The 57671-nt window shown below is 35.8% G+C and carries 45 protein-coding genes and 1 other annotated feature (2 of these 46 running past the window's edge); of the genes, 32 read left to right on the top strand and 13 right to left on the bottom strand.

Annotated features, from left to right (window positions below):
• The 5 genes from BKP37_RS15420 to BKP37_RS15405 all read left to right on the top strand — a co-directional run.
• Positions 1–1760 carry the 3' portion of a methyl-accepting chemotaxis protein gene (locus tag BKP37_RS15420; protein WP_071310512.1) on the top strand. Its footprint begins 259 nt before the window's first position, so the window shows 1760 of its 2019 coding nt (coding positions 260–2019); the start codon falls outside the window, past its left edge; the stop codon is at positions 1758–1760.
• 325 nt (positions 1761–2085) lie between these two features.
• Positions 2086–2244 carry a CheW domain-containing protein gene (locus BKP37_RS19750; RefSeq protein WP_342707801.1) on the top strand — a complete coding sequence of 53 codons (159 nt, stop codon included), beginning with the start codon at positions 2086–2088 and terminating at the stop codon, positions 2242–2244.
• 36 nt (positions 2245–2280) lie between these two features.
• Entirely contained in the window at positions 2281–3960 is a 1680-nt protein-coding gene (locus BKP37_RS15415; protein ID WP_071310511.1) for a methyl-accepting chemotaxis protein, read from the top strand.
• Between the two features lie 387 nt (positions 3961–4347).
• A complete protein-coding gene (locus BKP37_RS15410; protein WP_071310510.1) occupies positions 4348–5544 on the top strand; it encodes a ParM/StbA family protein in 1197 nt (398 codons plus the stop codon).
• Positions 5545–5570: 26 nt separating this feature from the next.
• A complete protein-coding gene (locus BKP37_RS15405; protein ID WP_071310509.1) occupies positions 5571–5978 on the top strand; it encodes a hypothetical protein in 408 nt (135 codons plus the stop codon).
• A 153-nt stretch (positions 5979–6131) separates the two neighbouring features.
• Here the strand turns inward: BKP37_RS15405 and BKP37_RS15400 are convergent, their stop codons facing one another.
• Positions 6132–7244: a sensor domain-containing diguanylate cyclase gene (locus BKP37_RS15400; RefSeq protein ID WP_071310508.1), complete on the bottom strand. Its 1113-nt coding sequence runs from the start codon at positions 7242–7244 to the stop codon at positions 6132–6134.
• Positions 7245–7589: 345 nt separating this feature from the next.
• Between BKP37_RS15400 and BKP37_RS15395 the strand changes: the two genes are divergently transcribed.
• Positions 7590–8504, top strand: a complete 915-nt coding sequence (locus BKP37_RS15395) for an AEC family transporter (protein ID WP_071310507.1) — start codon at positions 7590–7592, stop codon at positions 8502–8504.
• 59 nt (positions 8505–8563) lie between these two features.
• Here the strand turns inward: BKP37_RS15395 and BKP37_RS15390 are convergent, their stop codons facing one another.
• A complete protein-coding gene (locus BKP37_RS15390) occupies positions 8564–10444 on the bottom strand; it encodes a glycoside hydrolase family 15 protein (RefSeq protein ID WP_071310506.1) in 1881 nt (626 codons plus the stop codon).
• A gap of 306 nt (positions 10445–10750) precedes the next feature.
• Here BKP37_RS15390 and BKP37_RS15385 point away from each other — a divergent pair, with 306 nt between their 5' ends.
• From BKP37_RS15385 to aroQ, 4 genes are all read left to right on the top strand, one after another.
• Positions 10751–12364, top strand: a complete 1614-nt coding sequence (locus BKP37_RS15385; protein WP_071310505.1) for a diguanylate cyclase — start codon at positions 10751–10753, stop codon at positions 12362–12364.
• A gap of 19 nt (positions 12365–12383) precedes the next feature.
• The gene (locus BKP37_RS15380) at positions 12384–12749 is read left to right on the top strand and encodes a response regulator (protein ID WP_071310504.1); all 366 of its coding nucleotides are present in this window, start codon (positions 12384–12386) and stop codon (positions 12747–12749) included.
• The gene (locus BKP37_RS15375; RefSeq protein ID WP_084034760.1) at positions 12742–15609 is read left to right on the top strand and encodes an ATP-binding protein; all 2868 of its coding nucleotides are present in this window, start codon (positions 12742–12744) and stop codon (positions 15607–15609) included. Before BKP37_RS15380 ends, BKP37_RS15375 begins: the two co-directional genes overlap by 8 nt.
• A gap of 250 nt (positions 15610–15859) precedes the next feature.
• On the top strand, positions 15860–16306 hold the full coding sequence (gene aroQ, locus BKP37_RS15370; protein WP_071310503.1) for a type II 3-dehydroquinate dehydratase: 447 nt from the start codon (positions 15860–15862) through the stop codon (positions 16304–16306).
• A 242-nt stretch (positions 16307–16548) separates the two neighbouring features.
• Here the strand turns inward: aroQ and BKP37_RS15365 are convergent, their stop codons facing one another.
• Positions 16549–16863 carry a (2Fe-2S) ferredoxin domain-containing protein gene (locus BKP37_RS15365; RefSeq protein ID WP_169823158.1) on the bottom strand — a complete coding sequence of 105 codons (315 nt, stop codon included), beginning with the start codon at positions 16861–16863 and terminating at the stop codon, positions 16549–16551.
• Positions 16864–17093: 230 nt separating this feature from the next.
• On the opposite strand from BKP37_RS15365, the gene BKP37_RS15360 reads away from it, so the two are divergent.
• Positions 17094–17669: a DUF6944 family repetitive protein gene (locus BKP37_RS15360; RefSeq protein ID WP_071310502.1), complete on the top strand. Its 576-nt coding sequence runs from the start codon at positions 17094–17096 to the stop codon at positions 17667–17669.
• 64 nt (positions 17670–17733) lie between these two features.
• On the opposite strand, the gene BKP37_RS15355 is transcribed toward BKP37_RS15360, so the two are convergent.
• Complete coding sequence (locus BKP37_RS15355; RefSeq protein ID WP_071310501.1) at positions 17734–19647, bottom strand: triple tyrosine motif-containing protein; 1914 nt, start codon at positions 19645–19647, stop codon at positions 17734–17736.
• Positions 19648–20111: 464 nt separating this feature from the next.
• Entirely contained in the window at positions 20112–20405 is a 294-nt protein-coding gene (locus BKP37_RS15350) for an MTH1187 family thiamine-binding protein (RefSeq protein ID WP_071310500.1), read from the bottom strand.
• A gap of 583 nt (positions 20406–20988) precedes the next feature.
• On the opposite strand from BKP37_RS15350, the gene BKP37_RS15345 reads away from it, so the two are divergent.
• Complete coding sequence (locus BKP37_RS15345; RefSeq protein WP_071310499.1) at positions 20989–22647, top strand: glutamine--tRNA ligase/YqeY domain fusion protein; 1659 nt, start codon at positions 20989–20991, stop codon at positions 22645–22647.
• Between the two features lie 194 nt (positions 22648–22841).
• Here BKP37_RS15345 and BKP37_RS15340 read toward each other — a convergent pair whose 3' ends face one another.
• Entirely contained in the window at positions 22842–24047 is a 1206-nt protein-coding gene (locus BKP37_RS15340; protein ID WP_071310498.1) for an NAD(P)/FAD-dependent oxidoreductase, read from the bottom strand.
• A gap of 405 nt (positions 24048–24452) precedes the next feature.
• Between BKP37_RS15340 and cshA the strand changes: the two genes are divergently transcribed.
• The 5 genes from cshA to BKP37_RS15315 all read left to right on the top strand — a co-directional run bounded on the left by cshA (position 24453) and on the right by BKP37_RS15315 (position 31514).
• Complete coding sequence (cshA, locus tag BKP37_RS15335; RefSeq protein ID WP_071310497.1) at positions 24453–25937, top strand: degradosome RNA helicase CshA; 1485 nt, start codon at positions 24453–24455, stop codon at positions 25935–25937.
• 829 nt (positions 25938–26766) lie between these two features.
• Positions 26767–27462 carry a beta-phosphoglucomutase gene (gene pgmB / locus BKP37_RS15330; RefSeq protein ID WP_071310496.1) on the top strand — a complete coding sequence of 232 codons (696 nt, stop codon included), beginning with the start codon at positions 26767–26769 and terminating at the stop codon, positions 27460–27462.
• A 217-nt stretch (positions 27463–27679) separates the two neighbouring features.
• Positions 27680–29053: a sucrose-specific PTS transporter subunit IIBC gene (locus BKP37_RS15325; protein ID WP_071310495.1), complete on the top strand. Its 1374-nt coding sequence runs from the start codon at positions 27680–27682 to the stop codon at positions 29051–29053.
• 60 nt (positions 29054–29113) lie between these two features.
• Positions 29114–30058 (top strand): aminoimidazole riboside kinase, encoded by a 945-nt coding sequence (locus BKP37_RS15320; RefSeq protein ID WP_071310494.1) that lies wholly within the window; start codon positions 29114–29116, stop codon positions 30056–30058.
• 4 nt (positions 30059–30062) lie between these two features.
• Positions 30063–31514, top strand: coding sequence for a glycoside hydrolase family 32 protein (locus BKP37_RS15315; RefSeq protein WP_071310493.1), 1452 nt, complete (start codon positions 30063–30065; stop codon positions 31512–31514).
• 132 nt (positions 31515–31646) lie between these two features.
• On the opposite strand, the gene BKP37_RS19400 is transcribed toward BKP37_RS15315, so the two are convergent.
• Positions 31647–31823, bottom strand: coding sequence for a YfhD family protein (locus tag BKP37_RS19400; RefSeq protein WP_139193154.1), 177 nt, complete (start codon positions 31821–31823; stop codon positions 31647–31649).
• A gap of 156 nt (positions 31824–31979) precedes the next feature.
• Positions 31980–32158: a binding site (T-box leader), on the top strand.
• Positions 32159–32261: 103 nt separating this feature from the next.
• Between BKP37_RS19400 and BKP37_RS15310 the strand changes: the two genes are divergently transcribed.
• The 5 genes from BKP37_RS15310 (at position 32262) to mngB (ending at position 41924) form a co-directional block, all read left to right on the top strand.
• Entirely contained in the window at positions 32262–33644 is a 1383-nt protein-coding gene (locus BKP37_RS15310; RefSeq protein ID WP_071310492.1) for a glycine--tRNA ligase, read from the top strand.
• Between the two features lie 475 nt (positions 33645–34119).
• Positions 34120–36138 carry a methyl-accepting chemotaxis protein gene (locus tag BKP37_RS15305; RefSeq protein WP_071310491.1) on the top strand — a complete coding sequence of 673 codons (2019 nt, stop codon included), beginning with the start codon at positions 34120–34122 and terminating at the stop codon, positions 36136–36138.
• Positions 36139–36486: 348 nt separating this feature from the next.
• Entirely contained in the window at positions 36487–37221 is a 735-nt protein-coding gene (locus BKP37_RS15300) for a MurR/RpiR family transcriptional regulator (RefSeq protein WP_071310490.1), read from the top strand.
• 133 nt (positions 37222–37354) lie between these two features.
• Positions 37355–39292, top strand: a complete 1938-nt coding sequence (gene mngA, locus BKP37_RS15295; protein WP_071310489.1) for a PTS 2-O-a-mannosyl-D-glycerate transporter subunit IIABC — start codon at positions 37355–37357, stop codon at positions 39290–39292.
• A 31-nt stretch (positions 39293–39323) separates the two neighbouring features.
• Positions 39324–41924, top strand: a complete 2601-nt coding sequence (gene mngB, locus BKP37_RS15290; protein WP_071310488.1) for a mannosylglycerate hydrolase — start codon at positions 39324–39326, stop codon at positions 41922–41924.
• A gap of 42 nt (positions 41925–41966) precedes the next feature.
• Here the strand turns inward: mngB and BKP37_RS15285 are convergent, their stop codons facing one another.
• Positions 41967–42161: a hypothetical protein gene (locus BKP37_RS15285; RefSeq protein ID WP_071310487.1), complete on the bottom strand. Its 195-nt coding sequence runs from the start codon at positions 42159–42161 to the stop codon at positions 41967–41969.
• Between BKP37_RS15285 and manA the strand changes: the two genes are divergently transcribed.
• The 3 genes from manA to BKP37_RS15265 all read left to right on the top strand — a co-directional run bounded on the left by manA (position 42149) and on the right by BKP37_RS15265 (position 45848).
• Entirely contained in the window at positions 42149–43096 is a 948-nt protein-coding gene (gene manA, locus BKP37_RS15280) for a mannose-6-phosphate isomerase, class I (RefSeq protein ID WP_071310486.1), read from the top strand. The two genes, BKP37_RS15285 and manA, sit on opposite strands and share 13 nt — an antisense overlap.
• A 364-nt stretch (positions 43097–43460) precedes the next feature.
• Entirely contained in the window at positions 43461–44591 is a 1131-nt protein-coding gene (locus BKP37_RS15275; protein ID WP_071310485.1) for a glycerate kinase family protein, read from the top strand.
• A gap of 906 nt (positions 44592–45497) precedes the next feature.
• On the top strand, positions 45498–45848 hold the full coding sequence (locus BKP37_RS15265) for a hypothetical protein (protein ID WP_071310483.1): 351 nt from the start codon (positions 45498–45500) through the stop codon (positions 45846–45848).
• Between the two features lie 63 nt (positions 45849–45911).
• Here BKP37_RS15265 and BKP37_RS15260 read toward each other — a convergent pair whose 3' ends face one another.
• On the bottom strand, positions 45912–46304 hold the full coding sequence (locus BKP37_RS15260; RefSeq protein WP_071310529.1) for a (deoxy)nucleoside triphosphate pyrophosphohydrolase: 393 nt from the start codon (positions 46302–46304) through the stop codon (positions 45912–45914).
• Between the two features lie 544 nt (positions 46305–46848).
• Here BKP37_RS15260 and BKP37_RS15255 point away from each other — a divergent pair.
• The 6 genes from BKP37_RS15255 to BKP37_RS15230 all read left to right on the top strand — a co-directional run bounded on the left by BKP37_RS15255 (position 46849) and on the right by BKP37_RS15230 (position 52468).
• Positions 46849–47523 (top strand): uracil-DNA glycosylase, encoded by a 675-nt coding sequence (locus BKP37_RS15255; RefSeq protein WP_071310482.1) that lies wholly within the window; start codon positions 46849–46851, stop codon positions 47521–47523.
• 72 nt (positions 47524–47595) lie between these two features.
• On the top strand, positions 47596–48471 hold the full coding sequence (locus BKP37_RS15250; RefSeq protein WP_071310481.1) for an NAD(P)-dependent oxidoreductase: 876 nt from the start codon (positions 47596–47598) through the stop codon (positions 48469–48471).
• A 276-nt stretch (positions 48472–48747) separates the two neighbouring features.
• Positions 48748–50922, top strand: a complete 2175-nt coding sequence (locus BKP37_RS15245) for a sensor histidine kinase (RefSeq protein WP_071310480.1) — start codon at positions 48748–48750, stop codon at positions 50920–50922.
• 36 nt (positions 50923–50958) lie between these two features.
• Positions 50959–51234 carry a DUF5327 family protein gene (locus BKP37_RS15240; protein ID WP_071310479.1) on the top strand — a complete coding sequence of 92 codons (276 nt, stop codon included), beginning with the start codon at positions 50959–50961 and terminating at the stop codon, positions 51232–51234.
• A gap of 462 nt (positions 51235–51696) precedes the next feature.
• Positions 51697–52011 (top strand): hypothetical protein, encoded by a 315-nt coding sequence (locus BKP37_RS15235; protein WP_139193152.1) that lies wholly within the window; start codon positions 51697–51699, stop codon positions 52009–52011.
• A gap of 79 nt (positions 52012–52090) precedes the next feature.
• Positions 52091–52468: a DUF423 domain-containing protein gene (locus BKP37_RS15230; protein WP_071310477.1), complete on the top strand. Its 378-nt coding sequence runs from the start codon at positions 52091–52093 to the stop codon at positions 52466–52468.
• Positions 52469–53703: 1235 nt separating this feature from the next.
• On the opposite strand, the gene gerQ is transcribed toward BKP37_RS15230, so the two are convergent.
• The 3 genes from gerQ to hemQ all read right to left on the bottom strand — a co-directional run bounded on the left by gerQ (position 53704) and on the right by hemQ (position 55902).
• Positions 53704–54174, bottom strand: coding sequence for a spore coat protein GerQ (gene gerQ, locus BKP37_RS15225; RefSeq protein ID WP_071310476.1), 471 nt, complete (start codon positions 54172–54174; stop codon positions 53704–53706).
• A 51-nt stretch (positions 54175–54225) separates the two neighbouring features.
• Complete coding sequence (locus tag BKP37_RS15220; protein WP_071310475.1) at positions 54226–54657, bottom strand: cell wall hydrolase; 432 nt, start codon at positions 54655–54657, stop codon at positions 54226–54228.
• 501 nt (positions 54658–55158) lie between these two features.
• Positions 55159–55902: a hydrogen peroxide-dependent heme synthase gene (gene hemQ, locus BKP37_RS15215; protein WP_071310474.1), complete on the bottom strand. Its 744-nt coding sequence runs from the start codon at positions 55900–55902 to the stop codon at positions 55159–55161.
• Positions 55903–56333: 431 nt separating this feature from the next.
• Here hemQ and pta point away from each other — a divergent pair, with 431 nt between their 5' ends.
• Positions 56334–57311, top strand: coding sequence for a phosphate acetyltransferase (gene pta, locus BKP37_RS15210; RefSeq protein WP_071310473.1), 978 nt, complete (start codon positions 56334–56336; stop codon positions 57309–57311).
• 329 nt (positions 57312–57640) lie between these two features.
• Here the strand turns inward: pta and BKP37_RS15205 are convergent, their stop codons facing one another.
• Positions 57641–57671: the end of a Ger(x)C family spore germination protein gene (locus BKP37_RS15205; RefSeq protein WP_071310472.1), read on the bottom strand. It continues 1154 nt past the right edge of the window; 31 of the gene's 1185 nt are visible here — the last part of the coding sequence; its start codon lies beyond the right edge, outside the window — the gene reads right to left on this strand; it ends in the stop codon at positions 57641–57643.

The raw sequence follows: 57671 nt of genomic DNA, 5'->3' as shown, positions 1-57671 counted from the left end.
CGGAAAATATAGGTGCCAAGTATCGTGAAGAAAGTTATAGTCGAGCTAGATCAATAATTGAACAAATGGCTCTTTCCAAACAAGAAATTGATTCCATTCGAATTTACGGAGTAGATGGCAGTTATTTATATGGTGGTCATGGTAATGATAGTGTCGATGAAACCTTTTCAAGAGGGGATTTTCCGAGCTCTGAGTTGTTCCGAACCATTTTAGAAAGTGATGGAAAACCTTTTTGGTTTACGGGAATCGACAATAATTTTAATGATGTATATATGGCAAGGAAAATGTCCTTTTATAATTCTCGAACACCTAGTGGAGTCATCTTATTTAAACTTCCACAAGAAACATTTGCTAGTCTTTATACAGATTTAGAGATTGGCGAACATGGTAATGCTTATCTTTTAAACAGTGATCATATTATTTTTGGTCATTCTAATTTAGAAAAAGTTGGAATAACCTACACGAATGATTTTATTATCAACCAAAGTAATGACAATTATAGTGGCTTAATGAATAGTCAAGGAAATATGGTCTCATTTGCAACAACTACAAATGGATGGAAGGTTTTTACGGAAGTCCCGATTCGAGTGCTAATGAGTGAAATGCGAAATCTTTCTGTGATTTTTACGGTTGCAGGAATTGCTTTAGGTGTCTTAAGTATTATCATTGGTTTATTTGTCGCAAGAGGAATTACTAAACCACTTGACCATATTATTGGTGTCATGAAAAATATTGAAAATGGCGACTTTACAAAGACATCTGAAATCAAAGGTGAAAATGAGATAGGGAAATTATCACAAGGCTTTAATCATATGATTTCAACGATTCGCTCCTTGATCAAAAGCTCGAACCAAGTAGGCATATCTGTATCAGATAATACTAAGAACCTTAATCAATTAGCAAAGCATTCTGCTGAAACGACGGCGGAAATTAAGGCAGCTGCGAATGAAATTGCTAGTGGTGCTATGGAACAAGCTCATGAAGTTAGCGAGGTTCAAAAAATCATGCAACAGTTTGTGAATGAAATTAATGATGTTCAATCAAGGCTAAATATTGTCAAAGAAAATTCTGTTCAAGTTCATCAAGTTAGTTCTGGTGCGATTGAAGTCGTAAATGAGTTAACGGAACATGCGAATTTATCGAAATTATCATCGGAAAAAATTAAAAATGAAACGCTCTTAGTCGAAGGAAAAGTCTCTGAGATTGCTAACTTTATAAAGGTTATCCGTGAAATTAGTGAGCAAACAAATTTATTAGCACTTAACGCATCAATAGAAGCTGCTAGAGCTGGAGATGCTGGTAAGGGATTTGCTGTCGTTGCCACAGAAGTTCGAAAATTGGCAGAGAACACAAATGAGGCAACGGAGAAAATTGCACAAATTGTAACCGATATTAAGAAAGAGACATCTCAAATGGTTAAAGAAGTAAATGAAGGTATGAATATCTTTGACGCTCAACAAACCTCTGTCGGAAATGTGAACAATGTATTTCAAGGTATTTTAAAATCACTTGACCAAACGATGAATGAGTTCAATACTTTATATGTAAGTATTCAAGATATGGATCAACAAAAAGAAAGTACAATTAGAGCGATTGAATCAATTGCAGCAATCACTCAACAAGCTGCTGCATCAATCGAGGAAATCACGGCTTCTATTGAGGAACAAGCAAAGTCAGCAGATCAACTAAAAGAATCTGCAGAGGTTTTAGCAGAAGAAGCAAACCATTTAAATCATTCGATTAGCAAGTTTAAAGTTTGATATAAAGCTAAAAAAGGCTGTCCGACAAAAATTACGATGATTTGGACAGCCTTTTTTACATGGTAAAAAGTGAATTATAAATAATTATTTTCTCTGAAAGCTATAATGACTAGAAATATAATTAGTACTTATTAAAAGATTAAGGATGAAAAGTTATAGGTTTAAAGTCGTAAGAGGTTGATAATTTCGTTTTAAAGAAATCACTATCATATATTTGTAAATTATTTGAAATTATCGAACTTAGAAATCAGGTCGGAGGTAGGCTGCAAAATGAGAGAGACAGTAAAAATGATCGTTTTCCGGCTAAAAGGGGGGGAGCGGGCTTATTATCGATGGGGCGAGTGGTGTAATGGATATCTCATCTGACCTTGTCTCTCCTTCTCCAACCTTACTCAATGGTTTAAACCAAGAATACATAAAAGGTATTGTGAAGTTAGACCAACGTTTATTAATGTTGTTACAACTAGCAGATATTTTCACTTAACAGGAATGGAAAAACGATAAATTTGGAGGGGCTTAAATGAAAAGCTTACGAATGAAAATCTTACTAGGATTTGGTGTTGTTTTGATGATCCTACTTCTTCTTAGTATTACCGTCGTTGTCAATATGAACAACCTAGCCAATGATGTTCAAGAAACGATTGAAGTAGATATAGAAGAACTAACAAGTGAATTTCAATTAAGTATTAATATAGCTCAAAGAATTGCTGTTACAAGAGGGTATGCTTTATTGGGAGACCAAGAATATAGACAAAGATTTGAAGAGTATACACGAAGGAGTCAAGAGATCGAAAGGGAAGTATTAGAAAGTGGAGCTTCAGGTCAAATAGTTCAGTTAATTCATCAAAGTGCACAGTGGGGAGAATTAGTAGAACAACAAGTTTTCGCTGCATTTGACAGAGGTGAGAACGAAGTTGCATTAGCCATTTTGAATAGTGAAGTGACAATGATTGGAAGGGAATTAATAGCTGGTTTTAACGAATTGATTGACGAAAGACAACTAGAGGTTCAACAAAAGGGTAGCGAATTAGTCAGTCAAGCAATACGAGTTGTAGCCTTAGTCATTACCTTATCGATAGTTGCTATGGTCATTGGCGTCATTGTAGCCATTACTATAGCGAATAATATCGTTAAACCAATATTAAAAGTCGTTCAGAGAATGAATTTAATCGCCGATGGTGACCTTCGTGGAGAAGCGATTAGTACAAAATCAAAAGATGAAATCGCGCAATTAAGTACTTCTGTGAACACGATGACGGAAAGTTTAAGAGGGTTAATCGAAAGTGTGAATAATGCAACACAACAAGTGGCAGCTTCTTCAGAGGAATTATCTGCAAGTGCAGAACAAACAACAGCAGCAACAGAACATGTCGTGCGGAATATTGATGACGTAGCCAAAGGGTCTGAAGTGTCTGCCGAGGTGGCAACGAATAGTGCTCAAGCGATGGAAGAGGTAAGTGTAGGAGTTCAGCGCATTGCACAAGCTTCCTTAGATGTTACAAGCATGGCACAAGAATCATCCAGTATTGCAACCGATGGAAATCAAAAAATTGAAAAAGCAGTTGCGCAAATGTACAATATTTCAAATTCAGTTGGTTCAACGACTTCAACCATCAAGCAGTTAGGAGAGAGGTCTGAGGAAATTGGCGTCATTGTTTCTGCCATAACAGAAATAGCCAATCAAACAAACCTGTTAGCTTTGAATGCTGCAATCGAAGCGGCACGTGCAGGTGAGCATGGAAAAGGATTTGCTGTTGTCGCTGATGAAGTAAGAAAGCTTGCTGAACAATCAGAGCGCTCTGCAGGACAAATCGGGGAACTAATTCGAAAAACCCAGGAAGACACAACTCAATCGATCAGCGCTATGGCGAATGTTGTGAAAGAAGTGGAAGCGGGAACGATTGATGTTAATGAGGCTGGAGGAGCATTTCAAAATATTTTAGAAGCGAGCCACAGAGTAGCAGAACAAATCCAAGAAGTGTCTGCCATTTCAGAACAAATATCTGCAAACTCTGAGGAGGTGGCAGCTTCCGTTCAGGAAGTACAATCGATCGCATCTAAGAGTGCAGCAGGTTCGCAAGGTATTGTATCCTCATCTCAAGAACAATTAGCCTCGATGGAAGAAATATCTGCCTCAGCTAAGTCTTTAAGTGAAATGGCTGAAGAGCTTCAAAAAGAAATTGCTAAATTTAGAGTTTAGAAGTGCCGTGAAATAGAAGAGATTTTTTCTTCGGTCATACTAGGACTATAGAGAGCATTGCTTTAGTTTTTTTCTAATCAATGTTCTCTTTTTGTACATACAGTGATTGGCGACAGGGGAAAAAAGCATAACTTTATTAAAAAGAATGGAAGAAATATTACCAAATATCACTTTTATTCGCTTATTGTATCTAAGCTTGCAGGAGATTCAAAGATAAAGGTGGAATTATTTATGTTGTATAGGATGTAGTCAGAGCTTCATTCATTCGTGTAATACCCAAAAAAATAATATAAAGTATTACTAAACATCACCGTGTATTACTAGGTAATACATCCTTTAATAATAGAAAAATGAAAAAAATAATAGTTTAGTAGGGAGGCAATATTTATGCAGTATCACTTTTTTGTTGGGAACGATAATGGCAACAGTGAGCATGATATTATTATTGATGGGAGGCTAATTCAACAACCAAACGTAAATTGTGTAGTTGATGAATTACCTTGGAGCGAGGAGCAAGCTCCAGAAAGTTTTATCAAAAATCTTCAAGATCAATTGGTAGTTACAATCGATTCTCCTTCTGCAAAGCCAGGTATGTATTATATTGGGAAGTTTGCTCTTGAGAGTGGAGAAATACTAGATAATATGGAAGTAGGTATTGATCAGAAATGTGACATGGATTTACCGGTCGCAAACACATTAGCGCAGATTGCTGCAGTTGCAGTTCAAAAAGCGTATGAAGATGAGAAAAAAATCCCTGAAACAGTTGATGTTCAAGTCGACATGGCTGCTGCATTACCGATTACACAGCATACTGATGAATCTTCATCTAAATTTGAAAAACGATTTATGGGTGCAGCGCATCATGTGACTGTTCATCTAGGAAAGCAACGTGTTGCAGTCAAAGTAAGTTTTGATTTTACTAAAGTCATTCCTGAAGCAACACCAGTAATTTTTACGCTGCAAAAGGATAAAGAAGGTCATTGGAGAGAAGGAGATATTTTCAAAGAATTCATTGAAACTTACGACTTCAAAAAAGACTTTAACGGTAGCTATTTTAAAGATAAGAGAATACTGCATACAGATATAGGTGATGGTTCGACTGAGTACCCAATAACTGAGGGGAATAAATTTTTACGTCAGTTTGTCCATGGAAGTAATCATGGGGCTGGATATGCAATCGAGGAAGCGCTAGCTGACTTTAATAAACTAATCCACCTTCCAGATAGCCCAAGGCAATTTTTCAGTGATGTGATAAAAAATCCTAACCACAAATTTTACGCTAGGGCAATCAAGACATTAAAAAGGCCGCTTGAAGGACAAGCAAAGCAAATTTCACAGAACATCCGAAAACAGTTAACAAAGGCAAGAAATGAAATTGATATTATATGTGTATATGGTGGAGGTAGCATTTTAATGAGTACGGTCCTATACCCAATGCTTAAAGAGTTGTGTGACCAACGTGAAATTAAGCTTTTATATATTCCATCACAATATGCAGTGATAATGAATGCCCAAGGACTTGATGCTTTTGTTCGTGGGAAAATTTATAGTACTTTAAAAAGTAAGGCTAAACAAATCGTTTAATTTAAATAAGGATTTGGTGAGGAGAAATGAAAAAACAAAAAAAAGCTGGTGACAACATCAGCTTAAAAACGAAAAAAACCGAAGCGGTAGAGGTTTTGGATTGGATTAATTGTCAATTGAACTTAATGGATTCTATTCGATATCTAATTGAAAATGAAATTAAAGAAAATGGAATTAGAAATCTTCAAAACTTCATACCTGCAAACCGTGACATCTCTGGCGCCACTCTATCGGCTATGAAAGCTGAAACCGCAAATGGAATAGTCAATCAACATGAGATAGCTTCAACAATAGAAGAACAGACAGATGTGCAGCCACCTATGACTATTAAACAAACAGAAATAACTCAAACTCATGAAAAAGATATGTCACCATCAACAGAAGATGAGGCGGATGAAGATATTGACGATGACGACATCGAATCGTGGGTGTGATTTGGTAATACTTAATGATGTAAAGTAACACCACTTATTGAGATTTGGCAGATCTTAGTGTTATTTAGTATTACTTAGGCGAAGAACTAAAAAAAGAGAGAGATCCTCTCTTTTTTTAGTTCTTTATTCATTTGGATTTGATGGTTTTAAACTCTAGGAAGAGTAAAATTTATAGTTGTTTTTTCCACTTTTTTTAACAGAATACATAGCTGAATCGGCTCTTTTTATTAAAGTCTCTTCATCTTCGCCATCTATTGGGTATAAACTGATACCAATACTCGGGGAGATGTAAGCTTTATGATCATTTAAGATCGTAATTGGGGCTGATAGTTCCTTAATAATTCTCTTAGCAATAATTTTGATTTCTTCATGCCTAACATTTTCTAACAAAATAATAAATTCATCACCACCATGACGACAGACAACGTCGTTAATGCGAACGCTCTCAGTTAATATTTTAGCAATTTCCACCAACAAATGGTCGCCGGCAGCATGTCCAAAGGTATCGTTTATTTGTTTGAAATGGTCAATATCAAGATACATAATGGCTAAGCTATTATGGTTTCGTTTACAATTTAAAATCGATTTTTCTAGCAACTTACTAAAAAACGGCCGGTTAGTCAAATTTGTTAAATTATCATGGTATGCCATATGTTCAATTAATTTTTCAGCATTTTTACGATCTGTAATATCGTATGAAAACACATTTACTTTTTTCACTTCTCCTTTTGAGTTGAATACAGGAGTGATGTGTGCTACTAGCCATATAATTTCCCCATCACCTCGTATTACTCGGTGCTCATGAGTAAGCGTTCCTTTCTTTTTTTCGATATAAATTTTTCTCTCATTCTCTTCTACTGTCGGAAGATCAAAAGGATGTATCATTTCTTTCCATAATTGTGGGTATTGATTAAAGTGCTCTTGTTTATAACCATGTAATTTCTCTGTCCCTAAGGACATTTTATATTTTCCTGTTTTTAAATCGAGAGAACTAATACATGCATTGGCGTTATTAAAAATCTCTTTTAATTCCTCTTCTTTTTCCTTTAATTGCTTTTGATAATAAATTAATCGATCATATAATGCACCAATCCACCAAAAAATAACGAAACCTACAATAGTTCCGATTAGTGAGTAAATAAATAACGGGTGTTCTATCTCTAAGTAATACAAGGTAATACCTGAACCGATAAATAGTGTCGTAATAATAGAAATTAATCGAGAAGTCCATTTCATCCTTCGACCAACTTTCGTTAACGTTTTCAATTTATCCCACTCTTAAGTGTCAGTAAGACCTCCACCTCAAAACTTGAGGAAATCGAAAAGTTTAGGTGGGGGATTAACTGATCCTAAAGGTCTGATATAGACCAATCTTCATCAGTGAAAGCTGATTGATGATTAGTTATTCTTATGCCTGTGATATAAGGTAACTAATAATAGGTCACATTATCTATATGAAACCATGGTAACATATTAGATTATTTCAAACTATAAAATGGTAGAACTTTCGACGATGTAAATCCTTCCATTTAATTAGGTAGTAGTATGATATAATACGTGTTATGGGGAAAACAAGAGTGTTTTCAAGCTGTAATTAGGAGGAAGTGTCTCTTGGATAGTTTTAATCTACAATTCTTGTATTCTGTCGTGATCATTGGTTTAGGTTATTTGTTAAGGCAGTCTAATGTTATTAAGGAAAGAGATGGAGAGGCTTTAGGGAGAGTAGTTTTTAATATAACACTACCATCACTGATCATTGTTACCTTTAATGGTATTACTATTGACATGTCACTAATTCTATTAATTGTGATTGCGATCATTTATGGGTTAATTTTGGCTTGCGTTGGACTTATAGCATTTAAAAAAGAAGAAAGAAATACGAAAGGTATGGTAGCAATGATGCTACCAGGCTTTAATATTGGACTCTTTGCATATCCTCTCGTCGAAGGAATATGGGGGCAGCCAGGACTTAAATATTTTGGAATGTTTGATGTTGGAAATGCCTTTATTGTATTTGGTTTAATCTATCTTATTGGGAGTATTTACTCAGGAGAAAAAGTTAGACTTGAGGGTAAGCAACTTCTAATAAAAGTTTCAAAATCAATTCCATTAATGACTTATATAATTGTATGTACAATAAGTGTGATCGGTCTTCAAGTTCCACGAATTGTCCTTGATGTATCACAAATCATTTCTCTAGCAAACATGCCACTCTCTTTACTCTTATTAGGAATATACCTTAACTTTTCGTTTAATCGAGAGCATAGTAAGCTTATGGCTAAATTCATATCAATTAGGTACGGTATTGGTTTAGCTTTTGGGCTTTTTCTGTTTTACTCACTACCTTATGATGAAATGTTTAAATATACTGTGCTGATAGGTTTCATTCTTCCTGTATCTTTCTCTGTGCTTCCGTATTCTGTTGAATTTAAATACGATCAAAAGTTTGTCGGAACACTTTCAAATATTACGATCTTAGTTAGTTTCTTTCTCATTTGGGTGATTGGTAATCTTATTTTGCCATGATAAAGCGAAGTACCCCATTTAAAGGTGGGGGGACTTCGCTTGTTTTTTCGATAGATAAATTAGGATAAATCATCTCTGTGAAACAGATTGTAATAGAAAAGCAAAGATCGAATAACGCCTGATTGAGAGTAACTAGGCATCCCGATCCCTCTAGCACGCCCTTTACTATAGAGTAACTCCGGTAATAAACCACAAAACGCACTGTTATGATAATTATGGTAAAAATATTTCCAGGCTTCGTCTGTTTCTTGATTGGCTAATAAAGCCTCACCAAACCAAAATGTAGGCCCAGTCCACGGTTTTAAATCGCCTTCTTCGGTTGTTAAGCTTTCATGTCTCCATATTCCACCGATAAAAGGATCTTGTAACCTTTGTTGAATGGCCTTTATTGTAGGGGAAAGCCACTCTTTTGGAAATAGTGGGAACTCAGAGAAAAATAAAGTGACGGAAGCATCTAATAATTTTGTTTCTTTTGAACGACATACGATTCCGTTATGGACATTATGTTTACCGATTGCCTGTAGTAATTCAAATGCACCCTGTCTATAGCGACTAGCTTTTTCATTTTCTCGAATTGCATCTGCCATTTCAGCTGCTTTCAATAAACCGAAAGCTGAAATGGCAGATGTCCACGTCATGTGTTCAAAATTCTCATCTAAATGTGGCCCAAATGTTTCCCAAATGCCTGCATCAGGGAAAATTAAACCGCTAGCATCTCGATTCGTTAAAATCCACTCAGTAGACTGGTCGATAATCGGCCATAAATCGTTAATAATTGTTCGATCTTTTACTAAAGACCAAACCTGCCAAATGCCATATAGGATTAATCCGGTCGTGTCATTTTCAAATGCATGTTCGTTTGGCAAACGCGTGACGACATTGTACGCAAAATAGTAGTTACCATCAGGACGTTCAATTAAGTAACTTAATGTTGCATACAAAGCATCTATAGCGTCTTCGTAATGTCCTGAGAGCGCTAAAGATGAGGCGATCCATAAACTATCCCGAATCCACACGTTACCTTGATATGGCTTAAAGCCAATTATGATAGGGGTGCCGTCTTTTTGCATACTCATTTTTGCAACAGTGTTACTAAGTGTCCAGTAGTAGTCAAGTGGTGTTGGAAGTGTACCTATATTAATAGTATCTTGATGCCATTTTTCCCAGGATTGAAGTGTTTGCTGTTCGCTCTGTCTAACTGTAAGTAGTGTGTCATTTAACTGTTGAAGTGCTTCTTCTTTCGTAGCACCAGCAGCAAATACTTGATAAATAGGTTGGCTATATTGTTTTTGAGAAATCGTTTGGTCAGGAACGGTAAAAACTAAAGGAACAGGGATTAGACTATGTTCAAAGATGGTTACTGGGCCTTGTGTGACTACTATAGGAACTTCACCAGTTAATCCTTCGCCAGTTGGTGAAACAGTTGTTGCTAGCCACTGATTTTCGGAAATTCTTGAAATAAATATGTTATCTTTTCTTTGAACAACATTTTTTAAATGAACGACCGGGTAGATCGTTACCGTTGAAGCATTATTTCGAAGAGTTTTAACTTCAATAGATCGTATTAGAGAATTTTGAAAAGGTGGTGCCCATGTTTTCGTTTTGACAACCGTATTTCCTTTATGAGAAACGACTTCATATATCCCGTAACCATTGATGTATTGAGTATTATTTATTGATACAATTTCACCTATTTGTCCTAACTTTTCTTTTACCATTCCATACGGGTCATACCAAATCTTTTCATTATGATCTTTCGCAAGTACGTAGGATCCAGGAGTATCAAACATTGCGCTTGAAAGATCGAAATTCGGAAAAAAGAATTGGCTTATTTTATCGACTGGGAGACAACCGATATCGTACTGTTGGATCCAAGCTAAAACATTACCATTAGAAATTGGAGCATGGTTGTCTTGGTTTAAACCAATAAAATACTTCATTAATTGAGCACTCTCCTTTATATGGGTATTCATGCCATTTAACGTAACTTCAATTTGAGGGTTTCTTTATTATTTTTTCTATAGATCCTAACGTTCCTGTAAGAGTAGGCTACCTAATAATTATGAGGGCTTTATGAATATAATGAAGGAAAAATTTGTCGAATTAGATATGAATATACATTATGATCGTAAAAAAAATATGGTAGTATAGTTCATGGAGACAAGTATTTTGCATGATTACGATATTTATAAATATTGAATGTTTTTGTTTGTATACAAAAATCGTGGAAGGGGGCGGAACGTAAGTTGGAAAAATATCAAAAAGCGTTAATGCGGACGATACGTAGTCAAATTGAACAGTGGTTTCATCAAAATAGGGCCATTCCACATGTAGAAGTTTATCGTTTTTTGCACTCAATTAAAGGAACTTCTGCAACCATTGGATTGGAAGAAATTAATCAAATTGTCACCCCATTAATGAATGGAATCGAAGAGGAACAAGCAAAAGACTGGGAAATTGTTGACTTGCAACAGTTTTTAAGTGAACTCGTTTATATTTGTTATCAAGACACTCATGATGAACTGTTATTTGAATCTAATCGTGAAGTGAAAAGCTTGGTGGATGCTCCGGAAATTTTGTTAATTGATGATGATATTACTCTTTTAATGTATTTAAAGGAAGAATTGGAAAAACAAGGTTGGCACGTATTTGCAACTCCCGATCCTGAGAAAGCGATTTCGTTCCTTTATGATTACAACCCTGATTGTGTCATTATCGATTTATATTTAAAAGAGAGAACAGGCTTCGGTGTTTTAAGTATATTAAATCATAAATTAACGCAACAATTTGTTCCTCAAATTATGATCAGTGTTGATAACCATAAGGATGTTCGAATGAAAAGCTACCAATTAGGAGCCGATGATTTTATTGCAAAACCATTTGATCTCGATGAGTTTGTCGTTCGAATTAAACGACAGTTGGAGCGAAAGTCGTTAGTGGACAGTTTGGTTCTTGTTGATGAGCTGTCAGGCGTCTATAACAGAAAGCATTTACCTGTTTATTATGAACGGTTATGTACGGAAATCCAACGAAAAAATAATAGCTTTTGCTTGGCTGTTTTGGATATTGACCATTTTAAGAAAATAAATGACCAATATGGGCATTTAGTTGGCGATGAAGTGATTAAGGCATTTGCAACTTATTTGAATAGCTCAAGTCGTAGCTTTGATACAGTCTTTAGATTCGGCGGCGAAGAGTTTGTTATGCTTATACCAAATTGTTCGTTGGTCGAAGGTGAAACGATGTTAAATCGTTTGTTATCTGGGTTTTCAAAACAAGTATTTTGTTGTGATGAGATTGATTTTTCGGTGACCTTCTCTGCAGGTGTTGTCGAGATTAACGAACGAAACATTCCTATAAAAGATGCATTAAAAGCAGCTGATGATGCTTTATTTAGTGCGAAAGAATCTGGACGTAATACAATTAAATTGTGGGATAAAAAATTACCGAAACCAGCTAAACGAGTCATCAATGCAGCGATTGTCGATGATGATCCAATTATTCGATTTATAATGATGGATGTATTAAGAAGAATCGCCGTTAACGAAGAGATTTCAATTGAGATAGCAAGCTTTGCAAGTGGTTCAGAGTTTTTTGATAAAGAATGGTTAGTGAATGAAAAACCAGCTTTTATTATCCTTGATGGCGTGTTACCGGATATGGATGGAAACGAAATATTACAGCAAATTCGATCTTTAGATCATAATGAGCGCTTTACCGTGCTGATGCTTACGGCACGTAAAAGCGAAAATGATATTTCCATGGCTCTGAAGCTAGGAGCCGACGATTATGTGACGAAACCGTTTAATATTTCTGTCATTGAAGATCGGATAAAACGGTTAATCCGTAAATTGAAATAAATGTTGGAGGAATTTGGACGTGAGTAAAATTTTGCTAGCCGAAGACGAAGAAGTATTACGCATGTTGATTGTTGATACGTTAGAGGATGAAGAATATGAAATTGATGAAGCCACAGATGGTGGTGAAGCTCTAGAGCTCATTCATCAAAATGACTATGATTTAATTTTAATAGATTATATGATGCCTGTCATGACTGGCTTAGAAGTGATTGAAAAAGTGAGAGAAATTCCAGATAAAAGCCAAGTGAAAATTGTCATGCTTTCTGCTAAAAATCAACAAACTGATAAGGAACGAGTGACACATGCAGGGGCCGACTATTTTATTTCAAAACCATTCAGTCCAATGGAGTTAGTGACAAAGATTGGAGAGATTTTGAGTGATTGATTGGGTGAAAATGAATATTCATAGACAAATAATGGTCATTATTGTAGCTGTAACGATTGCAATAGCAGTTGCTAGTGGTTTATATCATTATTATGAGGAAAAGAGTGAACAAGAGTTTTTAAGCGAGTATCATAATTTAATTGAAAAGCGAAGAGTGACGGTAGATTTAAATCATGCCTTTAATGATGTGTTTTATGAGGCTAGAGGTTACATTTTATACCAACAGCAAGAGAAGTATAATGAAATTCAAAATCATCAAAAAACAATTGATGCGCTAATGAATCAATTGGAAACATTAGTTGGGAGTCATGAAGATTATTTGTATTTAAGTGAAGTACACAACTTTTATGATTATTATTTTCATGACCTTTTAATTAGATATTTGCCGATGATTGAAGAAGAATCGATTGAGACGGTCCAAAGTTTATTACAAGAAGAACAAGTAACTACGGAAATTAATAACTTTAAAGAAATACTGAATGATTATCGATACCAAATTTCTGAAATAGTTGACAGTAAGATTCAAGAAAATTTAGATCGACATAGTCAGAGTCGATGGGCATTTATCGCGTTTATTTTTCTTGTGATGCTACTCATTTCGCTTATGACAAGAATGATATTTATCCAATTTGCTAAGCCGATTCAAGAATTAGCGAGTATTGCTGAGTTTGTTAGTAAGGGACAAGAAATTAGAGAAATTAAGTCGGTTGAACGAGAAGATGAAATTGGGGTTTTATCAAAAGCATTTCAAACGATGTTAAAAAATATTCAGAGAAATAAACAAGAATTAGTTGCGCAAAATGAAGAGTTAATTGCTCAACAAGATGAATTAACGGCACAGCAGGAATCATTGCAAGAAGCGTTACAATATAAAGATGAAAATGAACAAATGTTAAAAAGAAGAAATGAGTTAGTCAAAAATCTCTCAAGCACGCTGAATAGGCAAGAGTTATTACAAAATGTGGTTGATAATATGGCAAGCGTGTTGAATGCGGATAAAGGCATGATCGTTCTTTTGGATCATGACGATTATGCTTCATTTGGAGTCGGCCAAAAAGGTGTTCAACAATTTATGGATCATTTCCATGAAAGCATCTTAATTCGAGCGAACGAAAAGAAAAAGCCGTTTGTCATTGAACGAGAGAGCCTTCCTGTAGAAAAAGGTTATTCATCTGAAGATATGATGAGTTCTGACTGTATCATTCCGGTCCTTTCGGATACAAAAGAAGTCACGGCTATCATGGTTTTTACACGTATTGGAAAGAGATTTTTATCTAAAGAAATAGGTGAGTTTGTTGGACTAGCGAAACCAATTTCTTTATCATTGGATAAATTAAAGTCTTATGAAGAAATTGAAAGTCAGCGTCTTTTAACGAAAGAAATATTGGAAACTGTAAGAGAAGGAGTTCAGTTAGTGCAACAAGATGGTACGATTGTACAATCTAATAGGCAACTTAATCATTTAGTGGGAATGGACTGTTCTAAGGAGCATACGAATGTATCTGAATGGATCGAGCAATTAACTGGACGTGTGAAACAAGAGAAGGAACTTTACGGATTTATGATGAACTCCCTAAAAGAATCATCTCAAAATAAAAGTTCATTTACGTATAAAATTAGAGATCCTAAGCACCGGGTAATCAAGGTTTATTATGAGCCTCTATACAGGAATGACAAAAGAACTGGTACAGTATTTGTTCATCAAGATATTACAAAACAATATGAAATTGACCAAATGAAATCTGAGTTTGTCAGTACGGTTAGCCATGAACTTCGTACGCCGCTTTCAAGTATTCTTGGCTTCTCAGAGGTAATGTTGACCAAAGAGTTAAAACCTGAACGTCAGAAAAAATACATGACGACGATTTACCAAGAAGCGAAAAGATTAACGGCACTAATTAATGATTTTCTAGATGTTCAAAGGATGGAATCTGGTAGGCAAGCCTATGATAAAAAGTATTTTAACATCATCCCAATCCTTGAAAAGGTCATTGAAGTTCAACAAGTAAATACGAATATTCATCAATTTAACATTGTTGAAAAAGCTGTTCATTCGGATATTTTAGGTGATAAAGAAAGGATTTATCAACTATTTACAAACGTTATTCGAAATGCGGTCAAGTATTCACCTGACGGCGGTGAAGTGACGATCACAGTTAGAGAAGATGACAATAGTTTATATGTTGATGTGAAAGATGAGGGACTAGGTATTCCAAAAGAGGCAATTCCTAAACTATTTACGAAATTTTATCGTATCGATAATTCTGATCGCCGTAAGATAGGCGGTACAGGGCTAGGCTTATCCATTGTGAAAGAAATAATAAAAGCGCACGATGGTGACGTTTTAGTGCAATCTGAGGAGCAAGTGGGAAGTACATTTACCCTTCGTTTTCCTGCTGTAAAGGATCGTACCATGATTCTGGATGAGACTTGTACTCAACCAAAGCATGGTACGGTTGTCATCATTGAAGATGATTTAAGTTTAGGATTATTACTACAAAATGAATTAAAAGACACAGGCTTTAGAGTCGTGTATTATAGCAATGGTCAAAAAGCGGTCGATGAAATAAAATCGCTGACGACCAAACCAGACGCTGTGGTCATTGATATTATGTTAAATGATGATATGAATGGCTGGGAAGTGATTACGAGTCTAAAGAAGGATCCGCATTTAAAAAATATTCCAATCTTTATTTCGTCTGCATTAGATGAAGTGGAACAAGGGAAAACGCTTGGAATAAGTGATTATTTAGTCAAACCATATGAACCAAGTAAACTTTCAAAGTCGATTTTACAAACACTTTTACAAAAAGGACAAGCAGGGCAAATTCTATTTCCGGTCAATAAAGAGACATTATAAAAAATTTAAAAGCAAGTTTTGTTGGAAGGCATCAAAAACGAAGGTTTTTGGTGCTTTTTCTATAAAGATTAAGAAAATTGCAGGTCGATGAAACGATAGAAATTTCCTATGAATACATGTAAATTACCGATTGGATTAAATAGGTTCTATATAATAAAATACAAGTATCAAATAATCTTCTCGATTACAAATAGTTTCTAATTATGAAAAAATCAGGTAGCGTTTGGGAAAAATGATTGGAGGAATAAAGGTGAGTAAAGTTTTAATGTTACATGGTGTTAACCACAATATGTTTGGAAAAAGAAACCCAAAAATGTATGGAACAATTACACTTGATGAAATTAATCAAAACATGGAAGACCTCGCAAAGGAACTAGACATTGAATTAGAAACATTCCAAACAAACTGTGAAGGTGAAATGGTTGATCGTATTCACCAAGGGTATTTTGATAAGGTTGATGCAGTAATTATCAATGCAGGAGCTTGGACACATTATAGCTATGGGATTAGAGATGCTTTAGATATACTTGAAGTACCTTTTATCGAAATTCACATGTCAAACGTTCATGCTAGAGATGAGTTTAGACACCATTCTGTATTCTCAGATATTGCTCAAGGTGTAATTTGTGGCTTTGGTTTTGATAGCTACCTTCTTGCACTTAGAGCTGCTAAAAATCTTATTGACCAAAAACAGTAGCTCGTTATTAAAACATTAAATATTTCCTATTGACCTGAAAGAGAAGTCTTAAAGCATAGTTTTTTCAAAAGGCTGTCCTAAAACAAAGTGTCAGACACCGCATTACAACTATATATAGACGGATGTTAAAATCGTACCTCTGTATATAGTAGAATACGCGTGTTGTCAGACACTTTTTGGACATTCTTTTACGTTAAAAATGATTAGAGAAGGAGATAAGGTTTATAATTTCAATAGATGAGTTACTTGTTTTCTAGCTTTAACATAACGAACTCCTCTACTGGTTCACCGTCGATAAAGTGCTCTTCCACAATTCTAGGAACATCTTTTGCAGTAAGGTTGTAATACCAAATTCCTTCTGGGTAGACGAGAGCGAAAGGGCCATTTCCACACAAACCTAAACAGCTTGTCTTGTTTAGTTTGATATGTTTATAAAGTCCATGTTCGACGAATTGTTCTTTAAACGCATCCATCACCTCCTCAACTTGCTGTCCATTACAGTGTTCACTCCCGCAAAAAAAGAGATGTCTTTTTAACTGTTTCAATCTCATATTCATATGATCACCCCTAACGAAATAAATGAAGAAACTGACTTGCTTGAAAAAATTATACATACATGAGCGGAAAAAAAGTTAGTAATACTGTGATTGTCATGAAACAATCAATATCTTTGTGAGATTATCTATAAGTATGTACGGCCATTTATTAGCTTTTTGCGAACTTTGGTTATATTGAAGGAATAAAATAAGGTATATCATGTATTTTGATAGACAGGGGGGTTTTTGAGGTGGTGGAGAACGAAAATAATTTAAATAGCCATGTCTTAATAGGGGCCTGGTTGATAGCGATTGGAACGATTGTTGCAGCAATTGCTGAAGTACGAGAACTGGTTGGGTTAAATGAAGTGAATAATAAGCTAGTTGCCATAGGAGAGGGGATACAAGCCGTAGGTGCAATGTTAGGTGGATTGGAAACAATCGATGACCCTTTGAACTTCGTCGGTGATTGGATTGACGGTGCAGGGGCTGCAACGTCTTCTTATGCAGCCTATTTGCAGGATAAAGATGAAGAAAGTGATGAGGATACCGCTCGTCTTGAAATCCTTGGTGCGTCCTTGCAGTCTATGGGGGCATCTATGAGTGCTGTAGCTGATAAGCTTGCCGGAGAAGATATTCTTTCTTTTGGGAATGTCATGCAAGGTTTTGGGGCGGGACTTGAAGCAATTGGTGGCATTTATGATTTAAATGAAAAAGAAAATGAAGGTCAACCGATTATAACAATTGGGGCTATTATCCAAGCATTAGGAGCGAATTTAAATGCTGTTGTGATAACAAAGGATTTAATTAAAGAAAATAAACAGTGAAAGCTGCTTATCGTAATAAGATATAGCAGCTTTTACTGTTGGTACACTTTGTTAATTGCTTTTCTTATTCAATTGTAAAAACTACTTCTTTACTATCATCAAATGAAATACTAGAATTCTTATGTTTTACTTCAGACTTAACTGTATAAGTTCCTTCTGAGGTTGGTACCCATCTGTAATTATTGTTTGGTGAGTAGTCTTGAACAACATCCCAATTTGAGCCGTCAAATATTGAAAATCTATATAGATGGTTGCTAGGATCATGGGAATTCACTGTAAAATGTATTTCATTATTAATAAATTGCGGGCTTTCTCTATCCATATTGAAAGCTACGATCTTCGCTGGATTGTAAACGGTATAATTGATGATTTGTTCGTGATCAAAGTTTTTCTTTGAATGTTTATGTTTCACTTGGACCTTAATTTGATAATCGCCAGCATTCAACGGTTTCCAAGAGGTAGAACGTTTAGAAGAAAAATCTTGAAGCGCCTCCCACTTCTGACCGTCAAAAATTAAAAATCTAAAGTGATTGTTAGAGTTATCATTCGATTGAGCTGTAACTGTAATGTCTGCATTCGTTGGTTGTGGACTGACTGGATTTAACGAAATATCACTTAATGTAGCTTCATGGAAAACGTTATAGGTCATCACTCTTTCATGATCAAATGCTTTCTTAGAGTTTCTATGTTTTGCTTGAACTTTAATTTGATATGTTCCTGCTTTGGCAGGTTTCCAAGAGACTGTACGCTTAGTCGAGAAGTCTTGAATCGTCACCCACTTATTACCGTCAAAAACTAAGAATTTAAAGCGATTATTTGAATTATCATTCGATTGAGCAGTAATTGTTACATCTGTATTGATCGGTTGTGGAGTTGCATGATTAAAAGAAAGAGTATTAATTTTAGCTTCATTGAAAACTGTGTAGTTAATCATTCGTTCACTATCAAATTTTTTGTTTGAATTTTTATGCTTTACTTGGACTCGGACTTGGTATGTACCGGCTTTTGTAGGTTTCCAAGTCGCTTTGCTTTTTGACGAATACTTTTGTATATCTATCCATTTTTTTCCGTCAAAATAAGAGAATTTAAATTGATTATTTGTATTGTTGTTTGATTGAGCTGTTAAGTTAATTGATGTGTTACTTGGCTGAGGACTTACCTTATTAACAGCTAATGAGTTAGCCTTTGCTGGTTGATAAACAGTGTAGTTTAAAATCTTTTCATCCTCATACTTCTTTTTAGAGTTTTTATTTTTTACTTGCACTTTTAATTTATAATTACCAGCACTTTTAGGTTGCCAATTTACTTTATTTGTAGAAGAGAAATCACGAATAGTAGCCCATTTTTTTCCGTCATGAACCATGAACTTATATAATGTATTGGAACCGCTTGAAACAGATGCGCTTACAGAAACGGAAGTATTAGTAGGCTGAGGGCTACTTTGACTCACCGAGAGTTTATTGACTTTACTTTCAAAAGCATATCCATTTGCTAAAGCGATTTGATTTAAACTTTGTTTTGAATTTGTAATAATGACAGGTGTATTGACTGCTACTCGATCAAATAGCCAACGGATTTCGTCATTATACATTCGAATACAGCCAGCACTAGCGTATGTACCAATTGATTTTGGGTTATTGTTGCCGTGAATAGCATATGTAGTACCGTGCGTTCCTCTTGCGTTTATTCCTAACCAACGGTCGCCTAATGGGTTTGATGGATGACCTCCAGGGATATTCTGTTTATAATAAGGACGATTTTTTATTTTGTTTACTATTTTAAATTTTCCTTCAGGAGTATAACTACTTTGTCTACCAGTTGCTACTTTAAATGTCTTTTCTAGCTTTCCTTGATTATAGTAAGCAAGTTGATTTGTATTTTTATTAATAATAATCATTTGGTTACTGTTAGCCAACGTATGAGAACCACCAACTAGAAGAAAAAAGATTAGTAGTAGAAAGCAGCTTAATTTTTTCATCATTCACCCCGTCATTACACCGAAATTTAGTAGATTTGTAGTATAAAAAAAGTGTAATTGATTACAATGAAAATAAATGTAAAAAAATGGGGCTTGTTTAGTGAAAATTTTTCGACACCTACAAAAGTGTGACTATTGATTGGTTTTAGTAAGAATATAAACTGAAAATCAGTTTTTACTGGCTTGAAATATTCAAAAATCCCTAAAAGTTTTCACGACTTTTAGGGATTTTTGAAGCTTTCATTAAAAAGTTGCGGTAATTTATCGTTTTTTTAGAAATTGTAAGCTTGATCGCTTATCATCTTGGTCACTTTTTGCACAAAACAACGCTTAGCGAAGAGACTTGCCAGTAGAACGAAAATTTTGTACGTATAAGGGTAAATGTTCTCGTGGTGCTTTTTAAAATGTAAGTATAAAATTTTGAAGCTAGAAAGCTATCTAGCTCCAGGCGCCTTGCGTTTTTCTTAGGAAAGTTCGACAGCCTCAATTTGGTGTTCTAATGTCATTGGTTTATCTATTCGATCGTCAATACAAATGTTGGTAACGACTCGTTGGGTTCCATTCGTAATTTCATTTTTGTGAATTTGTTTGGCTACATCCATAAGTTCGTCAATGCTTCCTTCGATAACGGTAGCGGTCGGAGTTACCTGATAGTTGAGACCTTTTTGTTGGATAAGTTCGACAGCCTTTGAAACATTACTACTGAAGCTTGGTGTATTTGAACCTACAGGTACAACGCTAATTTCTAGTATGGGCATAATAAACACTCCTCATGATTATAGTATGGTTTGGTCGAAACCTAAGTTTAGGTTGGACTTTTCTGATGTAAATAAACAATCCTTTTATTGTAATTTGATCAAACTGATTTGTACTTATAGGTCATAGCCCCCACCTTTACGCGTAGCGTAGGTGGGAACTTCCATTCAGGTGGAGTTGAGACTCCATTTCGATTTCCGATGTTCTAGCGAAGCTAAAATGAGTTCTCTTGTGCTTTCATTTTTGTCATATTACTCGACTTAATAAAACAGATAGTATACCTAGTTGAATTAGTTCCAATGTTGCAAGATGAAAGGAATAATAAAGTTAACATTCATGAATATCGATATTCTTATTTTCGCAATTATTTACTATATTACGTTTAACCGTTCGTAACTAGATATAGATTTAAGCCGATCATTTTTAGTAATTTTGAAACTCATCCAGATAAAATAAAATTGGTTGTGCAAAATACGTTTATTCTACTAATGACTCAGACACAATAGACGCATAGATATATTTGCATTTTTATGATATAACTACTAATAATTACTATATTAGAGACTGGAGAAAGGTTGGTCAAAAGTGGAGAAAAAATCGAATAGTTCTAACTTTATCAAACATATTGTGGCAGAAGACATAAAAAGCGGAAAACATGATGAAATCGTTACCCGTTTTCCTCCTGAGCCGAACGGATACTTACATATTGGACATGCAAAATCGATCGTATTAAATTTTGAACTCGCAGATGAGTTTAAAGGACGTACAAATTTACGGTTTGATGATACGAATCCACTAAAAGAGGATGTAGAATACGTTGAGTCAATCAAAGAAGATGTAAAATGGTTAGGGTATGATTGGGATGGGCTATTTTTCGCATCGGATTATTTCGATGAAATGTATGAACGAGCTGTTCTACTTATTAAAAAGGGACTAGCTTACGTTGAAGATTTATCTCAAGAGGAAATAAGAGCTTATCGTGGCACGTTAACAGAGCCAGGAAAAGAAAGTCCTTCTAGAACTCGTTCTGTTGAAGAAAATCTAGATCTTTTTGAACGTATGAAAAATGGTGAATTTAATAACGGGGAGAAAGTCCTTCGTGCCAAAATCGATATGGCTTCGCCAAATATTAATTTAAGAGATCCGGTTATTTATCGTATATCTCATGCCACTCACCACAATACGGGTGATAAGTGGTGTATTTATCCGATGTATACATTTGCTCACCCATTAGAAGATGCCATTGAAGGTGTGACACATTCAATTTGTACATTAGAGTTTGAAGATCAACGTCCGTTTTATGATTGGGTCATTGAAAATTGTGAGATGGAAGCAACGCCAAGACAATATGAATTTGCTCGTTTAAACTTAACGAATACGGTTATGAGTAAGCGAAAGCTAAAGTTATTGGTTGATGAAAACATCGTTGACGGTTGGGATGATCCGAGAATGCCGACGATTTCTGGTTTGCGAAGGAAAGGGTATACTCCTGATGCTATTCGTAATTTCTGTCGTGAAATAGGTGTCGCTCGAGCATTTAGTACGGTTGATGAGCAAATGTTGGAGCATTTTATTCGAGAAGATTTAAAATTAAAAGCACCTAGAACGATGGCTGTTTTAAAACCATTAAAAGTAGTTATTACTAATTATCCAGAAGGTCAAGTAGAAATGCTTGACGCAGAGATTAATCCGGAAAATGAAGAAATGGGGACACGTCAAATTCCATTTTCGCGTGAAATTTACATTGAACAAGATGACTTTATGGAAGATCCACCGAAAAAGTACTTTCGACTATTCCCGGGAAATGAAGTTCGCTTAAAGCATGCATACTTCATTAAATGTGAAGAAGTTATAAAAGACGAAGAAGGAAATGTTATAGAGCTTCGTTGCACGTACGATCCTGAAACAAAAAGTGGTACAGGTTTCACAGGAAGAAAAGTAAAAGGAACACTTCACTGGGTAGAAGCAACGAATGCTAAAGAAGCTGAATTTCGTTTATACGAACCATTAATTTTAGACGAAGCGGGCGATGAAGGGGAAGATAAAAACTTCCTTGAGAAAGTCAACCCAAATTCATTAGAAATTTTACAAGGGTATGTAGAACCGAACATGGAAGGTGCAAAACCAAATGACAAGTTCCAATTCTTTAGACATGGATATTTCAACGTTGATAAAATACACACGACAGGCGAAAAAGTTGTTTTTAACCGCATTGTTTCACTAAAAAGTTCGTTTAAGTTATAATAAGAAAAACACACTTGCATTTTTATGATGCACGTGTGTTTTTTTTGCAGTTCGATTTCGATTGTTCATCTATACCGCTCTTAAGGGACGTAAGCTAACCACTTCAATGCTTATGTAAAGGCCCCCGCTGATTGCTGTTCAGCTTATTCATACAGTCGTCTTCAATCACTCGTTCATATTTCAATTGAGCCTACTTAAAGCTGTGGACGTGACTGTATATATAAATCGACGTTATCACTTGATCCTTTGTGAATAAGATCACGAATAATTTGAGTTAAAACTGTACTATAGACAAGTCCATTATCACCATATCCGTATATAAAGTAACAGTTAGGATGATCGTCGTACATTCCTAGTATCGGCATGCCATCGTGTGTTCCCCCATAAAAAGCCGCTAAATAATAGTCTGGTTTAATATGAATAGATGGAAACAGTTGGTTGAAATCTCTTACTAATTGGTCGCGTTTATGAATGAGCATAGAATCGCGACGGTCGACGAAAGCGGTTGTTTCATCCAGACCACCTATAATTATTCGATTATCGTGAGTGGTTCTCATATACATATAAGGTCGCGCTGTTTCCCATATTAATGTTCGGTTGTACCAAAAATTTTCAAGTGGTTGTGTCACAATCGCATATGAGCTAGAAATGGTCGTGTTTTTTTCTTTTTTAAATTCTAAGTTTTCGTACCCGGCAGTGAAAATAACATATTTTGCTTTAATTGATTTTTGATTATTGGTAAAAAATTGTACATAATCGTCACAAAATTTTTTTCTCACTAGTTCAGTATTAGCAAATATTTTAACTCCATTATCCTTTGCCTTTTCGAGTAGTCCATATGTAAACGCAAGAGGATTTAGTTCTCCGTCATTAAAAGAGTAAATGGCAGCAGGTGCATAAAAAGGATAATGTTCTTTTATTTGTTCTTTAGTAAAATAGGTAACGTCAAATCCGTGCTTTTTTAAGAGGTGGTACTCTTTGTCAATTTTTTCAACATCTTCTAGTGAACTAGAAAAATATAGACTATCTCTTCTTGTAAAATGACTATGATAAGGTAACTTCTTTGAAGCAATTTCAATGTCATCGATGGCTTTTTGGCACAGTTTTAAATGGCGTGCTGATCGCTCTTCACCAAAAGTAGATACGAGTTCAAAAAACATTTTATCTCCAGAATATTGAAGTAATGCAGTATTCGTACTTGTACTACCAGCACCAACATCTCGTTTATCAATAACAATGATGTTCATGTCTAATTGGGATAAATAGTAAGCAGCTTGTGCGCCAGAACTTCCCCCACCAACAATTAATACATCGCATGTTAAGTCGTCGTCCAAGGGTAAATAAGTAGGTTTATTTGTAATAGTTGTTGGCCAATATAGCTTGCCACTTTGTAAATCCATAGTCCCAACTCCTTATAATTTAATACAAATGTAGTTTTACCTAATAAATAAATAAAACTAAACCTTTATTTAATTGTTAAAAAGTAGTAAGATAGATAAGTTGCATACATTATCGTAATTAATGAGTACAATTTTTTTGGACAATGAGCCAAAACGTAGCAACACAGACTTAGAAACAATCGTTTCTAATGGGCGGTTATGGGGTTGACTTTGATAGAGAAAAATTTCTCAGTTGGTAAGTGCGCTAAATCTGGGCATTATATTTTTATAGCGACTAAAAATTTTTGAATGTTATTTAATTAGTTTTAGTCAGGATTTGACTATTTTAGTTAAATCTAAAAGTCAGCCTCTTATACCGCTCGTCAGAAGGGATAATAATATTATATTTATAAAGGAGAAATGAATTTGGCAACTTTTAATGACTTTGGTTTAGACTCAAGAATAACTCGCGCAATATCAGATATGGGCTTTGAGGAGGCAACACCAATTCAAGCACAAACAATTCCAACTGCAATCGCAGGTAAGGATTTAATCGGACAAGCGCAAACAGGAACAGGGAAAACGGCAGCATTCGGAATCCCGTTAATTGAAAAAGCAGACACAGCAAATGGTGACATTCAATCAGTCATTCTTACTCCAACAAGGGAGCTAGCTGTTCAAATCGCTGAAGAATTAAATAAAATTGGTCAATATAAAGGTGTAAAATCTTTACCAATCTACGGTGGACAAGATATTAGTCGTCAGTTGCGTGCACTTAAGCAAAAACCGCAAATTATCGTTGCGACACCTGGGCGTTTTATGGATCATATGCGTCGAAAAACAATTCGTCTACAATCGATTAGTCTTGTCGTTCTTGATGAAGCAGATGAGATGTTAAACATGGGCTTTGTTGAAGATATTGAAACAATCTTAAAAGAAGTACCTGAATCTCGTCAAACATTGTTGTTTTCAGCAACGATGCCAAAACGTATTCAAACTCTTGCTCAGAAATTTTTACGTGAGCCAGAATTTATTACAGTAAAAGCAAAAGAAATGACAGTTGAAAACATTGAGCAACAATATATGGAAGTGTCAGAAAAGCAAAAGTTCGATGCACTTTGCCGTATGCTTGATATCCATACGCCTGAACTTGCTATTGTGTTTGGTCGTACGAAGCGTCGTGTTGATGAGCTTTCAGAAGCACTACTAAAACGTGGTTATATCGCAGAAGGTATCCATGGTGATTTAAATCAAGCAAAGCGTGATAGTGTAATTCGTAAGTTTAAAGAGTCAACAATTGAGGTTCTTGTCGCTACAGACGTAGCTGCTCGTGGTATTGACGTTAGTGGTGTAACTCACGTCTATAACTTTGATATTCCTCAAGATCCTGAAAGCTACGTTCACCGTATCGGTCGTACAGGTCGTGCAGGAAAAACTGGTTTAGCATTAATGTTTGTTACGCCAAGAGAAATTGACCATTTAAAATCAATCGAAAAGATGACAAATCGTAAAATTAGTCGTATTAATGTTCCAACCTTTGCTGAGGCGATTGAAGGACAACAACGTTTAACGATTGATAAACTATTAGAAACAATCCAAGAAAAAGAATTCTTAGCATATAAGAACAGTGCTGAGCAGCTTTTAGAGGAAGTTGATTCCGTGTCACTAGTGGCTGCAGCATTAAAGTTGTTAACAAAAGAACCAAATACAACACCTGTGAAAATTACAGGCGAAGCACCGCTAAGAGTGAAAAAAGCAAAATTTGATAGCAAAAAGGGCGGCGGTGGAAGAGATCGCGGACGTGACCGAGATCGAAACCGAGGCGGTCGTAATCGTAAAGACGGAGAGGGACGTCCCCCTCGTAATAATGCAGAACGTAGTTTTAAAAAAAGAAAAAAGAATAAGGTTTAAGTACGAAAAAGCTAACCGAAGAGGGTTAGCTTTTTTTTTACATGTACAGAAAGTATATTTGGAAACTGTCTAGAGTAAGCAGTTTACGAGCTTGGGCACTTCAGGCAAGCTACTGACTCCAATTACCTCTTGAAATCCGTCGTTGAATGCATTAGGGACCACGAATAGAGTCTATTCGAGTATGCAGCTAAGGAAAAAGTGGATTAGGGTCCGCGAAAAGAGTCTATTCGAGTATGCAGCTAAGGAAAAAGTGGATTAGGGGCCACGAATAGAGTCTATTCGAGTATGCAGCTAAGGAAAAAGTAGATTAGGGTCCACGAAAAGAGGTTATTCGAGTATGCAGCTAAGGAAAAAGTGGATTAGGGTCCACGAAAAGAGGTTATTCGAGTATGCAGCTAAGGGAAAAGTGCATTTAGGGTCCACGAAAAGAGNCTATTTGAGTATGCAGCTAAGGGAAAAGTGCATTTAGGATCCACGAAAAGAGGTTATTCGAGTATGCAGCTAAGGAAAAAGTAGATTAGGGTCCACGAAAAGAGGTTATTCGAGTATGCAGCTAAGGAAAAAGTGGATTTAGGATCCACGAAAAGAGGTTATTCGAGTATGCAGCTAAGGGAAAAAGTAGATTAGGGTCCACGAAAAGAGGTTATTCGAGTATGCAGCTAAGGAAAAAGTGGATTTAGGATCCACGAAAAGAGGTTATTCGAGTATGCAGCTAAGGGAAAAGTGCATTTAGGGTCCACGAAAAGAGGTTATTTTAGCTAGTAAGACTCAAAATATGTAGAAAAATTATCTGCATATTTGGTAAGATAGAATTAGAAAGGGTGATACAGTGAGAGACAGAGCATTACATGCCGTTATTTTTGATCTAGATGGAGTCATCGCTAATACAGTTGAGCACTACTATCACGCAGGAAAGCGCCTGGCCGACGAAATTAATATACCTTATGATCGTGAACTAAACCAAAAGGTACAAGGGCTAAATCGTTATAAACAAGTTGAGATTATGTTAGGTGATAAATTCAAAGATTATTCTGAGGAACAAATTCGTGAATTGGGTGACCGTCGAAGTCTTTATTATCGCGAAAAAATCACAACTTTCTCGAGTAAGGACGTATTACCTGGTATGGTTGATTTGTTAATAGAATTAAAAGAGAAACAAATAAAAACGGCTTTAGCATCAGCTAGCTCAAACGCATTTGAAGTGGTAGAGAAATTAGGTGTAAGAAAATATCTTGATATTATTGTCGATATTAAGAAAATTAAAAATGGGAAACCTGATCCCGAGATTTTCTTAACCGCAGCAAATCTACTTAATGTCGAACCTATTAATTGTGTAGCGATAGAAGATGGTGAAGCAGGATTAACGGGCATTCTTCAAACAGATATGTTTTCGATTGGTGTAGGAAAGCACGAAGCGATGAGAAAAGCAGATTGGCGAGTTATGAGTACAGATGAAATTACATTAAACCGATTATTACACGAATGGGAAAACAAACCATCGGATAAGCTGTTGACAACTAAGTAGATTCTATGATTAAATTCAGAGGACAAATCGAATATTGTAGGATTGTGACTGATTATGCAGGCAAGACCTAAAATGTGTAAAGGGGTAGAGTCTACCTATTTTTCCCTTTTATATATTTTAGGTCTTTTTTGTTCATAATGGTGATAATAAAACAGATGATACTTTGCATGTAATCATAATTTTATTGACAAAATAAGCAAAAAAAGGAGAATGAAACATGAATGAACGCGAAATTGCGAAACAACTTCTGCCATTATTAGGTGGAAAAGAAAACATAGTAAGTGCGACACATTGTGCCACACGACTACGTATTGTCTTAAGTGACGATCAAAAAGCTAGCAAGTCGGAAATTGAAAACGTTGACGGTGTAAAAGGAGCATTTTTAAGCTCTGGTCAATTCCAAATTATTTTTGGAACAGGTACAGTGAATAAAGTTTATGCAGAATTTGCCAAAGAAGCGGATTTAGACAATGCAGATCGTAAAACCGATCATCAAGATGCAATTAAACAAAAAATGAATCCAGTGGCTCGTTTTGCTAAAACGTTATCAAATATTTTCGTACCAATTATTCCTGCGATTGTAGCTAGTGGTTTATTAATGGGACTATTAGGAATGTTAAGAACCTTCCAATGGGTAGCGCCAGATAGCTCGTTAATTGTTTTACTAGATATGTTTTCAAGTGCTGCTTTTATTATTTTACCGATTTTAATTGGTGTGAGTGCTGCTAAAGAGTTTGGTGCAAACGCTTATTTAGGGGCTGTTATCGGTGGAATTATGACACACCCAGCATTATTAAATGCCTGGGCACAGGGAACTGTAGAACCAGATTACTTGAACTTTTTAGGTTTTGATATTGCCATGATTGGTTACCAAGGTACGGTTATACCAGTATTACTTGCTGTATATTTTATGAGTAAAGTTGAAAAAGGGTTACGTAAAGTGGTTCCTAATGCAATTGATTTAATTGTAACTCCGTTTGTAACTGTGGTTGTAACTGGATTTTTTGCATTAATTATTCTAGGTCCATTAGGAAATTTTGTTGGTGACGGCATAACAACCATTTTAAACTTTGTTTATAACCATGGTGGTTTTATTGCTGGTCTTCTTTTCGGTGGAACCTATTCATTAATCGTTATTACTGGTGTTCATCACTCTTTCCATGCTATTGAAGCAGGATTAATTGCAAGTATTGGTGTGAACTATTTACTTCCGATTTGGTCGATGGCAAACATTGCTCAAGGTGGCGCGGGTCTTGCCGTATTTTTCAAAACAAAACGCGCAAAAACAAAAGAGGTTGCCCTACCATCAGCGTTATCAGCATTTCTAGGTATTACTGAGCCAGTTATTTTCGGGGTTAACCTTCGTTACCGTAGACCGTTCATTGGTGCGTTAATTGGTGGAGCCCTTGGTGGTGCGTATGTAGTATTTACAAACGTAGTCGCAAATGCATATGGCCTAACAGGAATTCCGATGGTTGCAATTGTATCACCATTAGGTACAGCGAACTTAATTAATTATTTAGTAGGTTTAGCAATTGCATTAGTAGGTGCTTTTGTTGCAACATGGATACTAGGATTTAAAGAAGAATAATAATAAGATCAGGTATAGTCTACCTGATCTTTCTACAATATTTTGGGGAGGTAATTACTAATGAAAAAAGGTGTTATTAGTCTTGGTGAAGCATTAATTGATTTTATTCCAATGGATCATACGAATACAAGTTACATAAAAAGTCCTGGTGGAGCTCCAGCAAATGTGGCTGTTGGCCTCGCTCGTTTAGGTGTTGAATCTACTTTTTTAGGAAAAGTCGGTGATGATGTTTTAGGTCGCTTTTTAAAAGAAACTTTAGAAAATTTTGGTGTGTTAACAGATCAAATGTCTTTTACTAAAGACGTTAGGACTGGAGCCGTATTTGTTACACTTGCCGAAGATGGTGAGCGAAGCTTTGATTTTTATATTGATCCAAGTGCAGATCGTTTCTTGTCGGAAGAAGACTTAAATGAAAAACTTTTTCAATCAAAGCAAATTCTTCACTTTGGTTCGATAAGCTTGATCAGTGAACCTTCGAAATCTGCGACAGAAAAGGCAGTAAAATTAGCAAAAGAAAACGGAATGATTGTCTCCTATGATCCTAACTTACGATTAGGTCTATGGGAGAATGAACAAGTTGCACGTGAAACGATTATATCGATGCTAGGTCAGGCAGATGTCTTGAAAATTTCTGAGGAAGAACTAGAGTTCATCACAGGGGAAAAGGATATAGATCAAGGAGTTGCTCTCCTTTCTAACTATGACATTCCACTTATTTTAATTACGTTAGGTTCAGAAGGAAGTTATATCTTTTTACACGGGGAAAAAACGCATGTAGAGGCGATGAAAGTAAATGCTGTTGATACAACAGGGGCTGGCGATGCCTTCGTATCAGGAATTCTTTATAACTTAGAAAAACGACAGAATGTAAAAAGTCTAACGTTAGAAGAAGTAAAGGAAATTGCGCGTTTTGCAAGTGTTTCAGGTGGTTTAGCTGCATCTACAAAGGGTGCGATGACGGCACTACCGACAATAAATGAAGTTGAAAAGATTTTAAGGGGCTAATGATATGACGGATAAGGATTTACAACTGCGATCACAAGCCTATGAGGAAGTAGAAAAGTATAAAGAAAAAGTAGAAAGTGATTATCACAGACTTAAGTATCACTTAATGCCACCTGTTGGTCTTCTAAATGACCCGAATGGTTTTATTCAATTTAAAGGCATTTATCATTTATTTTATCAATGGAATCCATTCAACACAGGCCATGGGGCTAAATTTTGGGGCCATTATACATCAAAAGACCTTGTTCATTGGACACATGAGGAAATTGCACTTTCCCCGAGTGACTGGTTTGATAAAAATGGTTGTTATTCTGGAAGTGCGATAGAAGCTGAAGGTAAAATGAAACTATTTTATACAGGTAACGTAAAGGATGAAGAAGGAAACCGCGAAACGTATCAATGTTTAGTGGAGAGTGAAGACGGGATCCATTTTGAGAAAAAGGGTGTAGTCGTGAATTTACCTGAAGGGTACACACCTCATTTTCGCGATCCAAAGGTTTGGCAACACGAAGGTGTTTGGTATATGATTATTGGTGCTCAAAGTACTGATTTGCAAGGTAAAGCTGTTTTACTTAGCTCAACAGACTTGAAAGATTGGAGCTGTCTTGGTGATATTACCGGGTCTCAAAGTGAACAGTTAGGAGAGTTTGGTTATATGTGGGAATGCCCAGATCTTTTTCAATTAGAAGATAAGGATGTACTGGTCATTTCTCCACAAGGATTAGAAGCCGAGGGCATGCTTTATAACAATGTGTTCCAATCTGGCTATTTTGTTGGAAAGCTGAATTATGAAACGGCAAAGATGGAGCACGGAGAGTTTACCGAACTTGATCGGGGATTTGAATTTTACGCACCTCAAACAACTGTGGATGAAAAAGGTCGAAGATTAATGTTTGCTTGGATGGGCGTGCCTGACCAAGACGAAGATAAACAGCCTACGATTGAATATAATTGGGTACATGCGATGACACTTCCTCGTGAGCTTGTACTGAAGGGTGAAAAACTGTATCAAAACCCACCTGAAGAGTTAAAACAGTTAAGAAAAAATGGTGTGATTCATACAGGAGTAGAAATTTCAGAAGAAAGTACAAGTTTAGCTGATGTAAATGGGGATGTAGTAGAATTAATCGTTGAAATAAAAGGAAATAATGCTGGTTCATTTGAAATTAATCTCAGAAATGAAGCTCGGGTTGTTTATAATTTTCACGAACAAACAGTAACGTTAGAGCGAAATTCTTATGCGAAACAAGGTACAGAGAAAAGACAATGTCAACTATCTGAATTAAAGGAGTTACGCATCTTTTTAGATACATCTTCGATTGAGGTGTTCGTAAACGAGGGTGAAGAAGTCTTCACTGCACGAATCTTCCCAAGTCAAAACGACAAGGAACTTTTATTTAAAGCTGAAAACGGTACGACTATTTGTACAGTAAAAAAGTGGGACCTTCTAAAATAGAGACGAGGGTGTCCCAAAAGTGTCTGACACCACGCGTATACTACTATATATAGGTTCGGTTTTAATATCCGTCTAAATATAGTTTTGATACGGTGTCTGAAACTTTGTTTTGGGGCACCTCCATCATAATGCTTATTTTCTGTTTACTCCAAGGGGTCCAAAACCTGGTTGCGTTTCGAATTGGTAGCGATCGTCGAGCTCTTTAGCAAACTCCAGATCATCGTCAGTAGTTGCGATATCTTTTTTCGGAGTTTGTGGTAAGCTTTGTTTATTTTTGTCACGTGCTTTTTGTTTTCTTGCTCTACCCATTTGTCTCATCTCCTTTCTCTTAACTATTTTTTCTTATAGAGAAAAAGGTTATGTATCGAAAAAACTGTGACAAATGTATATTTTTTAGAGAAAATGACAAAATAAGTTTGACGAAAGCTTTCAAAATTTGGTATGATAATCAACAAATTAAATGAATATAAAACGTTGATAGACGTATAGTAGCTAAATAGTATCTTCTTTAGCGAGCTAGGGGTGGTGTGAGCCTAGTGAAGGGATTTAGTGAAACGGCAGTCTGGAGTTTTTACGATAAAGTGGGTATGGAGTTTCTCATGCCAACTAGGGTGGAACCGCGGGAGTAAGCTCTCGTCCCTAGGCTAATGAAGCCTAAGGACGAGAGCTTTTTTGCGTATGAGGTAGAAACGCCTTATCACTTAGGCTTAATAAAAAATTTCATAAAATTTAGGGAGTGTAGTAAAAATGACGAAAACAATGGATCAAATTGTTGCACATGCAAAGCATCGTGGATTTATTTTTCCAGGTTCAGAGATATACGGAGGTCTTGCTAATACTTGGGATTACGGCCCGCTTGGAACAGAATTAAAAAATAATGTAAAAAAAGCTTGGTGGCAAAAATTTGTTCAAGAATCTCCATACAATGTTGGTCTTGATGCTGCTATCTTAATGAATCCTAGAACTTGGGAAGCTTCTGGTCATATCGGCAACTTCAATGATCCGATGATTGACTGTAAAAAATGTAAAGCGAGACATCGTGCTGATAAAATTATAGAAAATGCTCTTGAAGCAAAAGGGATGGAAATAGTCGTTGACGGACTTCCGTTTGAAAAAATGGAACAATTAATTCAAGAGCATGAAATTGTTTGTCCTGAATGTGGGGAGTTAGACTATACGTCAATTCGTCAATTTAACTTAATGTTTAAAACATTCCAAGGTGTAACAGAATCAAGTTCAAACGAAATCTTTTTACGTCCAGAAACGGCGCAAGGAATTTTTGTCAACTTTAAAAATGTGCAAAGAACGATGCGCAAAAAGCTTCCATTTGGAATTTGCCAAGTAGGTAAGAGTTTTCGTAATGAGATTACACCTGGTAACTTTACGTTCCGTACACGTGAGTTTGAACAAATGGAGCTTGAGTTTTTCTGTAAACCTGGTGAGGAATTAAAGTGGTTTGATTTCTGGAAAGAACAAGCAGATAAATGGTTAAGTGGACTTGGGATGAAAAAAGAAAATGTACGCATGCGTGATCACTCAGATGATGAGCTTTCTCATTACAGTAACGCAACAACAGATTTTGAATATAAATTCCCATTTGGTTGGGGAGAGCTTTGGGGTGTAGCTTCTCGTACAGATTATGACTTAAAACAGCACATGGAGTTTTCGGGTGAGGATTTCCAATACATTGATCAAGAAACAAACGAGCGATACATTCCGTATTGTATCGAGCCTTCATTAGGGGCGGACCGTGTGACATTAGCTTTCTTAGTTGATGCTTACGATGAAGAAGCTCTTGAAGATGGAACGAGTCGTACAGTAATGCGACTACACCCAGCGTTAGCACCTTATAAAGCCGCAATTCTTCCTTTGTCAAAGAAATTATCTGAAAACGCGCGTGCAGTATTTGGCGAACTTGCGAAAAATTTCATGGTTGATTACGATGAAGCTGGTTCTATCGGGAAACGCTACCGTCGTCATGATGAAATTGGGACACCTTTCTGTATCACATACGACTTTGATTCAGAAACAGATCAAATGGTAACAGTACGTGACCGTGATACAATGGAACAAACACGTGTACCAATCGTCGAGTTAAAAAGCTTCTTAGAAGAAAAAATCCAATTTTAAGAAGAAAAGCACAAGCGCCTTGATCACGAGCTCGTAGGCGCTGAAGCTAGACAAAGAAAAGTACAAGCTAAAAAAACGAGTTTGGATTAAATATCCGAACTCGTTTTTTTTCATTGAATTCGTTACGAAGATTGGTGAAAATTGTAGAAGAAAGTCGATATTACAAAAGTATTATTTTGTGATTAATAGAGTGGTACACTTCTAATTTTCTATATTAAGACGCGGTGTTGAGGTAGACTTTGGTCTATTGCAACTCTAAACTACTACATCGGATTTGTTATTTTAATATAATATACGGTGGGAGGGTAATTTGTCAGGATATGTAGAATTTATATCTGTTTTATAGATCTAATTATTCAAGTATCAAGAGTTTGACCAGTTTCTCCCTAATGACTATGTTGAAACTTGTTTTCTATTAAAATATAATGAAAAAGAGAACTGTGATTAAATTTATTAGCGAAAGTAGGTTTGGAAGATGAAAAGTATTAAAACAAGGCTAATCGTTTATTTTTCAGTGTTAATTTTATTGATTTCGATTTCCACAGGATTTTTAACGTTAAGAAATGCTAGTAAATTAATTGTAGAAGAAGCGGAAGTGGCGATACAATCACTAGTTTCCGAAGGAGCTTCTTTAACGGAAAGTCGATTTGAAAGTGAATTTCGCTATTTAGAAGGATTAACAAACATAGCTGTATTAAGTAATCCCGATGAAGAAATGTCCTCAAAAATGGCTATTTTGTTAGAGAAAGCGGAAGAAAGTGATTATATAAGGCTTGGAGTAGTCGACTTAAAAGGAAATTTATATTTGTCTGATAGTTATGGAATAAATAATGAGATTGTAAATGTTAAGGAACGAGAGTATTATCAAAACTCACTACAAGGAAAAAGGCAAATCATGCCACCTACTATAAGTGTTAACAGTGATGACAATGGTGAAATGATTATCGTAAAGTCTATCCCAATGTATTTTAACAACGAAATTACTGGGGTTTTAGTAGCGGTAGGAGAAGCGAACTTTTTAAACAATATTGTAGATGAGATGAGCTATGGTGAACAAGGGTATGCATATATTATAGACGAAAATGGAACGGTTTTGGCTCACCCGAATCGAGAAATGGTTACCGGTCAATTTAATCCTCTTGAAGAAGTAAAAGTCGATGAATCTTTTCAAGAGGTTGCTCATGTTTTTTCTAGAATACTAGATGAAAAAAGAGGAATAGATGATTACCATTATAATGGTGAACATTTATATGCTGCGTTTGCACCGATTGAAGGTACGAATTGGTCTTTAGTTATAACGGCTGTAGAAGACGAAGTTCTAGGGGCCATACCAAGGTTACAGTGGGCAATAATGGTTGTGTCGGTTATTATTTTTATTATTAGTATTGTCATTACTTTTTTCATAGGTTCATCAATTACTTCTCCAATTATTAAAATCATTAAGCATTCTCAACATGTAGCAGATTTAGATTTAACGAAAGATGTACCTGAAAATTTAAGTAAGAGAAGAGATGAAGTCGGTAAGCTATCAGTCGCTTTGCAGTCGGTGACAGATAATTTAAGAACGGTTATTGTAGATATTACGAAGTCTGCAGAGAATGTTTCAGCTTCATCAGAACAGCTCACAGCTACTTCACAGCAGTCAGCAAGTTCAGTTGAGGAAGTTGCCCAAACAATTGCTGAAATAGCTAGTGGTGCATCTAGCCAAGCATTGAGCACGGAAGAAGGTTCTGAAAAAGCATTTTTGTTAGGGGATACTGTAGCCAAAGATCAAATATACTTAAAAGAGCTAAATGAAGCATCAGAAAAGGTATTTGTTCATGTTGGTGAAGGCTTAGTTGAAATTGACAACTTAATGAATATCTCCGCCGAAAGCTCTCAAGCAACAAAAGAAGTTGAAACAGGTATCCTCAAAACAAATGATAGTGCAAAAAAAATTGGTGAAGCTAGTAGTGTGATTGCAGCGATTGCAGAGCAAACGAATTTATTAGCATTAAATGCAGCAATTGAAGCAGCGCGTGCTGGTGAAGCTGGTAAAGGATTTTCGGTAGTTGCAGATGAAATTCGTAAACTAGCAGAGCAATCATCAAACTCCACAAAGATTATTGATGAGGTTGTAAAGGAATTACAACTTAATTCAAACGATGCAGTCAAGGTGATGGAGAATGTTTCTGTAATATTAAAGGAACAAGAAGTAAGCGTGAAGGAAACGAAACAAAAGTACGTAACGATTTCAGATGCGATGAAAGAAGCAGAAAATGCTGTACAAAAGTTAAATAGGTCGAGTCAAGAAATCGATAAAATGAAAGATGATATCATTGGTACATTGCAAAGTCTTTCCGCTATTGCTGAGGAAAATTCTGCTTCAACTGAAGAGGTTTCAGCAACAATGGAAGAACAAACAGCATCTATTGAAGATATTTCACGAGCAAGTGAAGAGTTATCAAACTTAGCTCAAAGCTTACAAGAGATTATTGCTAAGTTTAAAGTTTAATAGTGACGGTTAATAGTGTCTAACCACTACCTATATATCTTTGGAATGTACGTAAGCGGTTAGGCACTTTTTTAAAAGATAAGCGTATAAAAATTCTGAAGTTAGAAAGCTGTCTATCGCAAGTACACTTGCTCAAGGGCAATTCAGGCAAGCAACTGACTTTATTACTGCCTGAAATCCTTCGTTGGTTAATTTCGCATTTTGCTTCAAGGGAGCTACTACATAGGTTTAACTTTAACTTTTTGTATATAATAAGCTTATAAACAGGAAAAATGTAATGTTAATAGGTACTAGTCAGAGAGAACTAACCAATTCCAATACATACGTTAGAAGGTGTCCACTAAAATAATGATTTTTGAAGAACGAGTTCATAAATATGAATACAAACTTAATGATACTGACGATCAAATCGTCGAATACATCATAAAAAATAAACAGGAGGCAGTCAATCTATCAATCCAATATTTAGCTGCAAAGCTCTATACAGTACCGAATACAATTACAAGGCTTTCAAAAAAATTAGGCTATGACGGATTTTCTCATATGAAAAATAACTTGAAGGAGGAAATTCAAAGACAAGAAAAAGTGCTTTCAGAGAATACCCTTATTTTAAATATCAATAAAACAATTGATCTCATGGATCAGAATAAGTTCGCCATCGTTAAGAAAATAATTCATGAAGCACGAAGGGTTTTATTTTTCGCTGTTGGGGATACGGCCCCAATTTGTGAAATAATGGTGAAAAACCTTAAGGTTGTTGGAAAGCAAGCGGAGTATTATTTTCATCGTCATGATATGTTACATGAAGTAAACCATCTTGAAGGAAGTGATGTTCTTTTCCTTATCTCCTTATCGGGTGAGACGACTCAGGTGTTAGACATGGCTAAGTTGGCAAAAAAAAGAGGAGTCCGGTTAATTTCACTTACGCATTTTAGTGAAAATTCCTTGCAGCAAATGTCTGATATAAATTTGTATTGCTTTTCCCCTTACAAGAAGTTTAATGAGTATAACATTACGGATAAAACACCGGTAATGCTTATTCTACGGGCATTAGTAGAATTTTATTGGGAAGGAACAAAATGATGTGTATAAATACACATGAAAGCGCGTTCAATATAAAGACCTGTGTAAATATAAGAAGAACTCAGTTTCTTCTTTTTTTTTTTGCTATGATTTATCCATAGTGAAACACAAATTAACGAAAGGGGTTACAATTATGTTGTTAAAGAGTTTGACATCGCCATCCTTAATTAGAACGAAACAATCGTTTACCTCTAAAGAGGAAGTTATTAAGTTTTTAATTAAGCAATTAGCCGCAGACGGGAAATTGCATTCCGAAGAAGAGTTTTACCAAAGTGTAATGGATAGAGAATCTCTATCACCTACTGGTTTTGAGGGCGGATTAGCGATTCCTCATGGAAAATCTTTATCGGTAAAAGAAGCAGCTTTTGCAGTTGCAACACTTGAAAAACCAATTGGAACATGGGAAAGCATTGATCCAAATAATCAGGTTGAATTGGTTATTTTGTTAGCGATACCAAAGGATCAAGAGGGTTCAATGCATCTGTCGTTATTATCAGAGCTTGTTACAAGATTATCAAATGAAGACTATAAAAACAAACTACTACAGGCAAAAACAGGTAAAGAGCTTTACGAAAGTCTTGATGAAATAAAAAAGCCAAATGAAGTAAAAAATGTTCAAAAGCTAAATAAAACAATACTAGCAATCACAGCTTGTCCAGCGGGAATTGCCCATACGTATATGTCTGCAGAGGCGCTAGTCAAAGCAGGAAAAGAGTTAGGAATTGACGTGTTTGTTGAAAAACAAGGCGCTAATGGTATTGAAGACCGACATACAAAGGATCTTCTTAAAAAAGCATCTGCAATCGTGTATGCAGTAGATGTAGCAGTAAAAGATGGGGAACGCTTTAAACATTTGCCTAAGGTTAAAACTTCTGTTGCATCACCATTACGTAATGCTAAATCAATTTTACAACAAGCATTAGAACAGGCCGAAAACTCATCAAAAGCAGAATATGTCGATACAGAAGACTCAAATGAAGGAAATGAAGGAAAATCAGTTAAAACAGAGATCAAAGATTCTTTATTAACAGGGATTTCCCATATTATTCCGGTCATTGTAGCGGGTGGTATGACGTTAGCTGTGGCAGTCTTTATTTCGCAAGCGTTTGGACTTCAAGAACTTTACGCTGAACAAGGTTCTTGGTTATGGCTATTAAGACAATTGGGTGGGTCACTTTTAGGTCAGTTAATGATTCCAATTTTAGCAGCTTACATGGCATACTCAATTGGAGATAAACCAGCATTAGGACCGGGTTTTGCAGCAGGAGTAGCTGCGAATTTGATTGGTAGCGGTTTCCTAGGTGGTATGCTTGGTGGCCTCTTAGCGGGTTATTTCTTGAAATTCTTAAAAAACAAAGTGAAATCAAGGGGTACATTCGCTGGATTTATTAGCTTCTGGTTCTATCCGGTAATCGGGACACTTGTTGTTGGTTCCATTATGTTATTCGTGGTAGGAAGGCCATTAGCAACTTTAAACGCAGGGTTAATTCAATGGCTTGATGGAATGAGCGGAGCAAATGCAATTTTGTTAGGTGCAATTCTTGGTGCGATGGTTTCATTTGACCTTGGTGGACCGATAAACAAGGCCGCATATACGTTCTGTATCGGTGCAATGGCGAGTGGCAATTTTGTTCCTTATGCAGCTTTTGCATCAGTAAAAATGGTATCTGCTTTTGCAGTAACAGGTGCAACAATTATTGGAAAAAAATTATTCACAAAACAAGAACAAGAAGTTGGAAAGCAAACTTGGTTATTAGGATTAGCGGGTATTACTGAGGGGGCAATTCCGTTTATGATTAACGACCCACTTCGTGTTATCCCATCTTTAATTGCGGGCTCGGCTGTTACAGGTGCAATTGTTGCATACTTTGAAATTGGTCTTAGCGTACCTGGAGCAGGTATTTTCTCACTAGCATTAGTAACAGGCCAACCACTATTACTAGCAGCTAGCGTTTGGTTAGGAGCAGCGTTAATTGGAGCATTCATTTCAATGTTTCTACTAATTGCAACACGTAAAAGTAAATTAAAAAAAGAGCAACAAAAAAAAGGTTTACAACAAAAGGCAGTATAGATTAGACAAAAAAGTTAAACAGGAGGATATAATGAAAAACGTTCATATCGTTCCACATATGCACTGGGACAGAGAGTGGTATTTCTCAACTGAAGAATCAAGAATTTTATTAGTGAACAATATGGAAGAAATCATGGAGATGTTAGAAAATAATTCGGATTATCCCTACTATGTATTAGATGGACAAACTTCTATATTGGAAGACTATTTTGCAGTAAAACCTGAAAATAAAGAACGTGTAAAAAAGCTTGTTCAAGAGGGTCGATTAATTATTGGCCCTTGGTATACACAAACTGACGAAATGGTAGTTTGTGGGGAATCGATTGTACGGAACCTTTTATATGGAATAAAAGATAGTGAAGAGTTTGGCGATTATATGAAAATTGGTTATCTTCCAGATTCATTTGGACAATCAGCACAAATGCCAATGATCTTAAACGGTTTTGATATCACTTATTCAATATTTTGGCGCGGTACATCTGAACGTCATGGTACAGACAAAACTGAGTTTTATTGGAAAACAGAAGATGGATCAAAGGTACTTGTTCAATTGTTCCCATTAGGATACGCAATCGGGAAGTATTTGCCTGAGGATGAGGAAGCTCTTCAAAAACGTATAGATAAATATTTCACTGTACTTGATCGTGGTGCAACAACTAACAATATTATCTTACCAAACGGTCATGATCAAATGCCAATCCAAAAGAATATTTTTACCATAATGGAAAAGTTGCGCAAGCTTTATCCAGAACGTGAATTTTTCTTAAGCAAATATGAAAATATCTTTACGGAATTGGAAAAGCAGAACGATCTTCCAATCTTACAAGGTGAGTTTTTAGATGGAAAATATATGCGTGTTCATCGCAGTATTTACTCAACTCGTATGGATATTAAAGCATCAAATGCAAGAATTGAAAATAAAATCACAAATATATTAGAGCCGCTTGCTTCCCTTGCATATCGTTTAGGTTTCGAATACCACCATGGTTTAATTGAACTTATTTGGAAGGAAATCATGAAAAATCATGCGCATGATAGTATCGGATGCTGTTGCTCTGATAAGGTTCACCGTGAAATTTTAAATCGTTTTTTCCTTGCGGAAGAAAAAGTCGACCATTTAATAACTTTTTATAAACGTAAAATCGTGGACTCTATGGATACAGCAAAACATCATGATCGTTTAACTGCATTTAATTTACTTCCGTATGAGCGTACAGAAGTCGTGACTACCAGTGTTATGACGAAGTTAAAATCATTCAAGCTAGTTGATAACGATTCGAATGAACTAGATTTTGAAGTTATCAAAAGTGAAGTTACTGATCCTGGTTTAATTGATCGCCAAATCGTTCATTACGGAAATTATGATCCATTTATAAAATATACAATTCAACTAAAAGACACACTTCCTGCAATGGGCTATAAAACGTACTTTGTTGTTGAAAGTGATGAAGACGTAAAAAATTCGTTAAAATTAACAAATAAGATTGATACAGATTTTTACGAAATTACTGTGAATTCAAATGGAACGCTAAATATTTTTGATAAGCAATTAAAACAAAACTTTACAAATGTGCTTCGATTAGAAAATGGCGGTGATGATGGTGATGAATATGACTTCTCTCCACTACCAAATGAAGAGCTTATTTATAATGATAACGTCAATGCAGATATCCAAATAAGCCAAAATCGATATGGCGGAACAATAGATATTAAATATACGCTTTCTGTGCCGAAAAATCTAGAAAAACGTAAAGCCCAAGTTGTTGATAGTGCAGTAGATATTCATATTGTTGTGACAGTTCCCAATTACAATCCAGTTATTGAAGTGAAATTTGCAGTGAACAATTTTGCAAATGATCATCGTTTAAGAGCATTAATTCCAACAAACATCGCATCATCATTCTCAATTTCAGACAATCAATTTGGCTCAATTAAACGAGATGTTATTGATTCTGCTATACATGTATGGGAAAAAGAGAATTGGGACGAGCGTCCAGATCCAATCTATCCAATGCTTAGTTATGCAAGCTTATCAAACGAAGACTATGGTGTAAGTGTTTTAACAAATAGTACGAGAGAGTATGAAATTATCGGTGAGGAATTTGATACAATTGCGATTACATTGTTTAGAAGTATTGGTTTCCTTGGAAAAGAAGAAATGCTGCGTAGACCAGGTCGCCCATCTGGTATCAAATTACCAACTCCAGATTCTCAAATGATTGGAAAACTAACATTAGATTTTGCCATTACAACACATTTACAACATGCAAACGTTGCACGAATTGCAAAAGAGTATCTCACGCCAGTGGAAACATATAATAAAATTCCACATGATGCGATGAGACTTAATAAAGCAGAAGTTAAAACACCAATAGAGTTTAGCTTCTTTAAAGAAATTCGACCTAATATCATACTAAGCGCATTGAAAAAATCGGAAAAAGAAAATCGATTTGTATTGCGCTTCTATAATACAACAGATGTAGAAGAAAATGCAGCATTTGAATTCAACTGTGAAATAGACCATGTAAATCTTGCAAATTTAAATGAAAAAGCTTTAGAAGCTCTTTCAGTGAACAAAAATCAAGTCCAAGTAAATGTAAAAACAAATCAAGTAAAGTCAATATTGTTTTAAATATAAGGAGAGGGACTTATCTTACGGTCTTTTTCTTACACATTAAGAAATCATACATTGGCAGCGAGAAAGATTATTCGGCGTAGTGGCTAATTTAAAGTCTGAAGTATAAGGGCAACTACGCTCTGTCTTCACTTTTACAGGGTCGCCAATGGGCGGCTCTTCTTTATCGGATAAAAAAGTTGCTGTAGGAGACAAATGATGAACAAGAGGAAGTGTTCTAATTGAAACAACCAATATTCTTAACCCCTTTATTTCAAGAAAGAATCTGGGGAGGGACAAAACTTAGAACAGAATTTGGATACGACATTAAATCTGACCTTACAGGAGAATGCTGGGCTGTATCAGCCCATCCAAATGGGCAAAGTATAATCAGCAGTGGTTCGTATCAGGGGAAAATGTTAGGAGAACTTTGGAACCAACACCGTGAATTGTTTGGTAACTTAGAAGGTCATAGTTTCCCTCTATTAACAAAAATTCTTGATGCAAATAACGATTTATCCGTACAGGTTCATCCAAATGATGAATATGCAAATAAGCATGAAAATGGCGAACTTGGTAAAACGGAGTGCTGGTATGTGATTGATTGCGAAACAGATGCTGAAATTATCTTTGGCCATACTGCTCATACAAAAGAACAATTCTTGGATATGGTAAAGTGTGGTAAGTGGGACACTTTATTACGTCGGGTAAAAGTAAAACCAGGTGATTTTTTTTATGTACCTAGTGGAACAATCCATGCATTATGTTCTGGCGTCTTAATACTTGAAACACAACAAAGCTCAGACACAACGTACCGTGTGTACGACTATGACCGAGTTGACCCAAAAGGCAAAAAGCGTGACCTTCATATAGAAAAATCAATCGATGTGACAACAGTTCCTCATAAAGATGTCTATATTGCACCAATTGTTAAGGAAATTCAAGGTGGAATAATTACAACTTTCATAAATGAAAAATACTTCTCTGTTTATAAATGGGATATCTCAACAGTAGCATCCTTTACACAAGATAAAAAGTTTTTAAATGGCAGCGTCCTAAAAGGAGCAGGTGAAATTGTTACTAAAGAAGGAAGCTTCCCAATTGAAAAAGGAACTCATTTTATCCTGCCAAGCGGGGTGGGCAGCTTTGAAGTGAAAGGTGAATTGGAACTGATTGTTTCACATCCTTAAAAACTGGAATAAAAGCTATTTACGTATGAAAATGTTTGTTTTTTCTGTAAGAGATTGTGCAATCGATCTAGACCAATTACCACACGAAAGCTTCTTCCATGAGACAGGTGATAGTATCCACGTGAAAAAATAAAAAGCAACTAAAAGTGTTTCTATAAGAAACAATAGTCGGCATTATTTTCACCTTATTTTATCTGAATTTTTTAGGGTAAAAGACCCCCACCTCTAAGCGTAGCGTAGGTGGGATTTTCCAGTCAGGTGGAGTAGACTCTCCACCTGATTTTCCGATGTTTCAGCTTGCTGAAACGAGTTGACGGTGTATTGCATTTGTTTAGACAATATCAAATAGAGGGAGAGGGAGAAGATGAAGATTGTTATTGCGCCAGATTCATTTAAAGAAAGTTTATCAGCACTGGAGGTAGCGGAGTCGATTGAAAAAGGTTTCAAACGGGTAATTTCTGATGCTGAATATGTAAAAGTACCAATGGCCGACGGGGGAGAAGGTACGGTCCAGTCTCTAACGGATGCAACAGGTGGTGAAATTATTTCCAAAACAGTAACGGGACCGTTAGGGGAACCAGTAGATGCTTTCTTTGGAATACTTGGAAATAAAACGACAGCTGTAATAGAGATGGCTGCTGCTTCAGGTATACACCTTGTACCAGTTGAGAAACGAAATCCTCTCTTGACAACTACTAAGGGGACAGGTGAATTAATTGCTGCCGCTCTTGATCATGGCGTTAATCATATCATTATTGGTATAGGCGGGAGTGCCACAAATGACGGTGGTGCAGGAATGGCTAAAGCTCTTGGAGCACTTTTACTTGATAAAAATGGGATAGAAATAGGGGAAGGCGGAGGCTCGCTTGGCGATTTAGCCTCTATAAATCTCTCACAATTTGATCCGCGTTTAGCAAACATTAAAATCGAGGTAGCATGTGATGTTGATAATCCGTTAACAGGTGAAAAAGGGGCTTCTGCTATCTTTGGACCACAAAAGGGGGCTAATCTAGAAATGGTAGCACAGCTGGATCAAAATCTTCGTCATTATGCAACCGTTATTGAACGAGATCTTAGTATAAAAATAAACGATGTACCCGGTGCTGGTGCTGCAGGAGGTCTTGGGGGAGGATTAATGGCTTTTTTACCTTCGGAATTGAAGAGGGGCGTTGAAATTGTAATTGAAGCTACTGGTTTATGTAATATTCTAAAGGATGCAGATTTGGTCATCACTGGAGAAGGTAAAATTGATGGACAAACCATCTTTGGTAAGACTCCAATTGGCGTTGCTAAAGCAGCTAAAAAATACGGAGTGACGGTTGTGGGAATTGCCGGAAACATTTCAAAAGATAGTCAAGTTGTTCATGACTATGGCGTTGATGCCATATTTAGCATCGTCCCTGGGGTAATTATACTAGAAGATGCCTTTAAGCATGCAGCAGAATATGTAGAGAGAACTGCTGTGAATATAGCTACTGTTTGGAAAATGAAATAATAAGGTAAATGAGGTCTGACATTGCATGGTCAGACCTTTTCAATTGCGAACTTTATAGGGTTACACTTTCTGAAATTTATGAGAAAGAACTTAATGATGTAACTAAAATAGAGATTTTAGATGGAAGTACAGGATATAAAAAAGCCATAACAGATAAAAAATAATTAATGATTTTTTTCAATTTAAATAAAAGGTAGCAAGTTTATTCTAGAAGAAAACCAAGAAGAGTGAAGTTGCTTTAGGTATTCTTTTGCTCTTTTCCAAAGTGAAGAGGTTAGTTTTTCTTTTACTACTAATAAAGTAAGCGATAAATACTTACACAAAACCATATATCTATCCAAGTGTTGATGATTTTATAAAAATCTTTAAGCGTCACATGGACCTTTTAATTAAATGGAAAGGGAATAAAAATGCCAAACTTGAAATTAAAAGAAAAAAGCCATTTAAGATTTTATCCATTGATGGAGAAGGAATGAAAGAAGTCATTCCTTCTTATTATAAAAGTCGAAGGATTAAAAGCAAAATGGAGTTGATGTCTCAGGATGGATCGAACTACTTCTTATAGGAAACAAGCGATAAGTATGTATAAAATCACAGGTTTTAGGATAGGAATATAAGATAAAAATGCTTCAATAATTCGTAAAACAAATGTCAATATTTAACCATAGATACCCCTTTTTAAAATAAGGAATTGTAGTAAAATTCAAAGTAAGAAATACAATTATGATAAAGGAGAAAATGAAGGTAACCAAGTCATTGACTTCCTGAACAGCTCTAATTTTAAAGCGCTTTCAAAAACACCTATAGTAAGTAATACTTATATTTTAAAGAAGTAGGATGGAATTCAAAGATAGCGTACTAGTTCCTAATTTTTCAAATGAAAAAATTTGAGGAGTGGTTTAAAGTATGGAAAGACAAAATCCTATAGCTTCAATGTGGAAAACATTTGGTAATCTTCCCTTGTTCAAACAAAATCATCTAGAAGGTAATAAAACGAAAAAAGAATTGAAGAGAAAGTCATATGATTGGAAGCTAGATGATTTGGATCTAGATTTAATCTACGGTTATTATCGTGTAGTTGGGAAAGATGCGAATCAAGTTTTACAAACACCATTTAAAAATTTTTGTATCGCAAGAATAGGAAACAAGTATGAATTGTTTCAAATTGGCCTCTCTTATAGACCGGTTGTTGTCTCTTTTAACGATCACCCTGAAATTAAACAGTGGTTTGAACAAGAGTTAAGTGAAATTAATTAATTACCTTTGAGCTATAGAGTATGTTTGTCTATAATATAAGTAAGGTAGGGGAAGCAACTCATGTTAGCTTCCCTTTAGTTTGTTTACCGTCGGAATGTCTGCAGGTGCCCAGTTTAACTTTTCAAGTTCGCCTTTTGGTACCCAACGCAATTCAGAATGTTCTAGTGCTTTAGGTTGCCCATTTTCAATAATAGCTTTAAAAGTCTTTAAGTTTACTTTTATTTCAGGATATTGGTGCTCCACAGAAGCAACTAGTTCACCTACTTTGACTGTACAGCCAAGCTCTTCAACTATTTCACGAACAAGAGCAGTTTCGGGTTTCTCCCCCTCTTTAATCTTACCTCCTGGAAACTCCCAAAGATTTGGCATCGACATTTTTGACGAGCGAAGGGCACAGAGAAACTGACCATTATGATTTTCAATCACAGCACCTACAACGTTAACAGACCTTATCATAACATCACCTCTTAATTTTGGTATTCTTGCAATATTTGAAGGTTTCTTTAAAATTTCATCTAAAATCGGCAAGGATACCCCCACTTCAATCGTGTGAAGGGCATAGCCCAACGATAAGTGAGGGAGGAATTGCCGTCAGATACGATATGGTACGTTAAAATCGCAAGATTTTGTACCATATCAAGTATCTGAAATCCCACCTTGCCTCCTCCTTTCTGCTATAATAGATTTAGACATAAGAGAAAACTGTTGCGTAAAAGGCACTCTTATGCGTAAGAAAAGCCGCTTTACGGTTACTGTTTGGGTATATCCCTTACAGTAGGGGCGAAGTCAACCGTCCTTATGTTCCACCATACTAAGGTAGGAGAGTATTCTCGTTCGCACTACTGGGTAGGAATAAGCGTAGTTGTTCTCTGCGAGGGTAGAAGCACTGTCAAACTCTGACAGACGCAAGCCCCCACTTCAAAAAGACCGCAAAGGTCGTTAAGTGGTGGGTTGTTGACAGAATAAACAATAGAGAGTACAAGGTAAAGGAAAGCAAATAATGATTAGTTTAAAAAATGATTGGCAAGAAAAATTATACAACGAATGTCAACTTCCATATTACATACAACTTATGGAAAGTTTAAAAAGTGAGTACGAAACAAATACGATTTTTCCACCAAAAAATGAAGTTTTTAATGCATTACATTATACCCCATTTGAAAAAACGAAAGTTGTCATTTTAGGACAAGATCCATATCATGGTCAAGGGCAAGCGCATGGGCTAAGCTTTTCTGTAAAGCCAGATGTAAAAACTCCACCGAGTTTGAAAAATATTTATAAAGAATTACATGCAGACCTTACTATCCCAATTCCTAATCATGGAAACTTGGAAAAGTGGGCGAGCGAAGGAGTGCTCCTCTTAAATAGTGTACTCACTGTAAGAGAAGGTAACCCGAATTCACACATAGGGTTAGGTTGGGAGAGGTTTACAGACGCGGTGATTACGTTTTTAAACAAACGAGAAAAACCTGTCGTCTTTATTCTTTGGGGTCAATTTGCTGCTAAGAAAAAGGTGCTCATCACAGAAACGCACCATTTTATCATTGAATCTCCGCATCCAAGCCCTCTTTCTGCTAACAGAGGTTTTTTTGGAAGTCGACCTTTTTCAAAAACAAATGCTTATCTAAAGTCAATTGGTGAACTTGAAATTGATTGGGAAATTCCAATGCGTTAGATTACATAAATCTATAAAAAGCTGAGCCATTGTACGGCAAATAAAGCTTCTAAATAAAAGGGGTTGTATGTTATGACATTATCAGAAAACACAACTGTCGGGTTCATTGGAGTGGGGGTAATGGGGAGAAGCATGGCATCTCATCTAATGAAAGCAGGATATGAAGTCGTTGTTTATAATCGTACGAAGGAAAAAGCTCTATCACTCATTGAAGAAGGAGCAAAGTGGAAAGATACAGTTAAAGAAGTAGCAGAAGTAGCTAACGTCATTATTACGATTGTTGGTTACCCAAAAGATGTAGAAGAAGTATATTTAGGGGAAAATGGTTTGTTAAATCACGCTCAGACTGGAACCTACTTTCTTGACATGACGACGTCAAGCCCTTCATTGGCAGTTAAAATTTATGAAGAGGCGAAAAAGCGAAAGATGCACGCACTAGATGCGCCTGTATCTGGGGGCGATGTTGGAGCGAAACAAGCAAAGTTAGCAATTATGGTTGGTGGAGATGAAAAGGACTTTCAGGAAGTGTTACCAATTTTAGAAAAGATGGGAGAAAATATCATTCATCAAGGTGATGCTGGTTTGGGCCAACATACAAAAATGTGTAACCAAATAGCGATTGCGACAACGATGATCGGTGTTTGTGAAGCGATAGTATATGCCGAAAAAGCAGGGCTTTCCCCTAAAAAAGTATTACAAACTATTGAAACAGGTGCTGCAGGAAGCTTCTCGCTGAGCAAATTAGCACCGAGAATGATAAACGGTGATTTTGAACCTGGTTTTTATGTAAAACATTTTATTAAAGATATGACGATTGCTCTACAATCAGCCGAGGAAATAGGCTTATTAACTCCTGGTTTAAAGCTAGCCAAGCAATTATATGAACAATTAGCTGACAAGGGAGAAGAAAATAGCGGAACCCAAGCATTGTATAAATTATACAATTGAAATTTTAAAGAGGCTTTCATAGCCTCTTTTTATTAGTTTTGATTGAATTTCATAATAAGTATCCTTTGTCTGTAAAAATTTCGACCTAGTAATTTCTAAAATAAAGACATTTTTAAAAGGTGCTATCATTTGTTAGAAAAAATAAAGCGACGTATGTATAAATTTTGAAATATGCTATTTTAAAAAAAAAAAATGCCGAACATAAAACATTTTTAGTACGTTTATACTATAATAGAACATATTGGTAAATTGATGATTTAGGGGTGGCAGTACGATATGTTTAAAACTTTGAGAGCGAAACTACTTGTTTTCTTTTTATTAACGACTTTCATACCACTTTTGTTTGTAAGTTATATTTCTTATCAATCACAAAAACAAGAGCTTACAAAACAAATTGAACAATCGTTACTTAGTCACTCTAATTATATAGCATCAGAAATTCAACAACTTCTTTTAGAACAGATATCAAATTTGAAGTATTTAGCCACTAACTCTGTGTTAAAAGACCCAAGTGCTACAAATGAAGAAATAAAAGTGCAATTTGAAGGCTTTTTACACATATATGATATATATTCAGATACTATATTCGTTAAGCCTGATGGAAGAGTTTTTACTAGTATGATTGATATTGTCATCGGGCAGGACTTTAGCAGTCGAAAGTGGTTTGAAATTGCAAAAGAAGGCGAAAGTTACATTTCTGATATTTACCTCTCTCCTGTTTTAGAAGAACCTATCTTAGTTATGGCAGCCCCTGTTTTCAATGCGCAAAAAGAAGTAATTGGAGTAATTTCACCATCTTTTAATGTAAACTATATTTGGGACAAATTTCAAACATTTGCAAATCATGAGCAAATGGTTTCGTTAAACGGTTATGCTTATTTATTAAATAAGAATGGAGATATTATTGCTCATCCTGATCAAAATAAAATTTTAACCGAAAACTATTTCCAAAAAACTAATTTGACAGCCGCTGATATTATCAGCTTGAGTCGTGAAAGAAACATTTTCTATGATAAAGAGGCTAAAGAAGTAACAGCTTACACGCAGATTGAAAAAATTAATGGTTTTGATAATGATTGGTTCGTAGCAATTACGGTTTCGCAAAGTGCGTTATTTGCTCCGTTACATAACCTTTTTAAGAATTATGTGCTTATTATGGGAAGTGTTTGGATTATTGTTACGATTGCTGTATTTAAATTTTCAAAATACATAGTAAGTCCAGTCGAAAAATTAGTAGCAGCAACGTCTGAATTTGCTGTTGGAAAGCCAATTTCACCACTTGTAAAACAATCATATAAAGAGATTGAGCGTTTGAATGGCACCTTTACAGTGATGACAAAAAAATTAGCTGAACGTGAAAGTGGTCATAAAAAATCTACATTAATCTTAGAAACAACCGATAACGGTGTTTTTATTATCAATAAACGGTCAACAAAGATAACAATGTTTAATCAAATGTGTGAAGAAATGTTTGCAATTTCTAGAAAAGAGGTTATTAATTTTAGTATTGATGATGTTATTAGGAAGTCTACCCACTTTCGGGAGTTCGTGTCATCAAGTCAGATCATGAATTACCTCGAGAAAGAGACACCAAAAAAATATGAAGTTCAGTGGCAGGTAGGTAAAAAAAGTTGGTACTATCTTGTTAGTTTAACTACGCTTCCATCTTTAGACAATAACGATCTTCAAGAAGAGCTACTAATTATGATTAGTGATATTTCTGACAAACGTCAGATGGAGCTTGAGCTTGTTCATTCTGAAAAGCTAAAGGTTGTTGGAGAAATGTCAGCTGGTTTAGCGCATGAAATTCGTAACCCTATTGCTACAATACGTGGGTTTATTCAACTATTTAGAGAAGAGGAAATGGGATCAAAAAAAAGTTATTTTGACATTATTATTAAAGAAATTGACAGAGTCAATTATATTGTTACCGACTTATTAAATGTTGCAAAATCAAAATCTAAAGGACAATATAGGCAAACAAATATTCAACTTTTACTAGAAGAAATGCTTGTATTAGAAACGTCACAACTAAAAAATAAAGGTATGAATTTAGTAACCGAGTTTGAAACTGTACCACTTATTTTTATTGACCCACTTAAAGTCCAACAAGCATGTATGAATATTATTCAAAATGCTATTGAAGCTATGGACGTGGGAGATACATTATTTGTAGGAACAAAGCATTTAACTGAGGAAAATAAAGTATGTATTTATATAAAGGATACTGGGATAGGGATGGATCCTCTAACGCTTGAGAAACTAAGAACTCCTTTTTTTACAACGAAAGATACAGGAACAGGGTTAGGAATGTCAACTAGCTTCCGAGTCATTGAAGAAATGCAAGGTACGATTGATGTTTTGAGTGAAGAAAGAAAAGGGAGTACATTTACGATTACCTTGCCAATAATCCCTATTTGTAAGGGAAGTAATATAAAAGAGAACGGGTAGTAAACAATCGGTAAATAAAGAAAGGACTAGTTAGAAATGAATATAGGAACGGAAACCATTGTAAAAAAGCTAGAAGAAAAAGTACAGGAAATTAAATTTGCATTAGCTAATCAAGAACAAAAGAAGTTGAAGGAAGAGTTAATTAGTATTAAGGCATACTGTGATTTACTTCTTGAAGCAACTCCAGAAGAGCAAATTTCAGTTTCAACACCAGTAATCAAAAATCCTTCTATAGAAAACTCCAAACAACCGGAACAAAAGCAAAAAGTTCAATTAGAAAAACCATCTAGTGATAGTTTATTTGATTTTTAGGTCACCCGGGATTTACGATTAGTTGACACTTGATTTTTAGTTGAGTGAACTTCTTTCTTATTTATCCCACTATTAACAGGCAGTAAGTCCCATACCTCAAACCTTAAGAAAGTCGAGTTTAGGTGGGGGATGAATGAAAACCCCTACAAATTGAAGTTCAGCTTTATCTAGTTGAGAACCTCCCCCTCAAATAGAAGGGCACTGAAAAAGTGAATGTTTTTGAAAAACGAATGATTATAGGGAGGCCGAAAATGTCTCCCTAACTCTCAAACGAGCCTTAGAAGCGATTCTAGAGGCTCGTTTTTTGAATATTATTTTTCAGATTAAAAAATTTGGACTTTATCAGCAGTCTCCTCAAATAGATAAAGTATCTTAGTGACTTAAAATTTGTATGATATAAATAATTTAGCATTATTACGAACAGATTAAGAAAAGTAATAAAAATGTTAATTGGGGGTCTTAATGATGTATTATGGAATAAATACTGGAAGCAGTGTAGGTTTTCCAATTTTTTTTAACGTTGTAGGCGGCGACGTAGATTCATTAAAACTATCAGAAGATCGTTATGACGTGTATGTAGAAGATAATTATATTGGTGAAAAGTCTTTACTTGCTCAAAATGAAGATTTTCACGTAATTGGTGATTTTCTAGAACGACAAGGTTTTGAAAACGTTCAAGTCGATTTGAATGGAGATCATATTGTCGTTCATGCATCTAACAATGAGGAAGCAGCTAACATGATAAAGGCATTGAAAGTATATTTATCGAATCGATAGTTCAATTTTTTGGAATGCCTAAAGTAACTATGCTATTATTGATCCACAATAACATTAATGTAAAGGAGCATAGTTACACATGTTAAATTTATTTTTATTAATTGGTAGTATTAACATGGCTATAGCGGTAGGTTTAGGTGCTTTTGGGGCACATGGTTTACAGCCGAAATTAACGGAAAAAATGTTTAATATTTATCAAACGGGTGTACAGTATCATATGATCCATGCCGTTGCGATAATTCTTGTTGCAATTATCAGTGATCGTTTAGGTGATCCAACAATTTTATTTTGGGCAGGATGGTCGTTTGTTTTAGGTGTCATCTTTTTTTCAGGAAGTTTATATGTATTAAGTATTTCGGGAGTGAAAATATTAGGAGCCATCACACCGATTGGTGGTGTTCTATTCATCGTAGGGTGGATTTTACTTGCCTTTGGTGCGTTAAAAAGTTTCTCATAAAAACAAAAAGATCCCAGTAACATGTAACGGGTTCCGTTTGCTATCGCAAAACCATAAATGGCAAAAGAAATGCAGCCAACACGTATAACTAATTGCACCGCATTTGCGGTGCTTTTTTATATCCTAATATAAAAAAATAGATCAATCATTAATTCGATTGAACATTCCAGATTTTTTGGCTGTTTTCGTATACTTTGTTGTAGGTACTTTTCCTCTTTTTCCCGCAGGAGTCAAGTGCTGCCTTCCGCTCCATTCCACTATAGTCCTGGAAGAAATTCAATCACAACAACCCTTGTGAAAACAGCCTTGTTTGAATATCTGATTGAAGTATCGCCGCGTTAGTTAGTGCAATCCTTCATAGGCTTTATGAAGTCCACTAAGCATTCGTTTCAGTTTAGTTTTGTCCTTCATAAGCTTTATGAAGTCCACTTAGCATTCGTTTCAGTTTAGTTTCGTCCTTCATCGGCTTTATGAAGTCCACTTAGCATTCGTTTCAGCCTGGTTTTGTCCTTCATAAGCTTTATGAAGTCCACTAAGCATGCGTTTCAGTTTAGTTTCGTCCTTCATCGGCTTTATGAAGTCCACTTAGCATTCGTTTCAGCTTAATTTTGTCCTTCATCGGCTCTATGAAGTCCACTAAGCATGCGTTTCAGGCTGATTTTGTCCTTCATCGGCTTTATACAACTTTTTTATTAGTAAATTTATGTCCGGATTAATGTGTATGAAATTGTATATAGAAATGTAAATATATACTGGCTGGTGTCTATGGACAACTGGTATAACATTTTGTGATACATATTTTGTATAAATTTTTTAGGAAATCCTTTTATATCAACAAAAATTGACCGTCAAATTAGCATAAAATTTGACGGTCAATTAATAATACATTTTTAATGTTTGCGATAGGTAACGGACCCCGTTAAGTACATGGGACCTTTTGTTTTTGAAATTAAGAATTCATTAATTCTAAAAGCTGTCTAGCGCAAGCAGCCTACGAGCTCGGTCACTTCAGTCAAGCAACGGAATTCAATTACTGCTTGAGATCCTTCGTAGATTAGCTTCATGCAGCTTTGCTCCTGCGTTTACTCGTCGCACAAAACACTGCTTCGAGGAAGCTTGCTACGAAGCTATGCTAGAAGACGCAGAAGCACATAGATTTCGGTCAAAAACCCGACCGCTACGAGCAGGTCTTCCAGTGTTTGTCGCGGATAGGCGGGCGCCTTGCACTTTTCTTGCTATCTAGGTGAATATTGTGCCAGTGACGCGGGTACACCAATTGGGTACTCATATTCAAGAGGTTCTTCAAATGTGACATAATCCAAATTGATCATAAGAAGGAGGAAGTACGTTCCGGATTGAGGATCACTAATAATGATGTGATCGCGTCCAGCCTCTTCAACAACGCCTCTGAAAATTTTCGCATTCCATTCTTGATTATTTTCAAATGTCATGTAAAACGTTCCTACTTTTCCTCTATTTAAGCGTAAGATATTCTCAATATACGATTGCTCAAGGGGTAACATCCCAGGCTGTTGTGGCGTTGGGAAAGGTTGTGGAAACCCCGGTGGAAATCCTTGTGGAAATCCTGGTTGCATAGCAGCGCCTGGCCAAACGGGCTGCTGTGGTGGAACTTGATACGGAAGGGCAGGTGCTTCTTGTGTTTTGGGTGCTGCTTGAAATTGCATCCAAGGTTGTTGTTGATACATGAAATCACTCCTCGTATATTAGAAATTTTAGAAACGGTTTTACTAAAAATATTAATATGTTGAATAAACAGCTGGACATTGGCTAGCTAAAGGTGTATAGAAACAGTGTAGTTTGTATCTTCCTGAATTCCAATAGCCCCACCATTGAGCAGGACATGAACCATCAGGCCTAAAAAACCATAAAGCGAATTCAGCTGGATGATGCCTTTCTCCATTTACGACTCTTCTTGCAAGGCGCATTTCCTTGTCTCTAGCATGTTGATAAAAATATCCTTTTTGAACTGCCTCAAATCCTCCTGGAGATTGAAAAGCCATTCTTTCAATGGTATTTATATCTCCAAAATCAAGACAATTTACGCGGGTGCGATTAACCATAACATTTCCCGCCATTAACATCCCAAGCTCTCCTTCACCTTCTGCTTCCGCTCTCATTAACCTAGCTAACACCCTAATGTCATTATCCGTAGCTTTAATGACTGCCATCTACTCTCACCTCCCGAATTTATGTAAAGCTACAAAGATGTATGTTGAGGTTACAACGCAAATAGAAATCTTGTTGGTAGTACGAGCTACAAAGTTTATCAACATATCATTTCGATTGCTTTCTTGCACTATTTTATTTCTATGAGTGAGCTTATGGAAATATGAATCGGGAATTTTACAATTATGGAAGTAGGATGACAAGAGATTGAGTGTTGATCTCATCTAAAGGTGAGTTAAAAATGATGATTGGGGTTTGTGGGACTAGAAAATAGTGAGCTTAGCTCGTAAACGAATGAGAGTAGAATTTATGTGCGTTGGGCCCACGTATTTGCACGGATAGTTTTCGGAAATGCTCTATCCTATAAGAAGTGTGTTAGTTAATATGATCGTTTCCGGAGATTTCTGTGCGATGATATGGATAGGTGGTGTAATGTTTTTTCTTCAAAACGAAAAAAGAGTATAAAACCTAATCCTGTTTTATACTCGATTTATCTTTTTTCATTAGACGTGTAAATAGCTAGGGAGTGATTCTTTTAATAGGATGTTTCCTACAAAGAATGAACCGAAATCTCCGTATCGAGCACTAACTTCGTCAAAACGCATTTCATATACGAGTTTTTTAAATTGTAAAACATCGTCTGAAAAAAGTGTTACCCCCCATTCCCAGTCATCAAATCCGACAGAACCTGTAATGATTTGCTTTACCTTTCCGGCATACCCTCTACCAATCATACCGTGGCTACGCATTAAGGAACGGCGCTCATCCATAGAAAGCATATACCAGTTATCATTACCTTCACGACGCTTATTCATTGGATAGAAGCAAATGTGTTTTGCTTTAGGTAAAGTCGGCTTTAAGCGTGCTTGAATTTCAGGATCTTCATTTGGATCTACGTTAGAAGGGAGATAGTTACTCAGTTCAACGACAGAAACATAAGAATATGTAGGAATGGTATATTCAGCAAAACGAGATTTATTAAATGCGTTTTCAACTTCATTTACTTCTTCCATCGTTGGGCGAAGAATCATGATCATGATATCAGCTTTTTGCCCAACGATACTGTATAAAGCATGACTACCAGCTTTCCCCTTTTCAGCGTCCTCCCACTTTTTTAATATAGAAACAAATTCATTTGTTATTTGCTCCTGCTCTTCAGTACATAACAATTTCCACTTTTCCCAATTAATCGCTCTAAAGTCATGTAAACAGTACCAGCCTTCTAAGGTTTTTGCTGCTTCACTCATTTTATATCACTCCTCAACAAACGAATCTTGTATAATTAAAATTAATTATTTAATTCTATTTCTAAGTTTATTATACTATTTACAGTGGTAAAAACCAAATGTAGTGAACTTTATGGGTGTAACGAGGGAGATAAGCGAAAATCGGATAGTGATGAAGTGTGTAAAAACTTTAGTAGAAAATATACGAAGACAATAGACAAATTTCATTTTCGTGGTAGGCTAATAGTATCTTACACTATTTGGTATTTTTTATTCAGCAAATAGTTCGTTTTACTGTGTTTTTATGAACTTAAAATCCCATAAAATAGTAAAAATAAATATATCAGAAAATTTAAACTTTGCTATCATGTTAAATCTTTATTTATTTTTTTAAAAAGAAGGAGTATGCTTAAAATATAGGACGATTCTAAATGTTTTTAGGGGGAAGTAGAGTGAGCGGAATTTTTGAACAAATTGAAGCAAAAGTAAAGAGTGAGTTCCCTACAATTGTTTTTCCTGAGGGAACTGATAAAAGGGTTTTAGAGGCTGCTATTAAACTTGCAGACAACAAGGTATTACATCCAATTGTTGTTGGAAATAACGAAGATGTAGCAGAAAAGGCAGAAGAAATCGGTTTATCTCTTGAAAATGTAGAGGTTATTGATCCGGCTGAATATCCATATTATGACGAGTTAGTAACTGCGTTTGTAGAACGTAGAAAAGGAAAAGTAACTGAAGAAGATGCTCGTAAACAACTACTAAATGTTAATTATTTTGGGACAATGCTTGTTTACGTGGGGAAAGCAGCTGGACTTGTAAGCGGTGCAGCTCATTCCACAGGAGACACAGTTCGCCCAGCTTTACAAATTATTAAGACAAGAGAAGGAATTAAAAAAACTTCTGGAGTTTTCATTATGGTAAAAGGAGAAGAGCGCTTAATTTTTGCTGATTGTGCAATTAATATTGCTCCTGATAGCAAGGATTTAGCTGAAACTGCAGTTGCAGCTGCACAAACAGCACGCGTTTTTGGTGTAGACCCGAAAGTTGCGATGCTTAGCTTCTCTACAAAAGGTTCAGCAGTATCACCGGAAACTGAAAAGGTAGCTGATGCAACTAAAATGGCACAAGAAATGGCTCCCGACGTACTAATCGATGGTGAGTTCCAATTTGATGCGGCCTTTGTTCCATCGGTAGCTGAAACAAAAGCACCAGATTCTCCATTAAAAGGGCAAGCAAATGTGTTTGTATTTCCAAGCTTAGAAGCTGGGAATATTGGTTACAAGATTGCTCAACGTTTAGGTGGATATGAGGCAATTGGACCTATCCTTCAAGGCTTGAATAAACCAGTAAACGACTTATCTCGTGGATGTAATGTAGAAGATGTCTACAAATTAGCATTAATTACAGCTATGCAAGGTATTACTGAATAATAGAACGGTATAGAAAAAGGACAAGCAACAGATCATAGGGCCTGTTGCTTGTCCTTTATTTAAAGGTTAAATAAAATTTGGAAAGGTGTCTAGCCTGAGGCGCTTGCGCTTTTCTTGTTTACTGTTATTTTTCAGTAGTATTATCATTGTTAATGAGCTTTAAAATTCATGTTAAACAATTTGCTATAATTTATTTGTTTTTTTCTCTAACCCAAGTAAAGACAGAACCTAGTAGTGCTAAAGAGCCAAAGAGAATTTGTATGGCATGGGGGTTTTCCAACATGATCTTGGAATGCCAGGGAAATAACATAGTTTAAAAACTCCTTTCATCAATCTTCAATTTCATTCTCTTTAAGGTGT

Origin of the sequence: Anaerobacillus alkalilacustris (assembly GCF_001866005.1) — a bacterium.
In the GTDB taxonomy this organism is placed as follows: domain Bacteria; phylum Bacillota; class Bacilli; order Bacillales; family Anaerobacillaceae; genus Anaerobacillus; species Anaerobacillus alkalilacustris.
Note: the sequence above shows the minus strand (reverse complement) of the source record. Positions and strands in the feature narration are given on the sequence as shown.

Excerpts from the sequence above, each read along its gene's own strand:
- BKP37_RS15265 (WP_071310483.1), top strand. The coding sequence starts at position 45,498 with ATGGAAAGACAAAATCCTATAGCTTCAATGTGGAAAACATTTGGTAAT.
- BKP37_RS15305 (WP_071310491.1), top strand. The coding sequence starts at position 34,120 with ATGAAAAGTATTAAAACAAGGCTAATCGTTTATTTTTCAGTGTTAATT.
- mngA (WP_071310489.1), top strand. The coding sequence starts at position 37,355 with ATGTTGTTAAAGAGTTTGACATCGCCATCCTTAATTAGAACGAAACAA.
- BKP37_RS15230 (WP_071310477.1), top strand. The coding sequence starts at position 52,091 with ATGTTAAATTTATTTTTATTAATTGGTAGTATTAACATGGCTATAGCG.
- hemQ (WP_071310474.1), bottom strand. The coding sequence starts at position 55,902 with ATGAGTGAAGCAGCAAAAACCTTAGAAGGCTGGTACTGTTTACATGAC.
- BKP37_RS15240 (WP_071310479.1), top strand. The coding sequence starts at position 50,959 with ATGAATATAGGAACGGAAACCATTGTAAAAAAGCTAGAAGAAAAAGTA.
- BKP37_RS15405 (WP_071310509.1), top strand. The coding sequence starts at position 5,571 with ATGAAAAAACAAAAAAAAGCTGGTGACAACATCAGCTTAAAAACGAAA.
- BKP37_RS15220 (WP_071310475.1), bottom strand. The coding sequence starts at position 54,657 with ATGGCAGTCATTAAAGCTACGGATAATGACATTAGGGTGTTAGCTAGG.
- BKP37_RS19400 (WP_139193154.1), bottom strand. The coding sequence starts at position 31,823 with ATGGGTAGAGCAAGAAAACAAAAAGCACGTGACAAAAATAAACAAAGC.
- BKP37_RS15300 (WP_071310490.1), top strand. The coding sequence starts at position 36,487 with ATGATTTTTGAAGAACGAGTTCATAAATATGAATACAAACTTAATGAT.
- BKP37_RS15410 (WP_071310510.1), top strand. The coding sequence starts at position 4,348 with ATGCAGTATCACTTTTTTGTTGGGAACGATAATGGCAACAGTGAGCAT.
- BKP37_RS15390 (WP_071310506.1), bottom strand. The coding sequence starts at position 10,444 with ATGAAGTATTTTATTGGTTTAAACCAAGACAACCATGCTCCAATTTCT.
- BKP37_RS15235 (WP_139193152.1), top strand. The coding sequence starts at position 51,697 with ATGATGTATTATGGAATAAATACTGGAAGCAGTGTAGGTTTTCCAATT.
- BKP37_RS15255 (WP_071310482.1), top strand. The coding sequence starts at position 46,849 with ATGATTAGTTTAAAAAATGATTGGCAAGAAAAATTATACAACGAATGT.
- BKP37_RS15315 (WP_071310493.1), top strand. The coding sequence starts at position 30,063 with ATGACGGATAAGGATTTACAACTGCGATCACAAGCCTATGAGGAAGTA.
- BKP37_RS15310 (WP_071310492.1), top strand. The coding sequence starts at position 32,262 with ATGACGAAAACAATGGATCAAATTGTTGCACATGCAAAGCATCGTGGA.
- gerQ (WP_071310476.1), bottom strand. The coding sequence starts at position 54,174 with ATGTATCAACAACAACCTTGGATGCAATTTCAAGCAGCACCCAAAACA.
- BKP37_RS15325 (WP_071310495.1), top strand. The coding sequence starts at position 27,680 with ATGAATGAACGCGAAATTGCGAAACAACTTCTGCCATTATTAGGTGGA.
- BKP37_RS15260 (WP_071310529.1), bottom strand. The coding sequence starts at position 46,304 with ATGATAAGGTCTGTTAACGTTGTAGGTGCTGTGATTGAAAATCATAAT.
- BKP37_RS15245 (WP_071310480.1), top strand. The coding sequence starts at position 48,748 with ATGTTTAAAACTTTGAGAGCGAAACTACTTGTTTTCTTTTTATTAACG.
- BKP37_RS15250 (WP_071310481.1), top strand. The coding sequence starts at position 47,596 with ATGACATTATCAGAAAACACAACTGTCGGGTTCATTGGAGTGGGGGTA.
- BKP37_RS15320 (WP_071310494.1), top strand. The coding sequence starts at position 29,114 with ATGAAAAAAGGTGTTATTAGTCTTGGTGAAGCATTAATTGATTTTATT.
- BKP37_RS15350 (WP_071310500.1), bottom strand. The coding sequence starts at position 20,405 with ATGCCCATACTAGAAATTAGCGTTGTACCTGTAGGTTCAAATACACCA.
- BKP37_RS15275 (WP_071310485.1), top strand. The coding sequence starts at position 43,461 with ATGAAGATTGTTATTGCGCCAGATTCATTTAAAGAAAGTTTATCAGCA.
- BKP37_RS15365 (WP_169823158.1), bottom strand. The coding sequence starts at position 16,863 with ATGAATATGAGATTGAAACAGTTAAAAAGACATCTCTTTTTTTGCGGG.
- BKP37_RS15355 (WP_071310501.1), bottom strand. The coding sequence starts at position 19,647 with ATGAAAAAATTAAGCTGCTTTCTACTACTAATCTTTTTTCTTCTAGTT.
- BKP37_RS15415 (WP_071310511.1), top strand. The coding sequence starts at position 2,281 with ATGAAAAGCTTACGAATGAAAATCTTACTAGGATTTGGTGTTGTTTTG.
- BKP37_RS15340 (WP_071310498.1), bottom strand. The coding sequence starts at position 24,047 with ATGGATTTACAAAGTGGCAAGCTATATTGGCCAACAACTATTACAAAT.
- mngB (WP_071310488.1), top strand. The coding sequence starts at position 39,324 with ATGAAAAACGTTCATATCGTTCCACATATGCACTGGGACAGAGAGTGG.